Annotated in this window: 54 protein-coding genes and 1 pseudogene; 28 read left to right on the top strand and 27 right to left on the bottom strand. The window is 60.4% G+C overall.

Annotated elements, in window-relative coordinates:
* Positions 1–304: 304 nt before the first annotated feature.
* Positions 305–742 (bottom strand): CoA-binding protein, encoded by a 438-nt coding sequence (locus H3Z84_RS02575; protein ID WP_199456140.1) that lies wholly within the window; start codon positions 740–742, stop codon positions 305–307.
* Between the two features lie 152 nt (positions 743–894).
* Between H3Z84_RS02575 and H3Z84_RS02580 the strand changes: the two genes are divergently transcribed.
* The 3 genes and pseudogenes from H3Z84_RS02580 to H3Z84_RS17325 form a co-directional block, all read left to right on the top strand.
* Positions 895–1629, top strand: a complete 735-nt coding sequence (locus tag H3Z84_RS02580) for an MBL fold metallo-hydrolase (RefSeq protein WP_199456141.1) — start codon at positions 895–897, stop codon at positions 1627–1629.
* On the top strand, positions 1626–3314 hold the full coding sequence (locus H3Z84_RS02585; protein WP_199456142.1) for a hypothetical protein: 1689 nt from the start codon (positions 1626–1628) through the stop codon (positions 3312–3314). The genes H3Z84_RS02580 and H3Z84_RS02585 overlap by 4 nt, the downstream gene beginning before the upstream one ends.
* 4 nt (positions 3315–3318) lie before the next feature.
* A pseudogene (locus H3Z84_RS17325) lies at positions 3319–3603 on the top strand (2-amino-4-hydroxy-6-hydroxymethyldihydropteridine diphosphokinase); the annotation flags it as partial.
* 96 nt (positions 3604–3699) lie between these two features.
* Here the strand turns inward: H3Z84_RS17325 and H3Z84_RS02590 are convergent.
* Both H3Z84_RS02590 and folE read right to left on the bottom strand, forming a co-directional pair.
* Complete coding sequence (locus H3Z84_RS02590; protein WP_199456143.1) at positions 3700–4461, bottom strand: SDR family NAD(P)-dependent oxidoreductase; 762 nt, start codon at positions 4459–4461, stop codon at positions 3700–3702.
* 10 nt (positions 4462–4471) lie between these two features.
* The gene (gene folE / locus H3Z84_RS02595) at positions 4472–5041 is read right to left on the bottom strand and encodes a GTP cyclohydrolase I FolE (RefSeq protein WP_199456144.1); all 570 of its coding nucleotides are present in this window, start codon (positions 5039–5041) and stop codon (positions 4472–4474) included.
* 175 nt (positions 5042–5216) lie between these two features.
* On the opposite strand from folE, the gene H3Z84_RS02600 reads away from it, so the two are divergent.
* Positions 5217–6140: an alpha/beta fold hydrolase gene (locus H3Z84_RS02600; protein ID WP_199456145.1), complete on the top strand. Its 924-nt coding sequence runs from the start codon at positions 5217–5219 to the stop codon at positions 6138–6140.
* Here the strand turns inward: H3Z84_RS02600 and H3Z84_RS02605 are convergent.
* Positions 6097–7212, bottom strand: a complete 1116-nt coding sequence (locus tag H3Z84_RS02605; protein WP_199456146.1) for a GGDEF domain-containing protein — start codon at positions 7210–7212, stop codon at positions 6097–6099. The two genes, H3Z84_RS02600 and H3Z84_RS02605, sit on opposite strands and share 44 nt — an antisense overlap.
* Before the next feature lie 147 nt (positions 7213–7359).
* Between H3Z84_RS02605 and H3Z84_RS02610 the strand changes: the two genes are divergently transcribed.
* Complete coding sequence (locus tag H3Z84_RS02610; RefSeq protein ID WP_199456147.1) at positions 7360–8442, top strand: patatin-like phospholipase family protein; 1083 nt, start codon at positions 7360–7362, stop codon at positions 8440–8442.
* A 12-nt stretch (positions 8443–8454) separates the two neighbouring features.
* Here H3Z84_RS02610 and H3Z84_RS02615 read toward each other — a convergent pair whose 3' ends face one another.
* From H3Z84_RS02615 to pilG, 11 genes are all read right to left on the bottom strand, one after another.
* Positions 8455–9267 carry an iron chelate uptake ABC transporter family permease subunit gene (locus H3Z84_RS02615; protein ID WP_199456148.1) on the bottom strand — a complete coding sequence of 271 codons (813 nt, stop codon included), beginning with the start codon at positions 9265–9267 and terminating at the stop codon, positions 8455–8457.
* Positions 9254–10027: a zinc ABC transporter ATP-binding protein ZnuC gene (znuC, locus tag H3Z84_RS02620; RefSeq protein ID WP_199456149.1), complete on the bottom strand. Its 774-nt coding sequence runs from the start codon at positions 10025–10027 to the stop codon at positions 9254–9256. The genes H3Z84_RS02615 and znuC overlap by 14 nt, the downstream gene beginning before the upstream one ends.
* Complete coding sequence (locus tag H3Z84_RS02625) at positions 10020–10511, bottom strand: Fur family transcriptional regulator (RefSeq protein ID WP_199456150.1); 492 nt, start codon at positions 10509–10511, stop codon at positions 10020–10022. Before H3Z84_RS02625 ends, znuC begins: the two co-directional genes overlap by 8 nt.
* 69 nt (positions 10512–10580) lie before the next feature.
* On the bottom strand, positions 10581–11042 hold the full coding sequence (locus H3Z84_RS02630) for a chemotaxis protein CheW (RefSeq protein ID WP_199456151.1): 462 nt from the start codon (positions 11040–11042) through the stop codon (positions 10581–10583).
* Positions 11043–11051: 9 nt separating this feature from the next.
* The gene (locus H3Z84_RS02635) at positions 11052–12104 is read right to left on the bottom strand and encodes a chemotaxis protein CheB (RefSeq protein ID WP_199456152.1); all 1053 of its coding nucleotides are present in this window, start codon (positions 12102–12104) and stop codon (positions 11052–11054) included.
* Positions 12104–19723: an Hpt domain-containing protein gene (locus H3Z84_RS02640; protein ID WP_199456153.1), complete on the bottom strand. Its 7620-nt coding sequence runs from the start codon at positions 19721–19723 to the stop codon at positions 12104–12106. The genes H3Z84_RS02635 and H3Z84_RS02640 overlap by 1 nt, the downstream gene beginning before the upstream one ends.
* 11 nt (positions 19724–19734) lie before the next feature.
* Positions 19735–20634, bottom strand: coding sequence for a CheR family methyltransferase (locus H3Z84_RS02645; protein ID WP_094624837.1), 900 nt, complete (start codon positions 20632–20634; stop codon positions 19735–19737).
* A gap of 27 nt (positions 20635–20661) precedes the next feature.
* Positions 20662–22737, bottom strand: coding sequence for a methyl-accepting chemotaxis protein (locus H3Z84_RS02650; protein ID WP_199456154.1), 2076 nt, complete (start codon positions 22735–22737; stop codon positions 20662–20664).
* A gap of 94 nt (positions 22738–22831) precedes the next feature.
* On the bottom strand, positions 22832–23377 hold the full coding sequence (locus tag H3Z84_RS02655; RefSeq protein ID WP_022990361.1) for a chemotaxis protein CheW: 546 nt from the start codon (positions 23375–23377) through the stop codon (positions 22832–22834).
* 20 nt (positions 23378–23397) lie between these two features.
* A complete protein-coding gene (gene pilH, locus H3Z84_RS02660; RefSeq protein WP_011787171.1) occupies positions 23398–23760 on the bottom strand; it encodes a twitching motility response regulator PilH in 363 nt (120 codons plus the stop codon).
* Positions 23761–23794: 34 nt separating this feature from the next.
* Positions 23795–24187: a twitching motility response regulator PilG gene (pilG, locus tag H3Z84_RS02665; protein WP_011787170.1), complete on the bottom strand. Its 393-nt coding sequence runs from the start codon at positions 24185–24187 to the stop codon at positions 23795–23797.
* Between the two features lie 316 nt (positions 24188–24503).
* Between pilG and gshB the strand changes: the two genes are divergently transcribed.
* The 8 genes from gshB (at position 24504) to H3Z84_RS02705 (ending at position 31434) form a co-directional block, all read left to right on the top strand.
* Positions 24504–25457, top strand: coding sequence for a glutathione synthase (gene gshB, locus H3Z84_RS02670; protein ID WP_199456155.1), 954 nt, complete (start codon positions 24504–24506; stop codon positions 25455–25457).
* Between the two features lie 38 nt (positions 25458–25495).
* Positions 25496–26356 carry an energy transducer TonB gene (locus H3Z84_RS02675; RefSeq protein WP_199456156.1) on the top strand — a complete coding sequence of 287 codons (861 nt, stop codon included), beginning with the start codon at positions 25496–25498 and terminating at the stop codon, positions 26354–26356.
* Positions 26353–26919, top strand: coding sequence for a YqgE/AlgH family protein (locus H3Z84_RS02680; RefSeq protein ID WP_022990365.1), 567 nt, complete (start codon positions 26353–26355; stop codon positions 26917–26919). The genes H3Z84_RS02675 and H3Z84_RS02680 overlap by 4 nt, the downstream gene beginning before the upstream one ends.
* Positions 26912–27352: a Holliday junction resolvase RuvX gene (gene ruvX, locus H3Z84_RS02685; protein WP_199456157.1), complete on the top strand. Its 441-nt coding sequence runs from the start codon at positions 26912–26914 to the stop codon at positions 27350–27352. Before H3Z84_RS02680 ends, ruvX begins: the two co-directional genes overlap by 8 nt.
* Before the next feature lie 10 nt (positions 27353–27362).
* Positions 27363–27872, top strand: coding sequence for a bifunctional pyr operon transcriptional regulator/uracil phosphoribosyltransferase PyrR (pyrR, locus tag H3Z84_RS02690; RefSeq protein ID WP_199456158.1), 510 nt, complete (start codon positions 27363–27365; stop codon positions 27870–27872).
* A gap of 27 nt (positions 27873–27899) precedes the next feature.
* Positions 27900–28919 (top strand): aspartate carbamoyltransferase catalytic subunit, encoded by a 1020-nt coding sequence (locus H3Z84_RS02695; protein ID WP_199456159.1) that lies wholly within the window; start codon positions 27900–27902, stop codon positions 28917–28919.
* On the top strand, positions 28916–30211 hold the full coding sequence (locus tag H3Z84_RS02700; protein WP_199456160.1) for a dihydroorotase: 1296 nt from the start codon (positions 28916–28918) through the stop codon (positions 30209–30211). Before H3Z84_RS02695 ends, H3Z84_RS02700 begins: the two co-directional genes overlap by 4 nt.
* 203 nt (positions 30212–30414) lie before the next feature.
* The gene (locus H3Z84_RS02705) at positions 30415–31434 is read left to right on the top strand and encodes a putative solute-binding protein (protein WP_199456161.1); all 1020 of its coding nucleotides are present in this window, start codon (positions 30415–30417) and stop codon (positions 31432–31434) included.
* A gap of 51 nt (positions 31435–31485) precedes the next feature.
* On the opposite strand, the gene H3Z84_RS02710 is transcribed toward H3Z84_RS02705, so the two are convergent.
* Complete coding sequence (locus tag H3Z84_RS02710; protein ID WP_058342086.1) at positions 31486–31758, bottom strand: HU family DNA-binding protein; 273 nt, start codon at positions 31756–31758, stop codon at positions 31486–31488.
* A 153-nt stretch (positions 31759–31911) separates the two neighbouring features.
* On the opposite strand from H3Z84_RS02710, the gene H3Z84_RS02715 reads away from it, so the two are divergent.
* Both H3Z84_RS02715 and H3Z84_RS02720 read left to right on the top strand, forming a co-directional pair.
* Positions 31912–32964 (top strand): hypothetical protein, encoded by a 1053-nt coding sequence (locus tag H3Z84_RS02715; RefSeq protein ID WP_058342453.1) that lies wholly within the window; start codon positions 31912–31914, stop codon positions 32962–32964.
* A gap of 25 nt (positions 32965–32989) precedes the next feature.
* The gene (locus H3Z84_RS02720) at positions 32990–35056 is read left to right on the top strand and encodes a TRAP transporter large permease subunit (RefSeq protein WP_199456162.1); all 2067 of its coding nucleotides are present in this window, start codon (positions 32990–32992) and stop codon (positions 35054–35056) included.
* A gap of 96 nt (positions 35057–35152) precedes the next feature.
* Here the strand turns inward: H3Z84_RS02720 and H3Z84_RS02725 are convergent, their stop codons facing one another.
* The 6 genes from H3Z84_RS02725 to mutM all read right to left on the bottom strand — a co-directional run bounded on the left by H3Z84_RS02725 (position 35153) and on the right by mutM (position 40301).
* On the bottom strand, positions 35153–36688 hold the full coding sequence (locus H3Z84_RS02725) for a phosphoenolpyruvate carboxykinase (RefSeq protein ID WP_199456163.1): 1536 nt from the start codon (positions 36686–36688) through the stop codon (positions 35153–35155).
* 174 nt (positions 36689–36862) lie between these two features.
* Complete coding sequence (gene hslO, locus H3Z84_RS02730) at positions 36863–37717, bottom strand: Hsp33 family molecular chaperone HslO (protein WP_022990389.1); 855 nt, start codon at positions 37715–37717, stop codon at positions 36863–36865.
* A 94-nt stretch (positions 37718–37811) separates the two neighbouring features.
* Positions 37812–38219: a ribosome-associated heat shock protein Hsp15 gene (hslR, locus tag H3Z84_RS02735; protein ID WP_199456164.1), complete on the bottom strand. Its 408-nt coding sequence runs from the start codon at positions 38217–38219 to the stop codon at positions 37812–37814.
* Between the two features lie 66 nt (positions 38220–38285).
* The gene (yrfG, locus tag H3Z84_RS02740) at positions 38286–38972 is read right to left on the bottom strand and encodes a GMP/IMP nucleotidase (protein ID WP_199456165.1); all 687 of its coding nucleotides are present in this window, start codon (positions 38970–38972) and stop codon (positions 38286–38288) included.
* Positions 38973–39059: 87 nt separating this feature from the next.
* Positions 39060–39392, bottom strand: coding sequence for a hypothetical protein (locus H3Z84_RS02745; RefSeq protein WP_022990392.1), 333 nt, complete (start codon positions 39390–39392; stop codon positions 39060–39062).
* Positions 39393–39488: 96 nt separating this feature from the next.
* On the bottom strand, positions 39489–40301 hold the full coding sequence (gene mutM, locus H3Z84_RS02750; RefSeq protein WP_199456166.1) for a bifunctional DNA-formamidopyrimidine glycosylase/DNA-(apurinic or apyrimidinic site) lyase: 813 nt from the start codon (positions 40299–40301) through the stop codon (positions 39489–39491).
* Positions 40302–40485: 184 nt separating this feature from the next.
* On the opposite strand from mutM, the gene H3Z84_RS02755 reads away from it, so the two are divergent.
* Positions 40486–41664, top strand: coding sequence for a fatty acid desaturase (locus tag H3Z84_RS02755; RefSeq protein WP_022990394.1), 1179 nt, complete (start codon positions 40486–40488; stop codon positions 41662–41664).
* Between the two features lie 63 nt (positions 41665–41727).
* Here H3Z84_RS02755 and rsmD read toward each other — a convergent pair whose 3' ends face one another.
* Positions 41728–42357: a 16S rRNA (guanine(966)-N(2))-methyltransferase RsmD gene (rsmD, locus tag H3Z84_RS02760; protein WP_199456167.1), complete on the bottom strand. Its 630-nt coding sequence runs from the start codon at positions 42355–42357 to the stop codon at positions 41728–41730.
* 161 nt (positions 42358–42518) lie between these two features.
* Here rsmD and ftsY point away from each other — a divergent pair, with 161 nt between their 5' ends.
* From ftsY to H3Z84_RS02800, 8 genes are all read left to right on the top strand, one after another.
* Positions 42519–43799 carry a signal recognition particle-docking protein FtsY gene (ftsY, locus tag H3Z84_RS02765; RefSeq protein WP_199456168.1) on the top strand — a complete coding sequence of 427 codons (1281 nt, stop codon included), beginning with the start codon at positions 42519–42521 and terminating at the stop codon, positions 43797–43799.
* A 28-nt stretch (positions 43800–43827) separates the two neighbouring features.
* On the top strand, positions 43828–44520 hold the full coding sequence (ftsE, locus tag H3Z84_RS02770) for a cell division ATP-binding protein FtsE (RefSeq protein WP_094624851.1): 693 nt from the start codon (positions 43828–43830) through the stop codon (positions 44518–44520).
* Entirely contained in the window at positions 44510–45514 is a 1005-nt protein-coding gene (gene ftsX, locus H3Z84_RS02775; protein WP_199456169.1) for a permease-like cell division protein FtsX, read from the top strand. The genes ftsE and ftsX overlap by 11 nt, the downstream gene beginning before the upstream one ends.
* 205 nt (positions 45515–45719) lie before the next feature.
* Complete coding sequence (gene rpoH, locus H3Z84_RS02780; protein WP_058342077.1) at positions 45720–46580, top strand: RNA polymerase sigma factor RpoH; 861 nt, start codon at positions 45720–45722, stop codon at positions 46578–46580.
* 248 nt (positions 46581–46828) lie between these two features.
* On the top strand, positions 46829–47740 hold the full coding sequence (locus H3Z84_RS02785) for an NAD(P)-dependent oxidoreductase (RefSeq protein WP_199456170.1): 912 nt from the start codon (positions 46829–46831) through the stop codon (positions 47738–47740).
* A gap of 10 nt (positions 47741–47750) precedes the next feature.
* Positions 47751–48530 (top strand): hydroxypyruvate isomerase, encoded by a 780-nt coding sequence (gene hyi, locus H3Z84_RS02790; protein WP_199456171.1) that lies wholly within the window; start codon positions 47751–47753, stop codon positions 48528–48530.
* A 104-nt stretch (positions 48531–48634) separates the two neighbouring features.
* Positions 48635–49315: a response regulator transcription factor gene (locus tag H3Z84_RS02795; RefSeq protein WP_022988601.1), complete on the top strand. Its 681-nt coding sequence runs from the start codon at positions 48635–48637 to the stop codon at positions 49313–49315.
* On the top strand, positions 49302–50783 hold the full coding sequence (locus H3Z84_RS02800) for a HAMP domain-containing sensor histidine kinase (RefSeq protein WP_199456172.1): 1482 nt from the start codon (positions 49302–49304) through the stop codon (positions 50781–50783). Before H3Z84_RS02795 ends, H3Z84_RS02800 begins: the two co-directional genes overlap by 14 nt.
* 4 nt (positions 50784–50787) lie before the next feature.
* Here the strand turns inward: H3Z84_RS02800 and H3Z84_RS02805 are convergent, their stop codons facing one another.
* Entirely contained in the window at positions 50788–51069 is a 282-nt protein-coding gene (locus tag H3Z84_RS02805) for a hypothetical protein (protein ID WP_022988599.1), read from the bottom strand.
* A gap of 248 nt (positions 51070–51317) precedes the next feature.
* Positions 51318–51794 carry a transcription elongation factor GreB gene (greB, locus tag H3Z84_RS02810; protein ID WP_036219280.1) on the bottom strand — a complete coding sequence of 159 codons (477 nt, stop codon included), beginning with the start codon at positions 51792–51794 and terminating at the stop codon, positions 51318–51320.
* Positions 51795–52014: 220 nt separating this feature from the next.
* Between greB and H3Z84_RS02815 the strand changes: the two genes are divergently transcribed.
* Positions 52015–52473, top strand: a complete 459-nt coding sequence (locus H3Z84_RS02815) for a hypothetical protein (protein WP_228285830.1) — start codon at positions 52015–52017, stop codon at positions 52471–52473.
* Positions 52474–52476: 3 nt separating this feature from the next.
* Here H3Z84_RS02815 and H3Z84_RS02820 read toward each other — a convergent pair whose 3' ends face one another.
* The gene (locus H3Z84_RS02820; protein ID WP_022988596.1) at positions 52477–52785 is read right to left on the bottom strand and encodes a site-specific integrase; all 309 of its coding nucleotides are present in this window, start codon (positions 52783–52785) and stop codon (positions 52477–52479) included.
* 146 nt (positions 52786–52931) lie between these two features.
* A complete protein-coding gene (locus H3Z84_RS02825) occupies positions 52932–53192 on the bottom strand; it encodes an acyl-CoA-binding protein (protein WP_022988595.1) in 261 nt (86 codons plus the stop codon).
* A 271-nt stretch (positions 53193–53463) separates the two neighbouring features.
* On the opposite strand from H3Z84_RS02825, the gene tssB reads away from it, so the two are divergent.
* From tssB to tssE, 3 genes are all read left to right on the top strand, one after another.
* Positions 53464–53961, top strand: a complete 498-nt coding sequence (gene tssB, locus H3Z84_RS02830; RefSeq protein ID WP_199456173.1) for a type VI secretion system contractile sheath small subunit — start codon at positions 53464–53466, stop codon at positions 53959–53961.
* A gap of 61 nt (positions 53962–54022) precedes the next feature.
* Complete coding sequence (tssC, locus tag H3Z84_RS02835) at positions 54023–55504, top strand: type VI secretion system contractile sheath large subunit (protein WP_094624859.1); 1482 nt, start codon at positions 54023–54025, stop codon at positions 55502–55504.
* 3 nt (positions 55505–55507) lie between these two features.
* Positions 55508–55945, top strand: a complete 438-nt coding sequence (gene tssE / locus H3Z84_RS02840) for a type VI secretion system baseplate subunit TssE (protein ID WP_199456174.1) — start codon at positions 55508–55510, stop codon at positions 55943–55945.
* The last annotated feature ends 134 nt before the right edge of the window (positions 55946–56079 follow it).

Here is a 56079-nt window from a genome sequence, read left to right on the forward strand (position 1 = left end):
TGACGGCTGTCTTCCTCGATCAGCCCGCTGCGCAGCCAGAAGCCGACGGCCAGGAAGACCATCAGAATTAGCACAGGGAACGCCGGGCTCATCAGAGCACGCACGATCGGTTTCATGGCTGTGTCATTGCCCGGCATACTTCTCAACCACATGGCTCGGCCAATCTTATGATTATTATGGGACCACGGATCACCCCCCGAAGGGGGTGCGGATACAATCGCTGCAGGCTAGGTTATGACAGGCTGGGCAAACGGGTAACAGTCGTTCGCCCAAACTGTGACAGGCCTCTTGATTCGAGCGGGAATCAGCGGCCGGATGCGGGTGTGGCAATGCCCAGTTTCGGAATTTCCTGCTTCGGGCAGCGGTCCATGACCACTTTAAGCCCTGCGGCTTCCGCCCGGGCAGCACCGTCTTCGTTGATCACGCCAATCTGCAGCCAGAGCACCGGGATTTTCTGTTCGATGGCCTGGTCGATCACCGCATCGGTGCGCTCCGGAGCCAGGAACAGGTCTGCCATGTCGACCGGCTCGGGCAAGGAGGCCAGGTCGGCATACACGGTCTCGCCGAGAATTTCCTGGCCGGCCAGTCTCGGGTTCACCGGAATCACCCGGTAACCGTGGCCTTGCAGGTTTTCCATCACCTCATGGGAGGGGCGGTTGGTTTTCTCGCTGGCGCCCACCAGGGCAATGGTGCGGACGGTCTCGAGAATTTCGCGAATCTGTTCAGGGCTGTTGCTGGGCATGCTATCTCCTCGATAATTCAGCAGCTCTATACGGTGTTACACTGTAAAGTGAAAATAGAAACTAGCATAACCCTTTCAAATTTTCCGATGGATCGAATGCGGGCAGCCCATAGTGCAAGACTTTCGGTCCAGTTGTGAAGGAATCTACGTGGATGACTGAAGCTAAATTAACAATGCTAGGTGTGGGGCACTCCGAAGCTATCAATCATTGGAATAACAATGCGATGATCGAAGCCAATGGCCGCCGACTGTTGATTGATGCTGGATACACAATCAAGTTCGCTCTACGGGACCGTGGGTTTACCCCGCAGGATATTGACGCCATTTTTATCACTCATGTTCATGCCGACCATTGTTTTGGGCTTGAACGATTAGCCTATGAATGCCGCTTTAGCTACGGGTTTAAACCTACCCTCTATTTACCTCCGGGAGTCTATGAAGAGCTATGGATGCACACATTGAAGGGTGTGATGGGCCAAGTAGGGGAAGGCCCAGCTGAGTTACGTGATTTTTTTGACATAGTTCTAGTCGATGAAAGTGGCTTTGAATTTGAAGGTGTGGATCTGCAGTTATTCCAGAACCGGCATACCCCGAATAAACCCTCTTATGGCCTATTTATTAATCAAAGATTATTGTTCAGTGGCGATACTCGACCAATCCCAGATATTGTCAGCCGATACAATCCAAAAATCATTCTGCATGACAGTACACTCTCGAACTGGAATCCAGTGCATGCGTCGTTAACGGAACTTCGAGAATGTTATCCAAAAGCGGTCCGCAAACGTATGTACCTAATGAGTTACGAGGATTACTTTGAGAATTATCGACTGGAAGTGGAGGAAGATTTTGCGGGCTTTGCGGAACAGGGACAGGAGTTCGACGTTTGAGTATTGAAATAATGGAAGCGAGAGTTATTCACTCCGATTCCAGGGCCGGTAGATTCCTAGCGTTGTGTACTGAAGAGCAGCAGCTGGCATATAGCCATTGGCGCGCATTCCAAAAGGCGGGCTATCCTGCCGTTCAGGTGGGACAGGTTTTCAAAGTTCGTCTCGGGCGAGATGCCCGCGACGGTGAAACGCTTGTCGTTCGCGAAGTCATAGCGGAATGTGAGGCTGAGAATATTGCCATCTCTGGGGTCGGTCGTGATTCCGAACAGCAATTGGTTTCGGATCGCCATTGGTTGGACCAGCTTAACGCTTCGAATGGCATTACCGTGGTCGCTAACAAGGTGCTGAACGGATCCGAAATATTTGACCTGGACATTCCTGGATCGCTGGTATTGATTAACTGTAAAGTCGTCGGTGATTTTCGATGGATACGCGCCCGTTTCGAGGGCAGTTTTTGGTGTCTCAACTGTCAGTTTGAAAATCACTTCAGTTTGAAGTCGGCTAATCTTGACGGCAGTGTGGTCATTTTTGGCTGTGACTTTTCTGGCCCTGGCGGAATTTCATTTCGTGGCATCAAGGCTTTATCTGTTTTGATTGAGTTTGGCACCCGGGGCGGCGATGACATGCTCTGGTTGAATGAAATGACACTTAGGGGGTGCCTGACACTGAATGGCAGCTTTGACGCACCGGTACAACTGCTATCGAAACAGGACGATGCCCCCGTTAACACTCAACCTCGACTGAACAATGTTTACATTGGGCGTCAGAGCTACCATGCCGAGCATTTAAGTCGGAACGAGTTTAGCGGCGGTATTTGTGTCGATGGGTACGATCTCGACGGTGATCTGGAGGTTCACCGCAGCACACTGGGCCAACTGCAGCTTGCAGACATCAAGGCGAATAGCATTACGGTACGAGATTGTGAACTGACAAAAGATCTGAGTATGAATCGAGTGTCGATTCAAGATGAGGCCAAGGGAATAGCGGTAGAAGATTCCATGATTGGCCGTAATCTCCGTATGACGGGCAAAAGTCTCCGGGGACGCTGCCGGCTGTCTGGCACTTCGGTGGATCAGTCTTGGATTCTGGAGCTGGAAAAACCGGAGGATGGAACCCCGGCTATTGAAATGTCACGATTTCACGCGGCACAGGCGTGGTTTGACCCGGTTTCGTTGATCTACGGCAGTGTGCCGATTCGTCGTCTCATGAGCCCTCCTCCGTTTGCTTTGTTGGCAAATTTTGACGCCAGATCATCAGATGTTGAGAATCGCCGTTTGCTTTCAGAAGCTTATACATGTTTCAAGAACTGGCTGGCGGACACTGGCCATTTAAGGGAGGAAGATCATGCATTCTTTCATATGCGTGACTACAAAGAATCCGGCAGACTGCGCAGGCTAATACTCGGCGGTTTTTTCGGCTGGGGGATTCGGCTCAGAAACGTTTTGTGTACGGCGCTGCTGGTAATTGGAATTTTTGCGTTTGCTTTTGCGCTTACAGGTTTTCCATCAAGCGAGGCGCTGATGCTGAGTCTGCAAAGCTTTATCAGCATACTTTTTGGAGAATGGAGCCTACCGGTTCCCCCCGCCATATCGTGGCTGTCGCTTATGGTCACCATGGAGTCCATGATCGGAGTGTTGCTCGTTACCGTACTAATTGGTGCGTATATCCGAAAACTGTTGAGATGATCATATGTGGTATCTATGCGGACTGGGTAGCAATGTTGAACCAAGGTTGAATCTGGCCAATGCGGTTGCCACGCTGTTGGAAGAAAATAACATGCTGTGGTTGTCGCCCGTTATACATACCCAGCCTAAGGGCATAGTGACGAAGCGTTCCTTTCTCAATGCTCTAGTTGTTTTCTACAGCCCACTGTCACTATGTCAGCTCAAAAACAGGACGAATGCGCTTGAGGAAGCCTTGGGTCGTGATCGTGCTGATCCGCTGAGAAGCTTGAAAGACCGCTGCATCGATGTGGACATTTTGGAGCAAAGTGGTGACGGCTGCTTCACCGGGGCGACCATCGAGGAGTCGTATTATCGTGAACTTTTTACTGGGCTTGAGCATGCCCGTTCAGCTCGAGTAACGATCCGTATTGTGGGGCATTCCTTGGGCCAAGCGCCGGCCACCATCCACCGGGATGCTCGCTCCGGTGATGTAGTCGTTATCCAAGAGGGACAGCACTTGCATGACCACGCTGTGAAAGCCCCCTTCTCGGCCTAAGAGCGTTTCTCCCAGAACTTGCTGTTTCTGGTCATCGGTATGGCTGGGAAGAAACCCGATCGGACCAGGCATAATGGCGTTGACACGAACATGAGGCGCAAGCAGGGCAGCGTAGCTAAGGGTTAAGTTAGCCAGCGCTGCTTTTGAAGCGCAGTAAGCGGCAAAAGCCGGGTTGGGTTTATCCGCAAAGATATCAGTAATGTTGACCACAAGCGTTGGTCTGTGATTTCTTCGACCAGTATTTTTGAGTGTTTCTGAGAACCCATGCATCAACTGCATTGGTGCCGTGCTGTTTACCTGAAAAAAATGGCGAGACTGTTCCGCCAGCTTTATATCATCATTTGTGATGTCGGGAGTAAAACTTGATGCGTTATTGATCAGAACGTCCAACCGATCACTACGTTTGAGAATCTCCCCAATGCATGTCCCTACCGATGGTTGATCTTCGAGATCGGTTTGAATTGCGGTTGCGCCCCGTCGAATCAGTGACTTGAGATCGTCGGTTTCCGTTCGATAAACTGCAAATACCTGAAAATCACGATCGAGCAGGGCCGAGGCGAGTTCATAGCCTAGCCTGCGTCCTGCACCGGTTATCACTGCGACGGGGGTCATGGGAGCTCGATTAGCTGTGTTGTGTGAGAAGATTCAGGAACTCGGTCCGGGTTGCCTGGGATTTGCGGAACTGCCCGAGCATCATGGAGGTTTTCATACGCGAGTTCTGTTTCTCTACGCCGCGCATCATCATGCACATGTGCTGGGCTTCGATCACCACCGCCACGCCCTTGGCACCGGTCACGCTTTCCACGGCTTCGGCAATCTGGCGGGTCAGGTTTTCCTGGATCTGCAGCCGGCGGGCATACATGTCGACAATGCGGGCGAACTTGGACAGGCCCAGCACCTTGCCCTGGGGCAGGTAGGCAATATGGCACTTGCCGATGAAGGGCAGGATGTGGTGCTCACACATGCTGTACAGTTCGATGTCCTGTACCACCACCATTTCGTCCATGGCAGATTCGAACACGGCGTTGTTCACCAGGTCCTGAAGGTCCTGCTGGTAGCCCCGGGTCAGGAACTGCATGGCCTTGGCGGCACGCATGGGGGTGTCTTTCAGTCCTTCGCGTTCGGGGTTCTCGCCCAGGCCGTCAAGGATGGAGTAATAATGACCGGCCAGGTCATCGAGGGGTAGAGTCATAATGGTTTCCGGTAGTCTGTGCCTAACAAGGGCCAAAGCTTAAGGGAATTCGGGCCGTATCTCCATGCTTTACGATACCTCAGCCGGAACAGACCAGTGCGGTGCCGGCCGGGCTATGGCCGTTGCTGGCGCTTTCATCTAAAGTGACAGGCTTGGAATGTGTCAGGGATCTGCCATGGAACAGCTTACGACCGGGGCTGGCGTTTCCGCCGCCGGTAAACAGGACATATCGACCCTGGATGGCTGGCAGCAGGCCGGCAAATGGTTCAGCTACGGTGGCCACGCTATATTCAGCCGCATGGCCGGCCAGGGCGAGCCGCTGGTGTTGCTGCACGGTTTTCCGACCGCCAGCTGGGACTGGAGCCGGGTGTGGCCGATGCTGGCCCGGCACTACAACCTGCTGACCGTGGATATGCTGGGTTTCGGGTTTTCCGACAAGCCCCGCAACTACCGCTACAGCATTGAAGACCAGGCAGACCTGGTTCAGGGCTGGATAGAAGGCCTCGGTTTGCCCGGCATTCACCTGCTGGCCCATGATTACGGTTCCACCGTGGCCCAGGAACTGTTGGCCCGGGACCAGGAAGGCGGCCTTGGCTTTACCGTTGACAGCCTGTGCCTGCTGAACGGCGGCATCTTCCCGGAAGTGCACAACCCCCTGTTAATCCAGCGCGTATTGGGCAGCCCTTTAGGCGGACTGATCAGCCGGGGCCTGACCCGCAGCATGTTCGAGCGCAACTTCTGCCGGCTGTTCGGCTCCCGCAACCCTCCTGGCCCGCAGGAAATGGACGAATTCTGGCACCTGCTGACCTACAACAACGGCCGCGGCATCCTGCATGAGCTGATTCATTTTATGGAGGAGCGTCGGTGCCACCGTAACCGCTGGGTGGGCGCACTGCAGAATGCCCGCCAGCCGATGCGGCTGATCTCGGGCACGGCGGATCCGGTGTCCGGTGCCGGTATGGTTCGGCGTTACCGGGAACTGATCACCGATGCAGATGTGGTCACCCTGAGAAATGTGGGCCATTACCCCCACTTCGAGCAGCCCTGGGATGTGTTTACGGCGTATCGGGCGTTCCGGAAGCAGCCGGCCCTGAGCTGACCGATTGCAACGGTGCCGGTGACCGCTGCCATGGCTCCGGCTGCATCGGGGGCTGTCGGCTGGCTGGCGCCAGCACCACCTGGTTGCGGCCCCGGGCCTTGGCTTCATACAGCGCCTGGTCGGCGCGGTTGAGCCACACAGACCAGGTTTCACCCCGTTCGACTTCGGCAATGCTGGCGCTGGCGGTTACCCGGATGTCGTCCAGAAATGGCCGGGCGCTGATACTGGTCAGTAATTGCTGGGCCAGGGTATGGGCGTCTTTCTGTCGGGTTTCCGGCAGCACCACCATGAATTCTTCGCCGCCGATGCGGAACAGCTGGTCGTTCTGCCGCAACCGTTTGCGCACCCGGCCGGCCATCTCCTTCAGTACCCGGTCGCCGGCCAGGTGGCCCCACTGGTCGTTGATGTTCTTGAAATAGTCCAGGTCGATCAGCACCAGGCTGGATACCCGTTCATAGCGTTCCCGTATCTGGATCTGGCTGTTCAGCACATCGGCCAGTTGCGAGCGGTTCAGGCAGCCGGTGAGTGGATCGGTGGTGGCCAGCCGGGTCAGTTCCTGCTGCAGACGCCCCACCAGCCAGGCAAAGATCATGGCAAACAGGCAGCTGAGCCCGAGTGAAAAGGTAATGCGCCAGAAGTCCGCCTCGGGGAACTGCAGGAACGACACCACCGCCATAACTGCGACAAAAATGACGTTGCAGACGATAGCTTCCTTGATGGGGAGCAGGAAGAACAGGGCGATGGCCGCCGGATAGGCCCAGTACAGGCCGGCGTGGCCGTTGATGGCCGTGGAGTAGGCCGCGCAGACGACAGCCAGCAGGGGGAACAGCCGGCCTTTCAGAAAGTAGGTGTTGCGAAACCGCAAAAACAGCAGGACCAGTGCGGCATTGACGCAGAAGAAGACCAGTAGGGCCGACAGCAACAAATTGCCGTGCTGCCACTGCACCATCACCAGCGGGGCAACGGCAATAAAGGCCCAGAAATGCAGGTGGTACACCAGCTGCCGTCGAAAACCCAGTACCGCCAGGGTAGGGTTGGTGGTTGCCGTCCCCGGCGGGGCAGATTGATTCACCGCTTGCTCCTGCTGCAGTCCTGCTTCCTTGGAAGGTTTTCGATCGAGTCTAGCACGCAGATCCGGCGTGCCAAGGAAAAAGCCGGTTTTCTTGGCTGCTGCAGCCCGGGTTCGTTAAACTCCCCGCACTTCCAGAGGAACAACAGAATGACGGCAATACATATCAAACAGCCGGCGTTGACCATTCGCGTTGGACGGCGGGCACTGAACCGGTTGCAGCAAAAACCGCTGGGTCCGGAAGACGTACACGTTATCCCCGGTGCTGCCGGTGGCCCGAAAGCCCTGGGCCTCAGCGGCCTGGATAAAGCGATCTTTGGCGACTGGCTGCCCCGGGTGGAACAGGAACGGGCGCTGATCGGCTCGTCGATCGGTAGCTGGCGCTTTGCGGCGGTGGCCTCCTCCGATGCCCCCCGGGCCCAGCTGGCAAAGCTGGCGGAGCTTTACACCAGCCAGCGCTTTGCCAAGGGCGTCAGTGCGGCGGAAGTGACCCGCAAGAGCATCCTGTTCCTGGAGGAGTTGCTGGGTGGTCGTGAGGACTACCTGCTCAACCATCCCTGGTACCGCCTGAATGTGGTGGTGGTGCGCAGCCGGGGTTTTCTGGAGCACGACACCCGGGGCCGGCTAGGTCTGGGGCTGATGAGTGCCATCAGTGCCAATATGGTAAGCCGCCGGCACCTGGGCCGTTATATGGAACGGGGCATTCTGCACGATGGCCGGGTACGGGCACCGGTGTCTAAACTGGTGGATTTTCCCAGCCACGAAGTGCCCCTGACCCGGGAAAACCTGCTGCCGGCGTTGCTGGCCTCCGCGTCTATTCCGCTGGTGATGTCCGGTGTCCGCAATATTCCGGGTGCGCCGGAGGGGGTGTATCGGGATGGCGGGCTGCTGGATTACCACCTGGACCTGCCCTACGAGCAGCCCGGGGTGATTCTCTACCCGCACTTTACCGACAAGGTGGTGCCCGGCTGGTTCGACAAGACCCTGCCCTGGCGCCGGGGTGACGCCACCCGGCTGCAGGATGTGTTGCTGGTGTCACCGTCCCGGGAGTATCTGGACAGCCTGCCGAACCGCAAACTGCCGGACCGCAAGGATTTCGAGAAATACCTGGGCGATGACGAAGGTCGTGAACGGGACTGGCGCAAGGCCATCGCCGAGAGCGACCGGCTGGGTGACGAGTTCCTTGAACTGCTGGAAACCGGTCGCCTGATGGACCGGCTCCAGCCGCTTTGACCGGCGGGTGGCTCAGTGGCTGTTCTTGCGGGCCGCTCCGTAAACCAGCAGGAAGCTCAGGAAGGCGGTAACCACCACCGACGGGCCGGCGGGGGAGTCCAGGTACCAGGACATACTTAACCCGCCGGCAACTGCAATGAAGCCGAACACCACGGCCAGCGCCATCATATGCTCGGGGTTTTTCGCCAGCCGCCGGGCGGTTGCCGCCGGGATCACCAGCAGGGCGGTAATCAGCAGCACCCCGACAATCTTCATGGCGACCGCAATCACCAGCGAGAACATCAGCATCAGTGCCAGCCGCAGGCGCTCCACCGGAATACCTTCCACCCGCGCCAGTTCTTCGTGGATGGTACTCATCAGCAACCCGCGCCAGAGCACGGCCAGCAGGGTCAGTACCACCGCCGCGCCGCCGTAGATCCACAGCAGGTCCTGGCGGCTCATGGCCAGCAGGTCACCAAACAGCAGGCCGGTGAGGTCTACCCGTACTTCCGGCATAAAGCTGAGGGTAACCAGGCCGATGGCCAGGGCCGAGTGCGCCAGGATGCCCAGCAGGGTGTCGGTAGACAGGGCCCGGGTACGGGACAACAGCACCAGCGCCAGGGCGATCACTACGCAGGTGATGATCACCGCCAGGTTGAGCGGTACGCTGATCAGAAAGCTCAGGGCAATGCCCAGCAGGGCGGAGTGGGCCAGGGTGTCGCCAAAATAGGCCAGCCGGCGCCAGACCACAAAACAGCCCAGCGGCCCGGCCACCAGTGCCACCCCCAGGCCGCCGATCAGGGCTCGCCAGAAGAAATCGCCCAGCACCGCATCAATGATGCTCATGGTTACAGGCTCCCTGATGGCCGGTGCCGGCAACAACGTCGCCGTGCAGATTATGTTGGTGGTTATGGTGGTGGTGATACACCGCCAGCGATTCCGCTACCTGGTGGCCGAAGGTTTCGATAAAGGCCGGGTCGTGGGAAATATCCGCCGGATAGCCGCTGCAGCAGACGTGCTGGTTCAGGCAGATCACCTTGTCGGTGGCAGCCATCACCAGGTGCAAATCGTGGGAGATCATGATGACGCCGCAGTGCAGTTCGTCCCGCAGCTCCCGGATCAGTTCGTACAGTGCGGCCTGGCCGTTGATGTCCACGCCCTGGGCGGGTTCGTCCAGCACCAGCAGGTCCGGTTTGCGCACCAGCGCCCGGGCCAGCAGTAAGCGCTGTTTTTCGCCACCAGACAGGTGATGCACAGAGGCCTCCAGCAAATGGCTTACCCCGGTCCGGGCCAGCGCCGCCTCGCACTCTGCCAGCGGCTTGCCGCTGAGCAGCATGAAACGGCGCACGCTCAGGGGCAGGGTGGCTTCCAGGGTCAGGTGCTGGGGCACATAGCCGATGACCAGCCCCGGGGCCCGTGATACCTTGCCGCTGGTGGCCCGCTGCAGGCCGAGGACGGTTTTAATCAGGGTGGTTTTGCCGGCTCCGTTGGGGCCGATGATGGTGATGATGTCGCCCCGGTGCACGGTCAGGCTGACCCGGTTGACCACCAGCCGGTCATCAAACTGAACGGTAACGCCCTCCAGGTTCGCCAGCGCCTCAGTCATGGGCTTCTGCTCCCTGGCAACGGGGGCACAGGCCGGAAATTTCCAGGGTGATGTCGTCGGGCCGGAAACCTTCGGCCCGGGCTGCGGCTTCAATCGATTCGCTGAGCGTCGGCGCATCCAGTTCCAGCACATTGCCGCACTGGCGGCAGATCAGGAAGGTGCCACGATGGTGTTCGCCGGCATGGGGGCAGCCGATAAAGGCGTTCAGGGAGGCAATCCTGTGTACCAGCCCGTACTGCTGCAGGAAATCCAGGGCCCGGTACACGGTCGGTGGCGCGGCGTTGTGGCCCTCTTCGCCCAGTCGGGCCAGGATATCGTAGGCGCCCAGCGGTTTGTGGGACTGCCAGATCAGTTCCAGCACCCGCTCACGGATGGCCGTCAGGCGGGCATTCTGTTGCCGGCAAATGGTGCGGGCGTCGGCCAGGGCGTGGCTGACGCAGGCATCATGGTTGTGGGGGCGGTAGGGGAGCGCGCGTTCGGGCATGGTCCGTGTCCTGCAAAGTTTGCAACATTATAACATTTGCAGGATTGGCTGCCATGGCCCGGGATGGAATCAGTTCCGGGCCTGCACCGCCAGGGATTCCAGGTATTCCAGGTTGGGAATCCAGGCCGCTTCGCCTTCTACGTCTACCAGCATCAGGTCGGCAGGGCCGGTCTCTCCGTCCAGCTTGCGCAGCTGGCTTTCATCCAGGCGGGCCTGGCTCGGAATGCCCTGGGTCACCAGGGCCATGAACGGCGCTTTGTTGTGGTCCGGGCCAATGGTATTGAGCACAATGATACGGCCCCGGTTATCGCCCGGAACCGTGAGCGATCCGCCATTGGCGGCATCGTAGGAGATGACCGGCAAGGTCAGTCCGCGCCAGTCCAGAAAACCCACCAGCCAGTCCGGGGTGCTGGCGCCGGCGTCTGTGCTGTTGAAATCCACTACCTCGGCGATGGACACGTTGGGCAGAAGCAGGTGCCGGTCACAGACAGGGATCATGACGCAGGGAAGCGTTTGGCTGTTTTCGTTCATTGTGTGTCCTCAGGCAGAATCCCGTTTTTGCCGGCCCTTGAGCAGGCAATGGTTTTCAATGGTTTTGATCAGTTCGCCGGCGAGCTGGTCCGGTGTGCCGCAGAAGCTGGCGCAGCCGGTGGCAGCGACAGACTCGGGCATCGAACTGTTGCCACAGCTGGCACTGTCCTGGACCCAGATCCGGCTGCCCCGTTTCTTCAGCAGCGGTGCGGCGATGGCGCCGTCGTTGCCCATCCCGGAGAACAGAATCGCGTGGCAGTGCTCGCGGAAGTGGTCAGCCACGTTCAGCAGCACCTGGTCGATAGACGGGCCATAGGGGCCGGGCCAGGGCTTGCCGGTGGCGGTCAGGCTGCCGTCGTCTGCGAACGACCACTCCTGTTCTACCGGCATCAGTACCACATCGCCGTTGCGAACCTTGTAGCCTTCCTCTGCCCGCTTCAGCTGGTAGTGGGCGTGGCGGCCCAGTACCCGGGTCAGCACGCCGGTAAAGTTGTCATCTATATGCTGGGCGTAGACAAAGCCGACCGGCAGGCCGGCCGGCAGGTGGTCCAGAAAGGTTTTCACCGCAGCGGGACCGCCCAGCGAAGCGCCCAGAACCCAGATCTCCTCGGCTACCGAACCCGGAGCCGCCGGGGTTATCCACTGGGGCAGTTGTGGTGCCTCGGGTGATGGCCGGGCGTGGACTTCCAGCTCTTCGATGTCGTTGGCGGAGTCCAGTTTCTCCAGGTGCCCCAGCTGCTTTTCCAGCTTGTTGAGCAAACGCCTTTCCCAGCGCACATAGTCCTTGGTGCCGGGCTTTGGAGCCTGGTCCATCCCGAACAGAACCGGGGCATCGGTGTGCTCCAGCAGGTGTTCGAACAGCGCCGGGTGGTCGGCTTCGTCTTCCAGGGTTACCAGCCACAGGGCGGCATCGGGAAACCCCGGATAATCCATCAGGCGGTCGGGGCCGCCGGAAAAGCTGACCTCAAGTCCGAACTTGCCGGCAGCCACCTGCAACCGGTGCCGCTGCAACACCACATCGGACACAATGCCGATGCCGGGTCGGCCTTCATGGCCGGTCATTACCCGTTCCCGGTCAGTCGTTTGATGGTTTCAAGCAGCTCGGCTTCCTGGAACGGCTTGCCCAGATATTCGTTGACGCCGATGGCCAGTGCCCGTTCCCGGTGTTTCTCGCCGGTCCGGGAGGTGATCATACAGATGGGCGTCTCTTTCAGGTTTTCGTCGTGGCGCACAAAGCTGGCCACTTCGAAACCGTCCATCCGGGGCATTTCGATATCCAGCAGGATAATGTCCGGACGATGGTCCTGCAGCTGGGCCACCGCATCCAGGCCGTCCTTCGCGAGGATAACCTCCATGCCGTTGCGTTCCAGCAGTCGGGAAGTAACCTTCCGTACGGTAACCGAGTCGTCCACCACCATAACCGTGGTGGTCTGGTCTTCGTAGCGGCCGGCTTCGCGTGCCTTGTCCAGGTTAGCCAGGCGCTGGCGCTCAGACAGGATGTCGGAACGGAGCATGGCCGGCAGGTCTAGAATCACCACCACGTTACCGTCACCCAGAATGGTGGCACCGGACACGCCACGAACCGAGCTGAACTGCGGGCCGAGAGACTTAACCACGATTTCCCGGCTGCCCATCAGGTGGTCAACCTGCAGGGCCAGTGGCTGCTCGGCACCCCGAACCAGGATCACCGGCAGCGGCAGGGCCTGGCCTTGCAGCTTGGGTTGGTGGTCACTGTTCAGCAGGCTGCCCAGGTATTGCAGGCGGTATTGCTGGCCGGCGTATTCGTAAAGCGGTGCATCCGGCTTGTAGTACTCTTCCAGCTCGTAGGTGCTGACCCGCACGATACCTTCGATGGTATTGAGCGGGATGGCGTAGAAGTCTTCGCCGGTGGCAACCATCAGGGCCCGGTTAACGGATACCGTGAATGGCAGGCGCACCGTGAAGGTAGTGCCACGCCCCAGGGCCGAATCGATATCCAGGCTTCCGCCGAGCTGCTTGATCTCGCTGGACACCACGTCCATACCCACGCCCCGGCCGGAAATCTGGGTCACCTGCTGGGCAGTAGAGAAGCCGGGCTGCAGGATGAACTGCAGGACTTCCCGTTCGGTAAGGTCTTCGTCGGCCCGCAGCAGGCCCTGGCGAATGGCCTTGTCACGGATCACTTCGGCGGGAATGCCTTTGCCGTCGTCGATCATGCGCAGCACCACGTCGCCACCTTCACGGGTCAGCGAGAGCACGACTTCACCGGTTTCCGGCTTGCCGGCACGGGCCCGGTCTTCGGGGCTTTCAATGCCGTGGTCGAGGGCGTTCCGCAGCATGTGTTCCAGCGGCGCAATCATGCGCTCAAGGATGTTGCGGTCCATTTCACCCTCGGCGTTGCGCACGTCGAAGTTGACCTTCTTGCCCAGTTCGTTGCTGATCTGGCGCACAATCCGGCGCAGTCTCGGCACCATGGAGGCAAACGGAATCATCCGGGTCTTCATCAGACCTTCCTGGAGTTCCGTGTTGATCCGGGACTGCTGCACCAGCAGGGTTTCGGTATCCCGCACCCGGTCAGACAGGGTTTCACGCAGGTCTGCAAGGTCAGAAGACGATTCGCTCAGTGCCCGTGACAACTGCTGGATCGAGGAGTAGCGGTCCATTTCCAGCGGGTCGAAGTCGTCGCCGTAATCCGGGCCGTGTTCCTGTTCGGCACGGAACAGGATCTGGGCTTCGGTTTCGATATCCATCCGGCGCAGCTGTTCGCGCAGACGCTCGATGGTAGCGGCCATTTCCTCAAGGGTGTGGCCGAAGTCGCTGGTCTGCTGTTCCAGGCGGCCACGGGTAATACTGGTTTCACCGGCCAGGTTAACCAGCTCGTCCAGCAACGGTGCCGATACCCGGATGGTTTCCTGGGCAGCACGCTGGGCTTCCGCTGCTTTATTGCGGGCCTTGGCCGGAGCCTGGGCCGGCTTGGCGGGCGCTGGCGGTTTCGGGGCTTCGGGCACCGAGGTTTCCGGCTCGGCGGCCTGCGGTTCCGGCTGCTCGTGTTCGGGTGCGTCTTCCGCGGGCTGCTCCGGCTGGACCACCGGGCTACCGTCGGCAAAGCGCCGGCGAACGTCGGAGACCAGCTCGATGATCGCGTCGTGGTCCTGGGTGATCTCCTGCCACTGGCTGTCGCCCGGTGCATTGCCGCCCAGGTCGATCAACCGGGTCTCGAAGGCATGGGCCTTGTCGCCCAGCACGCTCAGCTGGGACAGGCGGGCACCACCTTTGAGGGTATGCAGGGCCCGCTGGGCTTCCTGGTTGTACTGGTGGTTGCTCGGGTCTTTGCGCCAGTCATCGAGCACCTGCTCGAGCTGGTCCATGATCTCGCCGGCTTCTTCCAGGAAGATTTCCAGCACTTCCGGGTCAACCGCATCGGCTTCGTCAGCGGCCGGTTCTGCCGTGGCTGTCGCTTGTTCGCCCTGTTCAGCCGGTTCGGCCTGAACACTGCGGAAGGCTTCGATCAGATCGCTGGCGGCGCCCGGTTTATGGCCGTCTTCCAGGCTGTCGAGCATGCCCTTGAGGCTGGCGGCACCCTGATCGCTGAGCGCCAGCAACGCCTGTTGGTTGTTGCCGCCGGAGAGCAGGGGTTCGAGGCTGTCAGACCAGGCTTCGGCAAGGTCGGCCACCGGGTCGATATCGGACAGCCGGGCACCACCCTTGAGGGTGTGCAGCTCCTGCTGCAGGCGGGTCAGAACGGTCAGTTCGTCCGGATCTTCGCGCCACTGGTCCAGGCACTCGGTAATGGCTTCGTGGATTTCCAGGCCTTCATCCAGGAAGATGCCGGCCAGGTCGTCACCGCCCATGGCTTCGAAGGCTTCGGTGAGGTCTTCGTCAGCCTCAAGCCCGGTGTCTGGCATCCAGCCGGTGTCATCCGCTGTGTCTTCGGTAAGGTCTTGTGCCGGTTCCTGCCCTTCGCTGGCCGGTACCGGTGTTTCACCGCGGAGAATCGCTTCTACCTGCTGAACCAGGTCGTTGGCCGGCGGGCAGGGCTTCTGGGTGGCAACCTGTTCCACCATTTGTGCCAGGCGGTCATGGCAGGCAAACAGCAGGTCGGTCATGTCGTTGCTGGCGGCCAGCTGGCCTTCGGCCACCTTCTCGAACAGGTCTTCCAGAACGTGGGTCAGGTCGCCAATGGCGTCGACGCCGGCCATCCGTGCGCCACCCTTCAGGGTGTGTACATCGCGCTGCAGTTCTGCGGCCACGGCCTGGTTCGACGGATCTTCGCTCCAGGTGTGCAGGGCACTGCCGGTGGAGTTGATCAGGTCGTAGGCTTCTTCCAGGAAGATGCCGGTCAGTTCCGGGTCAAGGTCCGACAGGCCAGCCAGGGCATCCTCATCGGCGCTGTCTGTGGCTTCCTCTTCGCTGTCCGCATCGAACTCGGCTTCGGCCTGGGCCAGAATGTCGTCATCAAAGTCGGTTGCCGGTTCGGTGCTGGCTCCGCCATCCCGGGCGCCGTCGATCCAGGCGTGGATATCGGCGATCAGGTCCGGGGCTGGTTCGGGCTGGTTTCCGGCTTCCAGGTTGTCGACCATGTTGGCCAACCGGTCATGGCACCGGAACAGCAGGTCAGACAACGAATCGCTGACGGCAAAACGCTGCTCGGTCAGGCCTTCGAACAGGGTTTCCAGTTCGTGGGACAGGTCACCGACGGGCGCAATGCCGGCTAGGCGGGCGCCGCCCTTGAGGGTGTGAAGGTCGCGCTGCAACAGGTGCAGGGTATCCAGGTTGCCGGTGTCTTCGCTCCAGGTCTGCAGCGAGGTTGCGGTGCTGTCGACCAGGTCCCGCGCTTCTTCCAGGAAGATGGCAGCCAGCTCGTCGTCCAGTTCGTTGTCTTCGTCGGTGGAAGCTGCAGTTTCGAGCGCAGGTTCTTCGCTCAGCCAGCCTTCGCCGGGAGACTCGGGTTCCGGCTGCTCGTCGGGCTGCCCGAGTTCGTCGAATTCCAGGCTCAGGTCGATTTCGTCGAGATCGCCGGAGAACTGTTGCTCGAATTCCTGCTCCAGCTCGCTCTCGTCTGCCCGGTTCGCGAGGGCGTAGAGTTCGTCGATCAGGTCGTCATTGCTCTCTGTGGCCAGGCCGGCAGCGACCTGGTCCATCAGGTTGATCAGTTGCTCATGGCCGGCGCGCAGGGTGCTGAAGAAGGTATCGTCCGGCTCCGGCTGCTTTTCGGATACCGTGCTGTAGGACTGGTTCAGTGCAGCGGCCAGCTCGGTAACATCCACCAGGCCGGCTTCCGCCGCGCCGGCAGCCAGTTGTTCCAGCTCTTTCTGCAGGGTCTCCACAGACTGGCGCTGGTCCGGATGGCGGGACCATTCATCCAGGATGCTCTCGGCATCCAGCACAATGTCCAGGCCCTCGTTCAGGAACAGCTGTACCAGCTGGGACGGTGCCCGGGTATCCGGTTGCAGTTCATCGGCCGGATCGGAGGACTGCAGGGTACGCTGGTACACCTGCTCCAGGCGGGCCAGGTAGTCTTCGGTGCCTTCGAGGTCTGCCTGCGGGTTATCCCGGAGCTGGGCCAGGCCGCGGGTCAGGAACTCCTTGGCATCGGCAATCAGTTCCAGTACATCACGGTCTGCCCGCTTGTTCTGGGAACGGGATTCCTTAACAAAGCGTTCCAGCGGGGTGATGACGGCGGCGATGGGGGCAATGCCAGCCGTGTTCGCGCTGCCTTTGAGGGTGTGCAGGGCCCGGGACAGATCGTCGGTGTAGCTGACGGTGGCCTTGTCGCCGGCGGTTGCCAGGTAGTCGTTGATGGTCTGCAGGTGGGTTTCGGTTTCGTTCTCGAAAATTTCCAGCAGGATCGGATCAACGGCGTCTTCATCGTCGTCGTAGTCAGCGGCTTCAGCGTCGCTGTCGGTTTCCTGGACGCCAACGGTTTCAGGTTCAGTCAGTGATTCGGAGTCGGCTGCCGGCATGGTGCTGGCGTCCGGGATCTCTCCGTTGGCCAGGGCATTGGCGCGGGCTTCAAGGGCCGAGGTATCCAACGCTGCCGGGCGGCGGTTCTCGAAGTCGGAAACCAGGCCGGGTACAGCATCGGTGACATCCTGCAGCAGGCTGGCCACGTCTTCGGTCATGAAGATGCTGCCATCAATGACCCGGTTCAGCATGTTTTCCACAGACCAGGCCAGTTCGCCGATCACACTGGCGCCAACCATGCGGCCGCTGCCTTTGAGGGTGTGGAAGGCCCGGCGTACTTCGGTCAGGGCACTGCGATCGTCGCGCTGGCGCAGCAGCATCGGCAGGTATTCGCGAATGGTGTCCAGAACTTCGCCGGCTTCTTCAACAAAGATCTCGAGGATTTCGTCGTCGATCAGGTCGTCGGCATCCGCCTCTGTTTCGCCGGTACTCTCCGGCTGGGCCAGTTCCGGTTCTGCTTCGGGTTCCAGAACTGCGACCGGGGCCGGGGCCTCAGTGACGGTCTCGGTTGCTTCGGCCACTTCCGTTTCTGCGGTGCCGGTTTCGGTGCGGCGGGTGGTGGCCAGGGCTTCGGCCCGGCTGATCAGGCCATCAACATCGCCGGTGTAATCACCCCGGCGGAATTCCTGGATCAGGGACGGAATGCGTGCGTTGACCTCGTCGATCAGGGCGAAGGTGTCGTCATTGAGCTTGAGGGTCTGGTCGATCACCCGGTTCAGCAGGTTTTCCACAGACCAGGCCAGCTCGCCAATGGAGGTGGCTCCCACCATGCGGCCACTGCCCTTGAGGGTGTGGAACGCCCGGCGCACTTCGGTCAGGGCATCGCGGTCGTCGTAATTCTGGCGCAGACGGGGGTAATGCTCGTGGATGGTCTGCAGCACTTCCTCGGCTTCTTCGACGAAGATGCCGAGGATTTCGTCGTCGACCAGGTCCTGGTCGGAGGTCTTGGCTTCCTGGACTGGCTCTTCGACGGCCGCCCCGGTATCCAGTACCGGCAGTTCGTCCGGCTGGAGTTCCTCTCCGGCTTGCTGCCAGGTGGGTTCCTGGCCGACCGGGAAGCCCAGGCTGGCCAGGCTGTCTTCGGCAACGCGCAGGATAGCGTCGTTCTCGGTGATGCCGTCGGCCAGGCGCTCCAGGTAGTATTCAATGCTGGTTACCGCATCGGCCAGGGTGTCGAGCTGTTTCCAGTCCGGCACCTGTTTGCCGTTGAGCAGAACGTCGGTTACGTAGCGTTCGGCGGAGGCCAGCATGTCGGCGACACGCTCCAGCGGCACCAGCGACAGGCCGCCGCGGATGCTGTGCAGCAACTCAGGAACGTGTTCCACTTCCCGGGTATCCCACTGGGAAGCGATAAAGTTCACAATCGAGGATTTGACCTGTTCCAGGGTGTTGCGGGATTCCCGGATCAGCGCTTCGTTAGCCTCGCCCAGTTCCTGGGAGCCAAGGTGGAATTCGTTGTCGCCGGTGGCTGCCGGTTCGTGGCGATCGCTGTCCAGTCCGGCCAGGCTGGCCTCGACGTAGAGCAGGGCGCCGGCGATATCCATCAGGGTGCCGTCGTCGACGGTGTCGCTCTGGGTGCTGAGCTTTTCCACCAGTTCGATCTGGTCAGTAACCACTTTGCGCGGAATGCCCAGGCCGATCACTGCCAGGGTGTTGGCTACCTGGCGCATACCCGGCAGCAGTTCTTCCAGTTCATCGTTCTGGCGCAGCTCGGCCCGGACAAACAGGTCCAGCTGGTCTTTCAGGCGAGCCAGTTCTTCGTTCAGCGCACTCACCACCGAATGGATGGCGTCCCGGCCCGGGCCGGAAACCCGGGTGCGGGCGGCGTCGACATCGCTGTCCGACGGCAGGGCATCATCCAGCTGGTAGGCCTGGCGCAGGGCGCTGACCTGAGGCATCTCCAGGTCCCGGGCGCGGGCGACGTAGTACAGCAGGTGCTTGAACAGGGCTTCGGGTACCGGCTGTTGCAGGATGCTGCTGTGTTCGTCGGTGAGCCTGCGGATTTCCGCGTCCAGCTCCCGCAACAGGGATTTGACCGCAGTGTTGACCGGGTTGGCGCCGCCCTGGAGTGTTTCGATAAAGCCGCTGGCAGCTTTGTAGAGCTCACCCCTCGGGGTTTTCTGGCACAGGCGGATCAGGCGCTGGAGCACCTTCTGCATGTAGTTGAAGTGGGCTGAGAGGCTTTCCTCGCGCACTACGCCGGCCAGGGCAAACTGGTACATCTGGCGCAGTTTGCGCAGGTGGCCGAGAACCTTGGGATCTTGCAGGCGTTCTGAAACAGCGGCGCTGACCTGCAGCTGTGAGGGGGTCAGGTCAGGCTTGAACAGTGAGGTATCAGACAGCAGGGAATCGCCCCGGGCAGCCCGGAGGTCGTTCAGCAGGGGCAGCAGCACCATCGGGAAATCGTCCTGGCTGCTGTCCAGGTGTTCCAGGTATTGCGGCAGCTGCAGGATGGCCTGCATCAGTACTTCAACGGCATCGTCAACGCTGGTGACGGATTCGTTCAGAATGGCCTGGGTCAGTTTCTCCATCTCTTCGGTGAGCAGGGCTGCACCGTAGAGTTCCACCATTTGCAGGGTACCGTGTACCTGGTGGAGGTAGTTCAGGCAGAAGCGCAGGCGTGCGGTGTCGTCGCGATTCTCGACGTACGCTTCCAGTGCATGCTGGCCTTGAGTCAGCGTGTCCTGTATTTCGCCCCGAACCCAGTCGAGGGCGATACTGTCATGGTGATTGCCCATAACCACTCCGGTTATTCTTCGTCGGGCTGGCGCTTGATCCACGCCAGTACATGTTCCGAGGGAACCCTCTGCAGGCCCGGTGGCTGCCAATCGGTCAGTTCACCCTGGCCAAGCACCAGTAAGCCCCCCGGTGCCAGACGCTCTGCTAGCCTTTTCACAATGTCCCGCCGACGCCAGCGGCGGAAATAAATCAGCAGGTTCTGGCAGAAGATAATGTTCATGCCGTGCATGGGTGCCTTGCCCAGATCCATTACGTTGAGCCTGGTAAAACACACCCGTTCACGGATGCTGTTCACGATTTCTACGGTGTTCCTTTCGGCAGGGCGGAAGTACCTGGCTTTCAGGTCTTCATCCATACCCAGCAACTTGCGGGCGCTGTACTGGCCCAGCCTGGCCTTCTCGATGGCCGGCTGGCTGATGTCCGAACCGGTTACCCCGAACAGGGGCTGCAGAGCCAGCTGGTTCATGCATTCGTTCAGAATCATCGCCAGGGTGTAGGGCTCCTCGCCGGTGGAGCAGCCCACACTCCAGGCTTCCAGTGCACGCTTTCTCAGTTGCTCCCGGGGCCGGGTCAGTACGTAATCGGCCACCAGCCGGAAGGCATCGGCATCCCGGAAAAACCGGGTTTCCTGCACGGTCAGGCGGTCCACCAGTGTGGCCCATTCCCTGATGGCATCCGGGCCGGATACGATTTTCTCGTAGTAGGCCTGGTAGCTGCTGCAGCCGATTTCCCGCATCCGGATTCCCAGGTTGGTTTCCAGGAAGGAGCGGCGGTCGGCCGTCAGGGTCATACCGGTACGGTGTTCCAGCAGGGTCTGCCACTGGTTGAACTGCGCCTCGTCCATATCCGGAAGCCGGCGCAGTGCCCAGATCCCTTCGGCGGCTGACAGCTGGTTATGCATCTGAGCCATAAACCGTTATCTGCCCCGGGCCGGTGATCAGCTGACCACCGGGATATCGTTGTCCTGCTCTTGTTCCTGGTCGGCCTGGTCTTCATCCGGCAGGGTGAAGCCGGCAACGGAGGACCGCAGCTCGGACGCCATTTCAGCCAGGTTACCGATAGACTTCGCCGTGGCGTTGGTACCGGAGGAGGTCTGCGAGGTGATTTCCTGGATAACGTTCATCGTGTTGGAAATGTGCGCCGCAGAGGACGATTGCTGGCGTGCCGCGTTGGAGATGTTCTGGATCAGCTCCGCCAGGGACATGGATACGTTCTCGATTTCCTCGAGGGCGATACCCGCGTCCTGGGCCAGACGGGCACCACGGACCACCTCGGCGGTGGTGTGTTCCATGGAGATAACCGCTTCGTTGGTGTCAGACTGGATCGTCTTAACCAGCGCTTCAATCTGCTTGGTTGCTGCAGAGGAACGTTCCGCAAGGCGCTGAACTTCGTCCGCAACCACCGCGAAGCCCCGGCCCGCGTCACCGGCCATGGAGGCCTGGATTGCCGCGTTCAGGGACAGGATGTTGGTCTGGTCGGCGATGTCGTTGATCAGGGATACGATGTCACCGATTTCCTGGGAGGATTCACCCAGACGCTTGATCCGCTTGGAGGTCTCCTGGATCTGCTCCCGGATGTTGTCCATGCCGCGGATGGTGTTCTGTACCACTTCCGCGCCTTTCTTGGCGATCGCAACCGACCGCTCCGCAACCGCTGAGGATTCCGCAGCGTTGGAAGATACCTGGTCGATGGACACCGCCATCTCGTTAACCGCGGCAGAGGCGCCGGCAATTTCCTGGGCCTGGTGCTCGGAAGCATCCGCCAGGTGCATGGCTGTGGCCTGGGTTTCCTGGGCCGCACCGGCTACCCGTACGGCAGTACCCCGGATGGCCTGCACCAGTCCGCGCATCTGGTCGATCGCGTAGTTGATGGAGTCGGCGATAGCACCAGTGAAGTCCTCGGTTACCGTGGCCTCGGTGGTCAGGTCACCATCGGCCAGGTCGGCCAGTTCGTCCAGCAGTCGCAGGATCGCGTTCTGGTTCTGCTCGTTCTGTTCCTGGGTGGTGGCCAGTCGGGACTGGGCATCGCGGTACAGGGCCAGGCCGATGAACACTACAATCGCTACCATGGCCGCCAGGATGAAGAAGGCCAGGGTGGGGCTGACCAGGCGGGAGCCGGACTGGGAGCCAAAGCCGTCAGCCAGTACCGACAGCTCGGCCAGCAGGATTTCGGAGTTCTGGAAGATGTCGCTGGCAGCGGTACGAACCTTGAAGAGGTCGGGAGAGGCTTCAAGAATCGCGTCAACGTTCTGGGAAACGAATTCGAACAGCTCGTCAACCGCTTCCAGGCCGTAGATGGCGTCTTCATCGGCTACCCGGCTGATACCCATGGCCGGGTTACCGTTGAGCTGGCCTTCGAGTACCCGGCCGAACAGGCTGGCGTCGCGGCCGAAACGGTCGGCGGCGATAACGGCGTCTTCGTCACCGGACAGTACGTTGTTAACGGAGCGGACAATACGCTCGGCCAGCAGGGACTGGCGCTGGGCCAGAGAGATCTGCTCGGCGGGTGCGCCGTTATCCAGCAGGATCTGAACGATATCGTCGTATTCCACCTGCAGCTGCGGGATGGTTTCGTTCAGGGTGCGGGCTACTTCGTGCAGGCCCAGTACCGCTTCCCGGGTAGACAGGATGCTGTCAGCGTTTTCGCGAACACTGTTCCAGTGCTGCTGTACACCGCTCTGTTGTGCCAGTTCACTGGCCGGAAGGCCGGTTTCCGGATTGCCTTCGGTAACACTGGTCCAGAGTTGCTGGAACTCGTCCCGGGAGCGACGCAACTGGTCGAACGCTTCGGCGGTACCACCGGCAGCCTCGGTCGCGTTCTTCGCAATCTCCTGGGAAAGCACCCGCATTTCTGCAGTGTTGGCAATGTATTGCTGATCGTTCTGGCTGTCCTTGTTGATGATGAACAGCACCACAACGAGCAGGACGGTAAGTGCAATCAGCGCTGCGATCAGGCCGGCAACGAGTTTGTTGCCGCCCTGTCCGGTACTGAGTCTTCCGGCTCTGTTTTTCATTTTCTGGCTCCCGGCCTCTTTCTTCTGGAAATGGCAATTTTGGTGTAGCGGGCTTCAGATGGACAGGGTGATGTGCCTGCCAGTGCCATCACCCTTACCACTGTGCAACATCAAGAAAGCGTTCGTCTTCCACCAGGGTGGCGGCAGAGAATACTTTCCAGATTTCGTCATTACGTTCGTAGCCGCCGCTCACAAACGGCTGAACGTTTTCGGGCACACCGTTGGTGCTGGCCCTGAAACTGTCTTTTGCGAAATACTGCATACCCAGCACGGTGTCGACCACCAGGCCACTGAACACATCGCCCTGCTCAACCACCAGCACCCGCCGTTCACGGGCATTCCGTGAAGAGCGGGGGATGTCGAAGAAGTTGGCAAGGTCAACCAGCGGCAGTAACCGGCCCCGGACGTTGGCGGCGCCCAGCAGGAACGGGCGTACGCCCGGAATGTGGGTAAACCGGGGCACGTGCAGGATTTCTGTGACTTCCCCCATCGGGGCAACGTAGTGCTCGCCGGCCAGGATGAAGCCGATACCGTTCCACAGTTCAACGGCTTCTTCCTGCTCCGGCAGGCCGGCCGCCATGGAACGGCTGCGCCGGGCGATATCCGTCAGAACAGCAAAAGGGGCGGCCTGGGCGGACATGCGAACTCCAAAGTCAGGGATCAGGCAATCAGGCTGTTGATTGTCTTGATCAGGTCGTCTTCGTTAACTGGCTTGACCAGGTAACCCTTGGCACCCTGGCGGGTTCCCCACACCCGGTCAGTTTCCTGATCCTTGGTGGTTACGATCACAACAGGAATAGATGCGGTTTCCGGTGCGCGGGTCAGCTGGCGTGTCGCCTGGAAGCCGTTCAGGCCGGGCATGACCACGTCCATCAGCACCAGGTCCGGAGTTTCCGCGCGGGCCTTGGCTACGCCGTCGGCGCCGTTGTCTGCGGTCAGCACTTCGTGCTTGTGCTTTTCCAGGATGGTGGAGATTTTCTTAACTTCGGTTGGCGAATCGTCAACAATCAGAATGCGGGCCATGGTTTCCTCGATGGTTCTGGGGGTTCAGCAGGTTTTACTGTTCCGCCTGCGGCATGTACTGGCGGATGGTGTTGAGCAGCTCATCCTTGCTGAAGGGTTTGGTCAGATACTGGTCGGAGCCTACGATGCGGCCTTTAGCCTTGTCGAACAGGCCGTCCTTGCTCGAAAGCATGATTACCGGCGTCTTCTTGAAAGAGGAATTGTTCTTGATCAGTGCGCAGGTCTGGTAGCCGTCCAGGCGGGGCATCATGATGTCAACAAAGATGATGTCCGGCTGGGAGTCGGCAATCTTGGCCAGAGCGTCAAAGCCGTCAGTGGCAGTGATGACCTCACAACCGACTTTCTTCAGAAGGGTTTCTGCGGTGCGACGAATGGTCTTGCTGTCGTCGATCACCATGATCTTCAAGTTCTCGAAGTTGTCATCCATTGTCCAACTGCCTTGCGCTCTAGCGACTGTCGTTATTTTCGAACGGGGTTTTAACACAAACATTAAGGTTGATCTATAAACCCCGCACATTTATAGAATATCGATGGCCGGATAAAAAGCATTAGTTTGTGACCAAATGTACTTCTGCCCGCTGCGTCACGGATTGATGTGGCGATTTATCCGGATGCATTTATGGCTCGGGTACAATACCATCTAGGGTTTCAGCATAGCACCTTGCACCGGTTTGCTCTGTATACCGGTTCGTGTTTTTGACGGAGCAACTTCCCGCTCCCCAACCGACTTTCCAGGAGACTCTATGACAATCCGGCTCGGGATCGTGATGGATCCGATCGAGGATATCCATTTCAAGAAAGACAGCTCACTGGCCATGTTGCTGGCGGCCCAGAAACGGGGCTGGGAAATCGAGTACATGGAATTGCCGGATATGTACCTGGCCGGTGGCCAGGCCCGTGCCCATACCCGCAAGCTGACGGTGCATAACGATCCGGAAAACTGGTTCAGCTATGGTGCCGCTGAAGACACGGCACTGGGCGACCTGGATGTGATCCTGATGCGCAAGGATCCCCCGGTCGATCGGGAGTTCCTGATGGCCACCTATATACTGGAAGCGGCGGAACAGCAGGGTGCCCTGGTGGTCAACCCGGCCGCCACTTTGCGGGATTGCAACGAGAAGCTGTTTGCCACCCAGTTCGAAGACCTGACACCGCCGCTGATCGTGACCCGTTCTTCCCAGCGTTTCCGGGATTTCTATGCCGAGCACGGCGACATCATCATGAAGCCGGTAGACGGCATGGGTGGTCGCTCGATTTTCCGCGTCAAAGAGAACGACGCCAACCTGGGTGTGATCATCGAAACCCTGACCAACTATGGCGCGCACCAGGCCATGGCCCAGAAATTCATTCCGGAAATCACCGACGGTGACAAGCGCATCCTGCTGATTGACGGCGAGCCGGTGCCCTACGCCCTTGCGCGCATTCCTTCGCAAGGCGAGAATCGCGGCAACCTGGCCGCCGGTGGCCGGGGTGAGGGCCGTGAGCTGACCGCCAGGGATCGTGAAATCTGTGCCCGGGTGGCACCGGTCATCAAGGCCAAGGGCCTGATGTTTGTGGGCCTGGATGTGATTGGCGACTACCTCACCGAAATCAACGTAACCAGCCCCACCTGCATCCGGGAACTGGATGCTGCCTTCGGCATCGATATTGCCGGTATGTTGCTGGACGCCGTGGAGCGCCGGTTGTCACAGGGCTGAACAGCACCGGTAATGCGGGCACAGAATCAGGATAGGTAATGGCAGTTCAGGTAAGCGATTTCGACCGGTTTTCCTTCACCCTGTTCATGGCGCTGGCGGTTCACGCCATCGTCGTGCTGGGCATTACCTTCGCCCCGGAACCGCCCCGCAGCTCTGCCCAGACCATGGAAATCACCCTGTCGCAGTTTGACGACGAGGAAGCGCCGGAGAAGGCCGATTTCCTGGCCCAGACCAGCCAGAAGGGCAGTGGTACCGAAGAAGAGGCTATGGAAATGACCTCGCCGCAGCCGGCGGAGGTCAGCCAGCCGGAGGTGGCCGAAATCCAGCCGGAGCCGGCAACCACGGCAGAACCCAATCCGCAGGAAGAGCGGGCCGTGGTGCAGACCGAAAGCAAGGCCCGTCAGCAGGTCCGGCAGCCGGAAACCCGGGAAGAACCGGAGCCGCTGCCCCGGGCCGAGCGCAAAAGCCTGATGGAGCGCAGCCTGGAAATTGCCAGCCTGGAAGCCCGCTTTGACGCTCAGCAGCAGGCCTATGCCCGGCGCCCCAGGGTCATGCGGGTAACCGCGGCGTCCACGCTCAAGTCGGATAATGCCTGGTACGTGCAGAACTGGGTCAGCAAGGTGACCCGGGTCGGCAACATGAATTATCCCAACGAAGCGCGCCGTTCCGGGCTGTATGGTGACCTGCGGATGCTGGTTTCTCTGCGCAAAGATGGCACAATTAAGCAAGTGGCGATTCTCCAGTCGTCCGGCAGCACGGTACTCGATGATGCCGCCATCCGGATTGTGCGCATGGCAGCGCCGTTTGCGCCCTTCCCGGAAGACATGCGCGAGCAGGTCGACGAACTGGAAATCATACGAACCTGGTCGTTCCAGAGGCGGGGGCTGACATCCGGATGACAACCGGCACGGAAACCAAGGCAAGTCTGCGGCACCATTTCCTGGTGGCATCGCCGTGGCTGGCCGATCCCAATTTTCACGGGGGCGTGATCTACCTGTGCGAGCATTCCTCCGAGGGTGCGCTCGGGTTGATGATCAACCAGCCCTTGGGCATTCACCTGGGTGAAATCCTTGAACAGCTCGATATGCACGGTGGCGAGCTGGACCTGCCGGTATTTACCGGTGGCCCGGTGCAGCCGGAGCGAGGCTTTGTACTGCACTCTCCCGGGCAGCACTGGCAGAACACCGCCACGGTGACGGACGACGTACTGCTGACCACCTCCCGGGACATCCTGGAAGGCATCGGCCGCAACGAAGGGCCGGAAGAGTTTCTGGTGGCGCTGGGTTATTCCGGCTGGGGTGAAGGCCAGCTGGAGGAAGAGCTGGGCAGCAATGCCTGGCTGACCTGCCCGGCCAGCACCGACATCCTGTTCCGCACCCCGGTGGAAAAACGTTACGAGGCGGTGTTGAAACTGATCGGCATAGACCTGAACCAGCTCAGCGATTCGGTGGGCCATGCCTGAGACCGGTAACCGCAGAATCCTGGCGTTTGACTTCGGCACCCGCCGCATTGGTGTGGCAAGCGGCCAGGAGCTGCTTGGCACCGGCCAGCCGCTGGCTATGATCCCGGCCCGTGACGGCATTCCGGACTGGCAGCAGGTCGAGAAACTGCTGGCAGACTGGCAGCCGGATGTCGTGGTGGTGGGCCTGCCTTTGAATATGGACGACACCGAGAACGACATGTGTGCCCGGGCCCGCAAGTTCGGCAAGCGCCTGCACGGCCGCTACCATGTGCCGGTAGAGATGGTCGATGAGCGGCTGACCAGCTTCGAAGCCAAGGGCGATGTGATGGCCGCCGGCGGCAGCCGGGATTTCGGCCGCCACGGGGTGGACGACCGGGCCGCCGTACTGATTCTGGAAACCTGGTGCCGGGAGCAGACCGGCAAACCTGACTGACGAGGCATCAATGACCGCATTGCTTGATATCAACCAGCTGCTGGATGAACTGGAAACCGGCCTGCGCCGGATTCTGGCAGATCGTGGCGTCGACAACCCGGCGCTGATCGGCATCCGTACCGGCGGCGTGTGGCTGGCGGATGTGATGAGCAAGCGCCTGGGCCTGGCCGAGCCCTATGGCGAGCTGGATATTTCCTTCTACCGGGACGATTTCAGCCGCATTGGCCTGAACCCCAAGGTAGCGCCTTCCAGCCTGCCTTTCGATACCGAAGGCCGCGACATCATCCTGATTGATGACGTGATCATGAGTGGTCGAACCATACGGGCAGCCATGAACGAGATCTTCGATTACGGCCGTCCGGCAAGTATCATACTGGCCACACTGATTGACCTGGGCGCCCGGGAATTGCCGGTACAGCCGGATGTCACCGGCAAGGCACTTGCGCTGGACGCCCATCAGCGAGTAAAACTGCGCGGCCCTGATCCGCTGCGCATTGAATTCCAGGAAACCGGGCAGTAATACTCCCCACCAGACAACAGGCGAGCCATGACCGCGAACGACCCCTCCCCGAACCACTTGCAGCTGACCCGGGACGGTCAGTTGCGGCATTTCCTCACCCTGGATGGCCTGGGCCGCGAACTGCTTACGGGCATCCTCGACACCGCCGACTCGTTCATCGAAGTAGGCGAGCGGCGGATCAAGAAAGTGCCCCTGCTGCGGGGCCGCACGGTGGTTAACCTGTTCTTCGAATCCAGTACCCGCACCCGCAGCACCTTCGAGCTGGCGGCCAAGCGGTTGTCCGCCGACGTGCTGAACCTGGATATCAATACCTCCGCCACCTCCAAGGGCGAGTCCTTGTCTGACACCCTGCTCAACCTGGAAGCCATGGCCAGCGACATGTTTGTGGTGCGCCATTCCCAGAGCGGCGCGCCGCACTTTATTGCCGAAAGCGTGACCCCGGGCGTGGCCATCATCAACGCCGGCGACGGCCGCCATGCCCATCCGACCCAGGCCATGCTCGACATGCTGACCATTCGCCAGCACAAGGGCAGCTTCGAAGGCCTGAAAGTGGCCATCGTTGGCGATGTGCTGCACTCCCGGGTGGCCCGTTCCCAGATCCGTGCCCTGAACGTACTGGGCGCCGGGGAAGTGCGGGTGATTGCACCGGGCACCCTGCTGCCCAGAGACGTGGAAGACCTGGGCTGCACCGTGGAATACGACATGGCCCGGGGCATGCAGGACCTGGACGTGGTGATCATGCTGCGGCTGCAAAAAGAACGTATGGAAGGGGCGCTGCTGCCCAGCGAGCGGGAGTTCTACCGGCTGTACGGACTGAACCAGGACAAGCTTGCACTGGCAAAGCCGGACTGCATTGTGATGCACCCGGGGCCCATCAACCGGGGCGTCGAGATTGAATCAGCGGTGGCCGACGGCCCGCAATCGGTCATCCTCAACCAGGTGACCAACGGTATCGCCATCCGCATGGCGGTGATGTCCATGGCCATGGGCGGCCAGGTGGCCGAACGACAGCAGAAACACAGTGATCACGAGGGAGCCCGGGCATGAGCCACCAGCACAATGACAGTCTGAAAATTACCGGTGGCACCCTGTTCGACGGTTCCGGCACCGAAACCGACAACCCCGGCCTGCTGGTTCGCAATGGCAGGATCGAGGCCCTCGGCAGCGCTGCGGTAAGCGCCAGCGCGGACCGGGAGTTTGATGCCAGTGGCTGCGTAATCGCGCCGGGCTTTATTGATCTGTGCTGCAACCTGAGGGAGCCGGGCAACGGCCAGAAGGGCAACATCGCCTCGGAAACCCGGGCCGCGGCCCATGGTGGCTTCACCACCGTGTGTGCCTCGCCGGAAACCTCGCCGGTTAACGACTCCAGTGCGGTAACCCACCTGATCCGCGAAGGCGCAGACTCGCGCGGCTCGGTCCGGGTACTGCCGGTGGGCGCCATCACCCGGGGCCTCGACGGTGAAATGCTGAGTGACATGGCGGGCCTGAAAAATGCCGGTTGTGTGGCGGTGGGCAATGGTTCCCGGGGTGTGCGTAATGCCCGGATCCTGCGCCGTTGTATGGCCTATGCCCAGACCTTCGGCCTGACCGTGATGTTCAGCCCGGAAAACCAGGCCCTGGCGGCTGACGGTTATTCCCACGATGGTCAGGTGGCTACCCGCCTGGGTCTGTTGGGTATTCCGGAAGTGGCGGAAACCGCGGCGGTGATGGAAATGCTGCTGCTGGCGGAAGAAACCGGTGTGAAACTGCACCTGAGCCAGCTGTCCTCGGGCCGGAGTGTGCAAATGCTGGCGGACGCCCGCAAGCGCGGGATTCAGGTCACGGCCGACGTGGCCATGCACCAGCTGTGTTTCACTGAAGAGGCCCTGGCCGGTTTTGACAGCCGTTTCCACGTGCGCCCGCCATTGCGCTCCGAAGCCGACCGGCAGGCGCTGGTAGCCGGTGTACGGGATGGCGTGATCGATGCCATTGTCAGCCAGCACCAGCCCCACGACAGCGCTGCCAAGCAGGCACCGCTGCCGGCTACCGAGCCGGGACTGTCCAGCATTGAAAGCGTGCTGTCGCTGGGCCTGGAACTGGTCGCCCGGGGCGAGCTGGAGCGCGCCCGGCTGCTGAACGCACTGACCGCCGGCCCGGCCTCGGTGCTGGGTCGAAACGCGCGGCTGGCGGAAGGTGAGGCGGCAGACCTGTGCGTGTTCGCGCCGGAGCAGTCCTGGCAGCCGTCAGTGCAGACCCTGGTCTCCGCCGGCCGGCACGCGCCGGTACTGGACCGCGAATTGCCTGGCCGGGTCCGGCTCACGCTGGTGGCCGGTAGAACAGCCTGGGCCGACCCGGCCTGACCCTCCTGTCCTGAAAGTGCGGCAGAGGTTCTCCGGCCTCTGTCGACACTGTCACAGAATCCTTCCTGTTGCTGAAAAACCCTTGATAACAGGCACCCGAGCCAACGTATCCTATGGGGTGACCCCTTATGGTTGTCCCAGGACACGAGCTGCGGCTGCCTGACTGCAGCGCGCGCCAGAGAATAATAATCAGGAGTGAACCCGTGAAGTTATCCAGTCTTTCCCGCCGGGTGGTGGCGGCTGCTGCCCTGAGCGCCAGCCTTGTTGTTCCCGCCCTTGCCCATGCCCAGTCCGAGATTATCGAACGCAGTTTCTGTGTGTTTGACCCGGTGGGTGCCAATGGCCCCCTGTTTGCCATTACCAAGGAGTTTCAGCCGGTTGCCCTGCAACAGGGCATCAAGCTTGACCTGCGCGCCTACACCGATGAAAAGGTAGCGGCCGAGGATTTCAAGGCCGGCCAGTGCGATGCCGTGCTGCTCACCGGCACCCGCGCCCGGGAGTTCAACAAGTTCACCGGCAGCCTTGAAGCTATGGGTGCCGTGCCGGGCGAAGAGGAAATGCGCCTGCTGTACAACACCCTGAGCCAGCCCAAGGCGCGCCCCTTCCTGGTGGATGGTCCCTACGAAGTGGCTGGCGTGTTCCCCGGTGGTGCCATTTACCTGCACACCCGTGACCGCAACGTCGATTCAGTAGAGAAGCTGCAGGGCAAGCGAATCGCCACCCTGGACTATGACTCCGCGTCTGTGCGCATGGTGCGCCACGTAGGTGCTTCCGTGGTGGGCTCGAACTCCGCCAACTTTGCCGGCAAATTCAATAACGGCAGCGTCGACCTGGCCTATGCCCCGGCCGTGGCTTACCAGCCCCTGGAACTGTACAAGGGCGTGGGTGAAAAGGGCGGCGTGTTCAAGTATGCGCTGGCGTATATGAACTTCCAGGTGATCATCCACCGGGACCGGTTCCCGGATGAAGCGGGCCAGATGGTGCGGGACCAGGCCATCAAGCGGCTGGATGAAGCCTACGCGATCATCGCCGAAGACGAGTCCGGCATTCCGGATAACGTGTGGATGCATCCGCCGGCAAAAGACGTAGCCGAGTACGACAAGATGCTGCGCCAGGTCCGCTTGTCGCTGCTGGAAGACGGAGTGTATGACGAGCGTGCGATCAAGTTGATGAAGGCGATCCGGTGCCGGGTAGACGGTGCCCGTTCGGAATGTGCGTCCTGATCAGCCAGGGCAGGGAAGGTAACAGGCCCGCATAGCTGCGGGCCCTGGCGGTCAGCGGATGGCGTCTTTCAGGGCCTTGCCGGCCTTGAAGCCAACGGTCTTGCTGGCCGGGATTTCAATGCTGGCCCCGGTCTGCGGGTTGCGGCCGGTGCGGGCTTCCCGCTTGCGGACATTGAAAGTGCCGAAGCCGATCAGGGTAACGTCATCACCCTTGGCTGTGGCGGCGGAAATCTGGCTGGTAAAGGCGCTGATAACGTCGCTGGCTTTTTCGCGGGTAAGGCCGGTCTGGTCGGCAATCGCGGCAGCTAGTTCAGGTTTACGCATCGAAAACTCCTGTTCTTGGTTCTGTTTGTTGTTTTTTGCTCCAGACCGCCGACCGTGCCGGCGGTTGAAGCAATCTATAGTGGCTTCGGGGCCAATGTGCAAACCCCGGCGTGTAACGATATGTTCGAAAAAATAAAAAAGGACACGAATGTTATGAAAGACTTCCGGACCTCCCTGGCCTGTGGCAAACGCCTGCGCGGCTTTGCTGCAGCGGTTGCGGCCAGCGTCGCCCTGAGTGGCTGTGGCGTGGTGAACCACATGATCTACAAGACTACCGGCGATGTAATGCAGGGGTTTTCCCGGAACCACACCGTGCCCTACCTGATGGAATCTGAAGACCTGGCCATGGGCTGTGCCATGAGTGAGGCCACGGCGCCGTTGCTGATGTCGTTCGGCCGGGTGACCAGCGAGCCGGACCAGCTGGCGGTGATGCTGTATCTGTCGTCCGGCAGCTGTGCCGAAGAGCAGGCCATGGAGCATGAGCTGGCAGGCCTTGCGGCCATGCACGGCATGGATGGAACGGCCGCTGAAGATGCCTTTATCCGCCAGAAGCGCGCCCATACCCTCGCGGCCAAGCGCTATCACCGTGCCTGGCAGCACCACAACGCCTACTATGGAAACCCGGAAGAAACCGAGTGCCCGGATTTTGACGATGACATGGATGAATTCATCTACATGGCCGGCTTGCTGTCCGGACTGCAGGCCCTGAATGCCCAGATCCAGGCTACCTCTTCCATCGGCGTGCCCTTCAACACCGGCTCTGTGGTGGGGCGGGCTACCCAGTGCCTGGATAACAAGAAGTGGTGGGGTGCCCCCATGGGCCTCAGGGCAACTGTCTGGGCCATGATTCCCGGGACCAGGCCAGAGGGTGAAGTTCCGCTGGAGCGCCTGGCCATTGCCAGCGAACAGGGCAAGCAGGCCGGCGTGCGCCTTGGCCATGTGTTCCAGGCCATTGCCGCGGGCAACAAGGGTGACGAAGCCCTGGTGAAGGCGGTTATCCGTGACCACGCCGAGTCCCTGAAAAACGACGACGCCAACGAGGAGTGGCGCTTTGTCGATGCCATGGCCACCAACATGCTGGTGGCTATGTCTGACCGGCTCTGGGTAGAAAATACCGGCCACCGCACCCCGATGGGGCAGTTCGGCAGCTTCTGGGATGACCAGCAGGCGCCGACCGAAACCATGGATCTGGATGATCTGTTGTAACCCCCAATTCCCGGAGTAGGTAGTTATGGCCCCGAGTGGTTTTCGTCGTACCGGGCTGGAATGGTTTTCCTCCTTGCCGGCTTGCCTGTTGCTGCTGGCAGTGGTGCTGTTCTCCACCAGCAGTGATATTCACAACCAGATGCTCCGGGGCGGGGAGCAGCTCTGGAGCGGCTACTACAAGCTCCGGCTGGATCCGGCCAAGCCGGAGTGTGATGCCAACCGGGATATCGAGGCCGCGGTGGCCGAGGAAATGGCCAGGGAAGCCCCGGCGGATGATCCCATGGCCGCCCTGCTGGGCACCGTAGAAAAAGACCCGGCCGATGTGCGCCTGGCGATTGAGCGTTCGGTAGCGGATTGCCGCTCGGCCCACGCCAGCTATGAGTCCTTGCAGGGCCAGCTGACTGCCGGGGTAAAGGCCTACCGCGCCGTTGAGCTGTTCGTGGCCGACCTGATTGCCTTCGGGCTCAGTGCCCAGCGCTACATACTGGTGATCCTGGTGATGCTCTGTGCCGTCACCGCAACCCTGACCCGCCACCATATTGCCATGCGGGCCATGGAAACCCGCCTTGACTACACCGTCTCCCTGACCCTGCAAACCATCGCCAATGCCATGTTGCTGGGTTCCAGCCTGATTTTCCGGCAATCCACCCTGGCCAGCAGTACCGCAGTGTCGGGCGAGGAGTTGTTGCTGCACAACTTCTGGATCATCGGCTTTGGCTGTCTCACCCTGGCCAGCCTGTACCGTCTGTTCCGGGTGCCGGATGGCCTGTCCGCCGGCGGCAGCCTGGGCCAGGCCTTCCTGTCGGTACCGCTCTACACAGTGATGTGCCTGATTTCCGGCACTTATTTCGCGATGATTGGCCACTCCTCGGGCATCGGTATTTACCTGGGCAAGATGATGGAGCTGGCCGACATGTTCCTGAACGTGGGGTTGTACGTTTGGGTGGGCATGATGCTCAAGCAGACCCGGCTGGCGACACTGGTGTTCAACGTGTTCCGGCCCTGGCGCATGCCGCCGGAGCTGCTGGCCGTCGTTGCCGTGCTGGTGGCAGCAGTGCCCACGGCCTATACCGGCGCCTCGGGTATTTTCGTGATCGCCGCCGGTGCGGTGATCTACAGCGAACTGCGGGCGGCTGGTGCCCGGCGCCACCTGGCGCTGGCGGCCACGGCGATGTCCGGCTCCCTGGGTGTGGTGCTGCGCCCCTGCCTGCTGGTGGTGGTGATTGCCTACCTGAACCGGGAAGTGACCACCGACGAACTCTTCGGCTGGGGCATCTGGGTGTTTGTGCTGACGGCGACCATGTTCAGCCTGGTGGCGGTTACGGTGAACCGCCAGAGCCAGTTCAACCTGGCCCCGGTGACCGATGCCATGCCGGCCTCGGTGCTGGCCTTGCGGCCGCTGGTGCCCTATGTGCTGGTGATCATTGCCGTGGTGCTGTTCTATCGCCTGGCGCTGGATGTGAAGATGGATGAATTCTCCGCACCACGCCTGCTGCCGGTGATCATGCTGGCCATCCTGGTATACGAGCACTTCAGTCGCAAACGCCGGCAGGACGACACGGCTGGCGACACGGAGTATCAGGGCCTGGAAACCAGCATTCGGGGAGCGACCAACGACACCACCGCCGAAATCGGTGCCTTGTTGCTGCTGCTGGGGCTGTCCGTGAGTATTGGCGGGGTGATCGAACGCTCCCATATCATGGAAGCCTTCCCGCAGGCGTTCGACAGTGCCTGGTCTGCGATGTTGCTGATGGTGGTGATCCTGGTGATTCTGGGCATGATCATGGATGCCTTCGGTGCCGTGATCCTGGTGACGGCTACGGTGGCAACCATTGCCTATTCCAGTGGTATTCATCCGGTGCACTTCTGGATGGTGACCCTGGTGGCGTTCGAGCTGGGCTACCTGAGCCCGCCGGTGGCCCTGAACCACCTGCTCACCCGGCAGGTGGTGGGCGAAGCGGAAGTGCTGGCGGCGCAGCAGGAAGGCGGTACTTTCTATCAGCGCCATGAACGCATCATCATGCCGCTGATTGCCATGGGGATCTCGCTGGTACTGGTGGCGTTTGTGCCGCTGCTGTTCTACGCGAACTGAGCATAGTGGCCGCTTCCGGCGGCCTGGCTCAAAAACCACCGATACAAAAAAAGCGCCGTGCTTTCGCAGGGCGCTTTTTTTTCAGGCCGGTGACACTCAGGCGAGTTTCGGGCCGGCTTCGACGATGGTGTCTGCCACGTCGAACTTCTTGAAGTTCTCTACGAACTGGCCAATCAGCTCCTGGGCCTTGCCGTCGTAGTACTCCGGGCTGGTCCAGGTGTTGCGCGGGTTCAGCAGTTCGGTCTCGACACCCGGGATGTGTTTGGGCACGTCCAGGTTCAGCGCGTCCAGGTGCTCGGTTTCCACGTCGTCCAGGTCGCCGTTCTGGATGGCAGCGATGATGGCACGGGTGGTCGGGATGCTGAAGCGCTTGCCTTCACCGTAAGGACCACCGGTCCAGCCGGTGTTGACCAGGAATACCTTGCTGCCGAACTCGTCAATACGCTTCATCAGCAGCTCGGCGTAAACGCCGGCCGGGCGCGGGAAGAACGGTGCGCCGAAGCAGGTAGAGAAGGTGGACTTGAGCTTGGAGGAAGAGCCCATTTCGGTGGAGCCCACCAGCGCGGTGTAACCACTCAGGAAGTGGTACGCAGCGGCTTCGCGGCTCAGTACCGATACCGGAGGCAGAACGCCGGTCATGTCGCAGGTCAGGAAGATGATGTGCGACGGTTCACCGGCACGGTTCTCGATCACGCGCTTCTCGACGTGCTCCAGCGGGTAGGCACAGCGGGAGTTTTCGGTCAGGGAAACGTCGGTGTAATCCGGCTCGCGGGTTTCCGGGTCGATCATCACGTTCTCGACGATGGCGCCGAAACGGATGGCGTCCCAGATGATCGGCTCGTTCTTCTGGCTCAGGTCGATGCACTTGGCGTAGCAACCGCCTTCGATGTTGAAGACAGTGCCGGGGCCCCAGCCGTGCTCGTCATCACCAATCAGGTAGCGGTGCGGATCGGCAGACAGGGTGGTCTTGCCGGTGCCGGACAGGCCGAAGAACAGGCAGGTTTCGCCGGTTTCGCTCACGTTGGCGGAGCAGTGCATCGGCAGTACGTCTTTCTCCGGCAGCAGGAAATTCTGCACAGAGAACATGGCTTTCTTCATCTCACCGGCGTAGTGCATACCGGCCAGCAGCACCTTGCGCTTGGCAAAGTTGAGGATAACGCAGCCGTTGGAGTTGGTGCCGTCACGCTCGGGTACGCACTCGAAGTTGGCGGCGTTGAGGATCTGCCATTCCTGCTTGTCGGCCGGGTTGTAGGCGTCCGGGCGGATGAACAGGTTGCGGCCGAACAGGTTCTGCCAGGCGGTTTCGGTGGTCATTTTCACCGGCAGGTAGTGCTCGGGGTCAGAGCCAACGTGTACGTGAGAGACAAACTGGTCTTTTTCAGCGATGTAGGCTTCAACACGGTCCCACAGGGCGTCGAACTTGTCGGCGTCGAACGGGCGGTTGATCGGGCCCCAGTGGATGTCGTCGGAGGTGCTGGGTTCCTCAACGATAAAACGGTCCATGGGAGACCGGCCGGTGCGCTCGCCGGTGGTAACCACCAGGGAACCGTTTGCCGCAAGCTGGCCTTCCTGCCGTGCCAGTGCTACTTCAACCAGTCTTGCTGTACTCAGATCACTATAAGTGTTGCTCACTTCGACCTCGCCCTCGGGATGTCTTCGTGATTGCCCAGTCCTTGCCCCCGAACACTGGCGGAATTCTGAACAATCGGGTCAATTCAGGCGCGCTATTATGCCAGAGACGCCGATAAAAAACGACTGCCCTGAAAGCCGCGCCACTGGCGGCTTCCGTGCAATGTTAAAGAGTTGTCAGTGTAGCGTATGACCGGTGAAAAGGTGATCAATGTCATTTCTATTGAAGCGATAGTTTGCGTGGCAGAACTGGCAGTCCATGTCGATGCTGCCCTGTTCGTCGAGAATGCTGTAGCACTCTTCCTTGCCGATCGATTCGAGCGCCGCCAGGGTGCGTTCGCGGGAACAGCTGCAGCGGAACTCCACCGGCTCCGGCTCGTACAGGCGCACGGTTTCTTCGTGGAACAGGCGGTGCAGCAGGGTTTCACTGTCCAGTTTCAGCAGCTCTTCCGCTTCTACGGTGCGCGCCAGGTGGTTTACCCGGTTCCACAGGTCATCGTCTTCCTCGGTGTGGCCGGGAAGGCGCTGCAGTAGCAGGCCGGCAGCGGTATCGCCATCGGCAAACAGGAACAGGCTGGTGGCAATCTGCTCGGAGCGCTCGAAGTATTCTTCCAGGCAGCCGGCCAGGTTGTCTGCTTCCCGTGGCACCACGCCCTGGTAGCGCTGGCCCTTTTCCGGGGTAATGGTAATCGCCATCCGGCTCTGGCCCAGCAGCTCGTGCAGGGTCTCGCCGCTCATGGCCTGTTCGTCAAAGCGGGCCAGGCCGCGGATCTTGCGGTCGTGGCTGCATTCGGCCATCAGGGTGCGCAGGGCGCCTTCACCGGCTGCCTGCAGTGACAGGGTGCCCTCGAACTTCAGGGTGCTGCTCATCAATACGCTGGCTACCAGGGATTCGCCCAGCAGCTGGCGTACGGAATCCGGGTAGGGGGCCTGGTTGATGATTTCACGGAAGCTGTCGCCCAGTTGTACCCAGGCTCCCCGCACCTGGCTGTGCTCGAAGATAAAACGCTGGAACTGATCCTGGGAAGCCATGATGTCTCCTGAAACTGTCTGTTGATTCACTGGTGATGCCTGTAAGGATGTAAGTTGCGGGGCAGTGCCTGAAACCAGGCTGGGCGAGCCGGTTCTAAAGGCCGTTCTGGTCCCGGAAGCGCTGGATATCCCGGCGGTCTTTCTTGCTCGGGCGCCGGGCCGGCGGCAGCTGGGCGGCCTGCATGGTCTTGCGCTGCCAGGCCAGGTCCTCGCGCTTTTTTACGCTGTCGTCGGTTTCGTGGTACAGCTTCTGCGCTTCCGGTGCGCCCCGGCGCCGGTCACTGATGTCGTCCACCACCACAATTTTTTCCTGCCAGCCCAGGCGCAGGGAGACCCTGGCGCCGGTTTCCACAATCTTGCCGGGCTTGGTGCGCTGGCTGTTGTAGTGCACCTTGCCGCCCTCAATGGCTTCCTTTGCCAGCGCGCGGGTTTTGTAGAAGCGCGCGGCCCAGAGCCACTTGTCGAGCCTTACTTTCGGGTCTTCGGTGTTTGTTGCTGCCATATCTCCCCACCTGGCAGGCCAGGTTGTCCTGACCTATGGATAACTGTGCGGATTATAACCGGCCTGTCATTGCGATGGCAGTGGCGGGCGGGCTTGCAGCGTTGGCAGGACCTCGTCGAAGTGACGGATGCCCGGTATTTCCGGGTGCCCGGTCGCCGGGGCCTGGGTGCTGTCCGGTGCCAGGATCGCGAGGCACTGGCCGATACCGGCATCCCGGGCGCTTTCCAGTACCGGGAAGCTGTCGTCCACCATCAGGGTGCGCTCCTGGCGGTAGGGAATCCGCCTGGCCAGGTCGCTCCAGAACGCCCGGTCTTCCTTGGGTTTGCCCAGTTCATGGCTGGATACGATGGCATCCACGTGGCGGTCCAGTCCGGTACGGCTGAGTTTCAGTGCCAGGGGATCCGGGTGGCAGTTGGTAACGATGACCGAGCGCAGGCCAGCCTTGCGCAGGGAGGCCAGAAAATCCGGTACGTGGGGTCGGTAACCGATGCGGTCACTGACCTCCGCTTTCAGCCGGTTGATATCCACCGACAGCCGCTCGCTCCAGTAATCGGTGCAATACCAGTTCAGGGAGCCGCGTTCGGCCATGATCATGGTCAGCAGCTGGTCTTTCGCTTGTTGCGGGTGCAGGTCGTACTGCTCGGCGTAACGGCGGGGCAGGTGTTCGAGCCAGAAGTGCGAGTCGAAGTGCAGATCCAGCAGTGTTCCGTCCATATCCAGGAACACGGTTTCGAGGGTTGACCAATCCACCATAAACAAAAACAGCCTGAAGAATTTGCTTCAGGCTGCCTCAGTTTCCGGCCTCTGGCAAGCCGGGATTCTACGGACGAATGCCCGGGATCAGTCTTCGGACTGCTCCACGGTTTCCGCCTTGCGGCCACTGCGGGAGCAGCCCAGGCAGCGTACAAAGGTGGCCTTGGCCGGGCCGACAACCAGTACTTCGCCAGCTTCACCGGCATTACCGCCCAGGGCAGAGAACGGCAGAGACACCAGATACACCGCGCTACCCACGATGGTGGTGGCCAGCAGAACCGGGCGCAGAAGCACGGCGTCGGTGGTCATGGCCAGCGCCGACGGGCTTTCGTCAATCGCCCTGGCATGGCCCAGAGAAGAAAAGGCGAGCAGACAGGCTGCAACCGTGGCCATCAGGGTGCGGGAAATCTTGCGGGTCATCGTTATTCTCTCCTGTTAATACTCTGTTAACTATGAATCATATTGCCCCAATTTCAAACGATTTTTCGATATCCGGTTGGCAACTCTGGCGGTTGGCTAGCGCTGGCAGCGGGGGCAATAGACGGTACTGCGGTTGTTCATGCGGATCTCTTTCAGGGTGGTGGCACATTCGGGGCAGGGGTTGCCGCCGCGACCGTACACCAGCAGGGACTGGGCAAAGTAGCCCGGTTTGCCGTCGCTGTTCACGAAGTCGCGCAGGGTGGTGCCGCCCATCAGAATGGCTGCGCTCAGGGTTTCACGAATGGCTTCAGCCAGTTTGTGGTAGCGGTCCAGGGAGATACGGCCGGCTTTCCGTTTCGGGTGGATGCCGGCTTTGAACAGGGCTTCATTGGCGTAGATATTGCCCACGCCGACCACAATGTGGTTATCCATAATGAAAGACTTGATGGGCGTTTGCTTGCCGCGGGACAGCCGGAACAACCAGGGCCCGTTGAATGCATCTGACAGCGGCTCCGGCCCCAGGTCCCGGATCAGCGGGTGTTCGGAGCAGTCATCGGCCCAGAGCCAGCAGCCGAAGCGGCGGGGGTCGTTGAAGCGCAGGGTGCGGCCGTTGCCCAGGGCAATCTCCACGTGGTCGTGGGTGGCGGCGGGGCTGTCGTCGGTAATCACCCGCAGGCTGCCGGACATGCCCAGGTGGACAATCACGGTGCCGGCATCCAGGTGCAGGAACAGATACTTGGCCCGGCGGTCCACTGCCCGGATAACCTGGTTTAACAGTTTCTCGGGCAGGTCATCCGGTACGGGCCAGCGCAGGCTGGGGTTGCGGATTAATACCCTGGTCACAGTCTGGCCTTCACAATGGGGTGCAATGCCCTGGCGGGTGGTTTCAACTTCCGGTAACTCAGGCACGGGGCCTCCGCGGATAACAGGTTTCTCGGCCGCCAAGTGTAATCAGTAACAAAAATGGCGCCAAACCCGGTTGTTGTTGCGTACAAGTGTACGCTAAAGTGACGAGGTAACTTCCCCTTCGAGTACCAGCGAAAACCTCCGCAGTATCGCCTTGTCGAAGTTGATTGATTTTTGAGGATATTTTATGTGGTTTAACGGTCTCCTGGACCTCTCCGCGTGGCAGCTGATCGCTGTTACCCTGGTGATGACGCACATCACCATCGTCAGTGTAACCCTGTATCTGCACCGCCACTCGGCCCACAACGCGCTGGACCTGCATCCGGTGCTTAAGCATTTTTTCCGTTTCTGGCTGTGGCTGACCACTGCCCAGAACACCAAGGAATGGACTGCCATCCATCGCAAGCACCACGCCAAGTGCGAGACCGAGGAAGACCCTCACAGCCCGGTGGTTCTGGGTATTCGCAAGGTTCTGTTTGAAGGTGCGGAGCTCTACGCCCAGTCGGCAACCCCGGAAAACCTTGAGCGTTACGGCCAGCGTACCCCGGAAGACTGGATCGAACGCAAGGTCTACACCCCCTATAAAATGGGTGGCATTGCCCTGCTGGCCGTCATCAACCTGCTGCTGTTCGGGGTTAACGGTATCTGGATCTGGGCCGTGCAGATGATGTGGATTCCGCTCTGGGCCGCCGGAGTGGTTAACGGTATCGGCCACTACATGGGTTACCGCAACTTCGAGTGTGCCGACAACGCCCGCAATATCTCCCCTTGGGGTATCCTGATTGGCGGTGAAGAACTGCACAACAACCACCACACCTATCCGAATTCCGCCAAGCTGTCCCGTCGCTGGTATGAGATCGACATTGGCTGGGGTTACATCCGCCTGTTCCAGCTGTTCGGCCTGGCCAAGCCCAAGGGCTACCGGCCCATTGCCCACTATGTGCCGGGCAAGCAGGAAATGGATGTGGAAACCGTGCAGGCCATTACCAACAGCCGGTTCGATATCATGCGCCAGTATCGCAAGCGGGTGATGGAGCCGGTGTTGCGCCAGCAGAAGTCCCTGATGGACGACGAAATCCGCCCCCGCTATCGCAAGCTCAAGCGCTTGCTGTCCCGGGAGGTGTCGCTGATCCATCCCCGCGAGAAAGAAACGCTGGATTCAGTGCTCGAACGCCATGAAATGCTCAAGCTGATCTACGACAAGAGCCACGAGCTCCAGGCCCTGTGGCGCCAGCGGGGCCTCAAGCCCCAGGACAAGCTGCAGGCGCTGATGGACTGGTGCAAGGAAGCGGAAACCAGCGGTATCCGTTACCTGGAAGAGTTTGCGGCGCACCTGCGGGCCTATTCACTGCGCCCAATGGCCTGATTGGCCGCAGATGCAAAAAGCCGGACGGGATTCCCCCCGCCCGGCTTTTTTGTGGGTGACCGGTTAGTCCTGGTCGGCTTCCGGCGCCACCCGGTAAAGGTTATAGGTTACCTGGCCTGCGGTTTTCTGGCGGTGCAACTGCCAGCCTTCGGGTACCGATAGCCCGGTCAGTTCACTTTCGTGCTCTACATACACCCAGCTACCTGGTTTCACCCAGGGGCCATCGGCGATCAGTGGCAGCAGTCGCGCCAGCCAGCCCTGCCGGAAGGGGGGGTCCATGAAGATAATGTCGAACGGCGGTCGGTTCGGGCTGTGCAGGTAACCTTCCACGTCCTGGCAGACCACTTCGCCGTTTTCGGATTTCAACAGCCGCAGGTTATCCCGCAGGGCTGTAGCCAGTGCCGGGGTATGGTCCACCAGGGTTGCCTTTGCGGCACCCCGGGACAAGGCTTCCAGGCCCAGCGCGCCAGAGCCGGCGAACAGGTCCAGGCAATCGCTGCCGGCCAGGTGGAAATTCAGCCAGTTGAACAGGGTTTCGCGGGTTCGGGCCGGGCTGGGGCGCACGCCGCCGGCATCCGGAAAGCGGAGCTTACGGCTGCGCCAGTCGCCACCGATAATGCGCAACTCGCCCTGTCCGCCGGCCTTGGCGGCGCCCGGGGCGGGTTTGCGTTGGGGTGGTCTGCGCTTGGCCATGGAGCTGCTCCGGTGGGTGAAACGGTGATCAGGTTCGGGCCGATATGTTACCGGAAAGCCCGCAGCAGGGGATAATCGGAGCCCCCATCACTTAGTGCCGGCAGTCTGCTAGAATACCGGCTTTCTTTTCGCCCGCCCATTTTCAGACAGATGGTAAGACTATGACGGCAGAGTGGATTTCAATCGGCCTCCTGGCCCTTCTTGTCCTGTTCTTTGTGCTGGATATCGCCGGCAACCGCAAGCGCGCCCCGCGCCCGGAGAAGGTGCCCCAGCGCAAGCCGGAGGTGGCCAAGGGCCCGGCACCGGTTGCCCCGGAGCAAGCACCTGAACCGGAAGTACAGCTTGAGCAAGCGCCGGAAGCTCCCGTGGCTGAGGCCATACCGGAGGCACCGCCCGAAGTGCCTGCCGAGCCGGCACCGGTAGAAGAAGCTGCCCCGGCCGTCGAGCCTGCTCCAGAGCCAGAGCCAGAGCCAGAGCCAGAGCCAGAGCCAGAGCCAGAGCCAGAGCCAGAGCCAGAGCCTCAGCTGAGTGTCTTCGAGCGCATCAAGAAGGGCTTGGGCAAGACCCGCGCCAGCCTGACCGGCGGCCTGGCGGACCTGTTCACCGTTGGCAAGAAGATCGATGAAGACCTGCTGGAGGAAATCGAAACCACCCTGCTGATGGCGGACGTGGGGGTAACGGCCACGTCGGAAATCATCGAATCCCTGACCGACAAGCTGGAACGCAACCAGCTGAAAGACGGCGAAGCCCTGCGCAAGGCCCTGAGGGAAGAGCTCCACGGCCTGCTCAAGGATGTGACCAGGCCGCTGGAAATCGATACCGGCAAACAGCCCTACGTGATCCTGATGGTGGGCGTGAACGGTGTTGGCAAGACCACCACCATCGGCAAACTCACCAAGAAATTCCAGGCGGAAGGTAAGTCGGTGATGCTGGCGGCTGGCGACACCTTCCGGGCCGCGGCTGTGGAACAGCTGCAGGTATGGGGCGAGCGCAACAATGTGCCGGTTATTGCCCAGCACACGGGTGCCGACAGTGCCTCGGTGATTTTCGATGCCATCCAGTCTGCCCAGTCCCGGGGTACCGATATCGTGATTGCCGATACTGCCGGCCGGTTGCAGAACAAGGACAACCTGATGCACGAGCTGGAAAAGGTGGTCCGGGTAATGAAAAAACTGGACGATTCCGCGCCCCACGAAGTGATGCTGGTGCTGGATGCCGGCACCGGCCAGAATGCCCTGAGCCAGGCCCAGGTGTTCCAGCAGGCGGTGGGCGTGTCTGGCATTACCCTGACCAAGCTCGACGGCACGGCGAAGGGTGGTATCGTTTTCGCCATTGCCCGCCAGTTGCAGCTGCCTATCCGGTTTATCGGTGTCGGCGAGCAGGCGGAAGACCTGCGCAGCTTTGATGCAGAAACCTTTGTAGACGCCCTGTTCGACGACTGAAGTACCGGCCACGGAGCCCAAGCCCCCGATGATCGAGTTTCGTCAGGTAACCAAGCGCTATGACAGCGACCACACCGCCCTGCGCCAGGTGAATTTCCACCTGGACCGGGGCGAGCTGGCCTTTCTGACCGGCCACTCCGGTGCCGGCAAGAGTACCTTGCTGAAGCTGATCATGGTGATGGAGCGTCCCACCGCCGGTGAGGTGATCGTGGGCGGCCAGAAGCTCAACAGCCTGCCCCGCCGGCAGATTCCCTACATCCGCCGGCACATTGGCGTGGTGTTCCAGAACCACCAGCTGCTGTTTGATCGCACGGTATTCGACAACGTAGCCATGCCGCTGGAAGTGATGGGTGCGTCGCCGGATGACATCGGCCGGCGGGTGCGGGCGGCCCTGGACAAGGTGGGCCTGCTGAACAAGGAAAAGATGAACCCTATGCAGCTGTCGGGCGGTGAGCAGCAACGGGTGGGCATTGCCCGCGCCGTGGTGAACAAGCCGCCGGTGCTGCTGGCGGATGAGCCCACCGGTAACCTGGACCCGGAGCTGTCGGCAGACATCATGCACCTGTTCACCGAGTTCAGCCAGGTGGGTGTTACTGTGCTGATTGCCACCCACGATATTGCCCTGATCGACCAGATGAACAAGCGCCGGCTGACCCTGGACCATGGCCGGATGATTGTCGGCGCAGATGCACCCCTGACCGGAGGTGTAAGTGGTTACTGACTCACGCCAGAAGCCTGAGAAGCGCAGGGGCGCCAACCGGGGCCGCTCACCGGCCTCGAACCAGGCCCGGAGTTATCTGGACCATCACCGCAAGGTGGCGAAAGATTCCGCCCAGCGGCTGTGGCGCAGCCCGGTGGCCAGCATGATGACCTGGATGGTGATGGGTGTGGCCCTGGCTTTGCCGGTGGCGCTGTTGCTGTTGCTGGGTAGTTTGCAGGGCGTGAGTGCCGGCTGGGAAAACAGTGCCCGGATTACTGCCTACCTGTCACTGGATGTGCCGGTGGAGCAGGCCCGGGAGCTGGCTTCCGCGATTGACGGTGATGGACGGGTGTTGTCGGTAGAGCTGGTAGACCGGGACCAGGCCCTGGCTGAATTCCGGGTGTCGTCGGGGCTGGATGATGCCCTGGATTTCCTGGACGACAACCCGTTGCCCCACACCCTGCTGGTAACGCCGGAAGACAATGCCCGATCTGCCGATGGCGTGCAGGCCCTGGTGACCTTTATGGAAGGCATGGATGCCGTCGAGCGGGTCCAGGTAGATCTGGGCTGGCTGCAACGGCTCAATGCCATTACCGATATCCTGGCGAGGGCGGTCTGGGCGTTGGCGCTGTTGCTGGGTGCGGCGGTGATCCTGGTGATCGGTAACACGGTGCGGCTTTCTATCGAGAACCGCCGGGATGAAATCCTCGTGGCCAAGCTGGTGGGAGGCACCGATGCCTTCGTACGCAGGCCCTTTCTTTATACCGGCGCCTGGTTCGGTTTGGGCGGCGGCGTGGTCGCCTGGGTGTTGATCCAGGTTTCGCTATGGTGGCTGAACGGCCCCATCGAGCGGCTGGCGAGCCTTTACCAGAGCGAGTTTGTGATTCACGGCCCGGGCTTTGATGGCGCCCTGGCATTGATTATCACAGCCATGGTGTTAGGCTGGCTTGGCGCCTGGGTGGCAGTGAAGCGTCATCTGGATGACATAGAGCCGGGCGATATTGCCGGAGGGTGATCCGGATAACGGGAAAACCGTATTGAAAATACAGCTTGTTCCAGCGTAGCTTGGTTACCGGTTATCGACGCTGGAATGGCATTCAGGAATTTCCCAGATGTATGATTTTTAACGTGTTACTGGGAAATTCGGGAACTAATCAGGTGCTTGGCGGTCAAAGTTTCAGTTGTTATATTTAACGGCTGTCAGGTTCGGAGGTTATTGCATGGGTACGAGTTTACAGCTGGTTGACAGACTGGTTCCGGGCGCGAATCTCGAGTCTTACATTCAGGCTGCGAGTCGCATTCCGGTTCTCTCAGTGGACGAGGAGCGAGAGCTGGCAGAACGGCTTCACTACCATGGCGATGTGGAAGCCGCCCGTCATCTGGTGCTCTCCCACCTGCGCTTTGTGATTCATATCGCCCGCAGTTATTCAGGCTATGGCCTGGCTCAGGCTGACCTGATCCAGGAAGGTAACGTGGGCCTGATGAAGGCGGTCAAGCGCTTCAACCCGGAGTATGGCGTGCGGCTGGTGTCGTTCGCGGTGCACTGGATCAAGGCAGAGATCCATGAGTTCATTCTGCGCAACTGGCGCATTGTGAAGGTGGCCACCACCAAGGCCCAGCGCAAGCTGTTCTTCAATCTGCGCAGCCAGAAGAAGAAGCTGGCGTGGCTGAACCACGATGAGCTTCAGGCGGTCGCGAAGGACCTGGGGGTAGAGCCCAGGGTGGTGCGCGAGATGGAAGGTCGTCTGGCATCCCAGGATACCGCGTTCGACGGTCCGATGGATGACGATGAAGACAGTGCCTACCAGGCGCCGGCGTATTATCTGGAAGATCGCCGCAGTGATCCGGCGGTGCAGCTGGAGAATGCCGACTGGTCAGAGGACTCCAACGGCCGGTTGATGCAGGCGATGGAAAACCTGGATGAGCGCAGTCAGGATATTCTTCGCGAGCGCTGGCTGACCGAGAGCAAGTCGACGTTGCATGAGCTGGCGGACAAGTATGGTGTGTCTGCGGAGCGGATTCGGCAGCTTGAGAAGAATGCGATGAAGAAGATCAAGTTGCAGATGGCCGAGGTTGCCTGAAGCTGATCATTGGCCCTTGGGGTTTGAAAACGCCACCACCGTTCGCGGTTGGTGGCGTTTTTGTTTGTATAATCCGTGCTGGCTTTGACAATTCATACCTCCGGGAGGAAGGGATTGGGGTGGGCTTTCCAAAAACCGCTCCTGCGGCACATCCGTGTGGCGCTTCTGCTCCGCCATCCATGGCTCCGCACATTTTTGGAAAGCCCACCCCAATCCCTTCTTCGGACTTTTGAGTGGGATTCCCGAAAATGAATGCAAATTCTCCCCATATCGCTTTCCTCGGTATTGGCCTGATGGGCGCGCCGATGACCCGTAACCTGCTGGATGCCGGTTACCCCATGACGTTGTGGAATCGTACCGCAAGTAAGTGTGAGCCCTTTGCCAACGAGGCCTCGATCGCGGCGGCGCCGGCTGAGGCGGTGGCGGACGCGGATTTGGTGATCACTATGCTGGAGAACGGGCAGGTGGTTGAGGATGTGCTGGTGCATCAGGGCGCGATCGGGGCGTTGAAGGCGGGGGCGCTGGTGATTGATATGAGTTCGGTGCAGCCGTCGCTGGCCCGTGAGTTGGCTGGGTTGGTTGGCGAGCGTGGGGCCGGGTTTGTGGATGCGCCGGTTTCCGGGGGTACGGTGGGGGCTGCGGAGGCTCGGTTGAGTATTATGGCCGGGGGGTCGGAGGCGGATGTTGAGCGGGCGCTGCCGGTGTTCGGGGCGTTGGGCAAGTGTACCCGGATCGGGCCGGTGGGGGCCGGGCAGTTGGCGAAGCTGGCGAATCAGGCGATTGTGGGGATTACCATTGGTGCGGTGTCTGAAGCCTTGTTGCTGGCAGCTAAGGGTGGCGCGGATCCTGCGGCGGTGCGGGAGGCGTTGCTGGGCGGCTTTGCCGGTAGCCGGATTCTGGAGTTGCACGGGCAACGGATGATTGACCGGAACTTTGCCCCCGGGGCGCCGGCGCGGATTCAGTTGAAGGATATGCGGATGATTCTGGATGAGGCGCGGGCCGAGGGGTTGACGTTGCCGTTGGCGCAGCAGACTCATAACGAATATTTGTCGCTGGTGGCCAATGGCCATAGCGATGTGGACCACAGCGGTTTGTTGCTGGAGCTGGAGCATATGAACGGGGCCTTGCTGGGCTCGCTGGGCCGTGGGCCAAAGGACTGAGGAGGCACTGATGCCACGTTTTGCCGCGAATTTGTCCATGTTGTTTACCGAGGTGCCGTTTCTCGAGCGTTTCGAGCGTGCTGCAGCTTCGGGTTTCAGGGCGGTGGAGTACCTGTTTCCCTACGAGTGGCCGGCAGAGGAGCTGGCGCAGAGGTTGCAGGCGAACGGGCTGACCCAGGTACTGTTCAACCTGCCGCCGGGGGACTGGCAGGCGGGGGAGCGGGGAATTGCCTGTTTGCCGGATCGCGTTGAGGAATTCCGGGCCGGGGTCGAGCAGGGCATTGCCTATGCCAGGGTGCTGGGTAATACCCGGCTCAATTGCCTGGCCGGGCTCAAGCCGGCGGAGCTTTCAGAGCAGGAGGCCTGGAGCACGCTGGTTGCAAATGTTCAGTATGCGGCGGACCGCTTTGCCGAGGCGGGGCTGACACTGTGCCTGGAGGCGATCAATTCCCGGGTGGATATGCCCGGCTTCCTGCTGGATACCACCGGCAAGGTGATGGAGCTGATTGAAGCGGTGGATGCCGATAACGTGCGCCTGCAATACGACATCTACCACATGCAGGTCATGGAGGGAGATCTGGTTCGCTCCATGGAGTGCCTGCTGCCCTGGATTGCCCATATTCAGTTTGCCGATAATCCGGGACGGAACGAGCCCGGTACCGGCGAGATTAACTTTTCGAATGTTTTCGCTGCCCTCGACAGGATGGGCTACGCTGGCTGGGTCAGTGCCGAGTATCGGCCTTCTGCTGTAACCGAGGCGTCTCTGGGCTGGTTCCGGCCCGGTTGTTGACCGTCGTCATAGGCGACACCCTCTTACAAGATCGTAACTGGCCGGGTTCCGGTGTTATTCGTAACCTTGTAAGCAACCAAATCCGCTATCAGGAGGAGTCACCGGTGAAAGCGCTGGTAATCGAAGACGATCAGGATGTAGCAAGTTACCTGGTGAAGGGGCTGAAGGAGTCTGACTTCGTGGTGGATCATGCGGCCGACGGCAAGGAAGGCATGATGATGGCGGCCAGTGAAGAATACGACATCATGATTGTCGACCGCATGCTGCCGGGCATGGATGGGCTATCCATCATCAAAACCGTGCGGGCCACCGGCAACCAGACCCCTGTGCTGATTCTCAGTGCCCTGGGTGATGTGGATGACCGGGTGGAAGGCCTGCGTGGCGGGGGCGATGATTACCTTACCAAGCCGTTCTCGTTCACCGAGTTGCTGGCCCGGATCGAGTCGCTGATCCGCCGTAACCGGCAGGCGGCTGAAACCGAAACTGTACTGAAGGTAGCAGACCTGGAAATGGACCTGCTGGCCCGAACCGTGAAGCGCGCCGGCCATAATATCGATGTCCAGCCCCGGGAATTCCGCTTGCTGGAATATCTGATGCGCAACGCGGGCCAGGTGGTTACCCGGACCATGTTGCTGGAAAAAGTCTGGGACTATCACTTTGACCCCCAGACCAACGTAATCGACGTGCACATCAGCCGTCTGCGCGCCAAGATCGACAAGGAATTCGACACACCCTTGCTGCAGACAGTTCGGGGTGCAGGATACATGCTGCGTGAAACTGCTTAGTCAGCTCAGAACGTCATCGTTCCAACTGGCACTGCTTTATATGGTGGTGTTTGCCACCTCTGTATTCCTGCTACTGGCATTCATCTACTGGCGCACCGCCGGCTTTATGACTGCCCAGACCGACGAGACCATCGAGGCGGAAATCGCCGGTCTGGCGGAACAGTATCGCGGGCGTGGCGTGAACGGGCTGATTACCATCATCCGTGAGCGTGTCGCCCGGGATCCGAACGCCAAGTCCATCTACCTGCTGACCACCGATGACTTCCTGAAACTGGCCGGAAATATTGAAACCTGGCCGGAAGGCAGTCGTTCTTCCGATAGTGGCTGGATCAACTTTACCCTGAACCCGACCGTGGGCTGGCAGGGGCCGGAACGCCTGGCCCGCGCCCGTATCTTTGATGTCCAGGGTGGCCTGCGCCTGCTGGTCGGCCGGGATGTGGATGAGCTGACCAGCCTGAAACGGGTGATCGAGACCGCCATCAACTGGGGCATGGGTATCACCCTGGCCCTGGCCCTGCTGGGTGGTTTTCTGATGAGCCGAAGTACCACGCGGCGCATTGAAGTAATCAACAACACCTCGCGAAGGATCATGAACGGGCACCTGTCGTTGCGGATACCCACCCGGGGTACCGAAGACGACTTTGACCAGCTGGCCGAAAACCTGAACCAGATGCTCGACCGGATTGTTTACCTGATGGAAGGTATCCGGCATGTATCGGACAGCATCGCCCACGACCTTCGCACCCCGCTGACCCGCCTGCGTAACCAGCTGGAAAACACCCTGATTGCTGTGGATAACGACGAGGCCCGTGAACAGGTAGGCCGGGCGGTTGCGGAAGCCGATCAACTGCTGGCGACTTTCAACGCCCTGCTGCGGATTGCCCGGCTGGAAACCCGGGGTAATTCCGCCGATATGAAGGTGGTGTCGCTGGATGAGCTGGTCAGTGATGCCTGCGAGCTTTATGAAGCCCTGGCGGAAGACAAGGAGCAGACCTTTACCCAGGAGATGGCCTCCGGGGTGATGATTGAAGGTGATCGCGACCTGGTGTTCCAGATGGTCAGCAACCTGATTGATAACGCCATCAAGTACACTCCCGAGCATGGCGGCATCGTGGTGGCGGTCCGCCGGGAAGGTGCTGCAGCGGTGTTTGAAGTGCGGGATTCCGGTATCGGCATTCCGGACGACGAGAAAGACCAGGTGTTCCAGCGTTTTTACCGGGTCGGCAAGAGCCGGTCATTGCCGGGTAATGGTTTGGGGCTGAGCCTGGTCAGTGCGGTGGCCGAGATTCACCAGGGCCAGATCCTGCTCAGCGACACCCATCCGGGCGAGGAGCCGCCGGGGCTTACGGTCAGTGTGCGCATGCCGGCCTTCACCGGCGTCCGAAAGCGGATCAAGGCCACCACGGTGGAGCCTGCAGCGGATTCCGCTGATGAACGAACGTCAACGGCGGAACCCGGCAAGGCCTGACTGCTTACTGGCTGGCGCGGAACCGGTTTACCCGGTTGAGTACCGGTCCGATGACGATGTCGGCCCGGCTTTCGACGGCCTGTGCCAGCTGGTCAAACTGGGCGCGACGACGGTCAACCCTGGCCTGCAGGCTGTCCCATTCCCCTTCCAGGTGTTTCTGTTCTGCCATCACAAAGGCGGCAATATTGTGCCGGTTGAGTTTGCTGGTAATGCCCATGTCGTCCAGGCGGAAGCCCAGGGTATCAATGCCTTCCAGTGCCAGGTTCAGCAGCTTCTTGGTGTTCATCGGTGTGTCTCCGTTAACAGGGAAATCGGGTCAATTACCTGCAAACTAATGGCGGGCGCTAGAGTGTTCAACCTAATTTCCGGCCGGAGCCAAGGGCGTGATGTCTTGCCAAAAGGTAATTCCGTGGCCACAGGCAGGTAATGAGAGGTGAGGATAATGGGTACTGTAGATGCGGAGGCGGGTGACCCGTTGCCTGCCTCCCCCTCCAGCACAGCGCTAGCCTTAACCCCGTTACCCGCGGGGTTTTTTTATGGCTGCTGGTAACAGATTCGATCGATTTCCCACAGCTTGGTCGACTCCGGCGTTCTCACCCTGATTTCGTCGCCTTCGCTTTTGCCGAGGCAGGCTTTGACCACCGGCGCATGCACCGAGACGTAGTTGTTTTTGCCGTAGATCTCGTCCGGCCCGACAATCCGGAAGGTGAGTTCGTTGTCGTCCTCGTCCACCAGGGTTACCCAAGCGCCGAAGAAGGCCTTGCCTTCCTGCACCGGGCTGTACTCCACCACCCGCAGTTTCGACAGCCGGTTTCTCAGGAATCGCACCCGCCGGTCGATTTCGCGCAATCGCTTCTTGTTGTACTGGTAATCCGCGTTCTCTGAACGATCGCCCAGGCTGGCCGCCCACTGTACCTTCCTGGTCACTTCCGGGCGTTCCTTGCGCCACAGTTCGTCCAGTTCCTGCTGCAATTCGGCATAGCCTTCCGGGGTAATAACGTTGGTGTCCATAAGGCCTTCAAAGGTCAGGTGAAAGAGTTTGCCCATTCATATCGCCGGGGCGGATCCGGGTCAACTGCTGAATGGCCTGCAGGGACACGTGAAGGTGGTCACACTTTGACCAGTCTTGCCGGAAAACTCCCGGGGTTGGCGATAAACTGAACAGACTAAGTGTGCGCAGGGCGTCATCAGTGATGTGCCGCACCGGATAGCCAGGATTCAGGAAGATACCATGAGCAGCAACAGACAGAGCACAGAGCAACCGTGGCTAAGGCCGCCCCTTATGGCGGGTATGGTGCTGGCTATTACGGTGCTGGTGCCGGCTGTGGTGCAGGCGCAGAGCGCGGAGTCTGCTTTCGAACCTGAGCAGCGTTCAACCATTGACACCATCCCGTTCCGGGCCATCGAAGAGGAAGCCCTGGCGAACACGGTGATCGAGGGTGGCCTGGAGGCGCCGGCAGCCGGTGTGCCGGTGCAGGCAGGAAAAGATGATGACTTCTACCTGGACCCGCTGGCGTTTCAGCCCAGGGACGACCGGACTGACCTGGGCCGCTCGGAAATTCCCGTGGATATCCGTTTCAGCAACCCGAAGGTGATTCCCGGCCAGACCCACAGCAACAACTATGTGATCCGGCCACCGGAGAACCGCACCTACGACACCTTCAATCTCAACATGACCGAGCGCCGGTAGCCGTCAGGCCGCCGATTCCAGCGCCACCGGTTTGCCCAGCACATCCCGGTAGAAAAATGTCAGTGCCTGGGTAGCCTGGTTCAGCCGGGCCCGGGACAACTGCATCTTGTCACTCAGATACGCCAGAAACTGCCTTTGCTCTTCTTCGGCAAGGTTGTCGGGGTCGGTCAGATCGTGAAACAGCACAAAGCGGCTGATCCAGTGCAGGTAGGTTTGTTCGGCACGTTGATTGAGCTGGTGTTTGCGAATGGCCGCCTGAACTTCGTCGACCATGCCGGGCCGTGACTGCTCCAGCGCCTGGGTAATATTCATGTTACGCACTCTTCCGGAAAGCTTGTTGTTGTTATGGTGCGCGCATCATATGACAAACGTTTGAATGGTGCAAAAAAGACCTGCAGCCACCGGGCGAGGGGCTGTCTGCCCGGAGCAGGGGGCTCCGGGCCCAGGGCTCGCCTCGGTTACTTCAGGGCTTCCAGCTTGTCGATATACTTCTGCATGGCTTCGTCGCTGGAGGTGCCTTTGACCTTTTCCCAGGCGTCGTACTTGGCACGGCCAACAAAGTCCATCATGCCCGGGCGCTTGCCGGAAACATCGCCTTCGGTTGCTTGCTTGTACAGTGCGTAGAACTCCAGCTTCAGTTCGTTGGAGGGTTTGAAGTCGCCTTCGGCGGACTGGATGTAGTTTACCGCGTCATCGAATTTCGCTTTCAGGTCACTCATGGTCTGGCTCCTTGGTTTTAATGGTTTTTTCCTCTGAGGGTGGGCCGAGTATAGCCCTGGTGTGAATCGCCGTCATTGACTGAAAGCGCGTTATGGCGGGCGGCAGGGCAATCTGGCAAAAGTTTGCCCGACTGCACATTTCAGGTCATTTCTCGCCAGCGCCTGCTTGAGAACAGCGGATCATCTGTGTACAGTTTGCGCCGTTGCCTGCCAGGATGGCCGGCTTCAGGGATTGAACGACACTGCAAATGAATTGCACAGGGAGCACGCCATGTCTGCCAAAGACGGTTCTGTCGCGCCTAAAGAGCGCATCAATATCAAGTATGTCCCCGCCACCGGCGACCAGCAGGCTGAAACCGAGCTGCCGCTGAAAATGTTCGTGGTTGGCGATTTCAAGGGCCATGCTGAAGAAACCCCCATCGAAGACCGCAAGGCCATTTCCGTTGACAAGAACAACTTCCGTTCGGTCATGAAGGAAGCGGGCCTGACCCTCTCCACCACCGTTTCCAACAAGCTCGAAGACAATGCCGACGACCTGCCGGTGAACCTGGACTTCCAGGGCCTGGACGACTTTTCTCCGGACAGCATCGCCCGCCAGGTGCCCGAGCTGAAAAAGCTGATCGAACTGCGCGAAGCCCTGGTTGCCCTCAAGGGCCCACTGGGTAACGTACCGGCCTTCCGCTCCAAGCTGCAGGAACTGCTGGACAACGACAGCGCCCGGGAAAAACTGCTGGCGGAGCTTGAACTGGCCACCGACGGCGGCGAGTAAGCGCACCACCGGAACCCGGTAACCAACACCGATTATCAATCACGTACTGAAGGGATGTGGTATGTCTGATACTGCTGTGCAGCAATCTGCTGCCTCCGAATCCGTAGCACAAGGGTCCTTGCTGGACCAGGTTATGGCCAACAGCCGCATGGCACCGGCCGACGAAGGTTACGATGTTGCCCGCAAAGGGGTGGCCACGTTTATCGCCAACCTGCTGAAGAGCGACGAAAAAGGCCAGCCGGTCAACAAGGCCCTGGTGGACCAGATGGTGGTGGAGCTGGATCGCAAGATCAGCGCCCAGATGGATGAAATCCTGCACGCACCCAAGCTGCAGGAACTGGAATCGTCCTGGCGTGGCCTGAAACTGATGGTGGATCGCACCGATTTCCGCGAGAACATCAAGGTGGATATCCTCCATGCCACCAAGACCGAACTGCTGGAAGACTTCGAATTTGCTCCGGACGTGACCCAGACCGGCTTCTACAAGCACATCTATGCGGCCGAGTATGGCCAGTTCGGTGGTGAGCCGGTGGGCGCTATTGTCGGTAACTACGCCTTCAGCCCGTCAACACCGGATATGAAACTGCTGCAGTACGTGTCGTCGGTTGGCGCCATGTCCCACGCGCCGTTCCTGTCCTCGGTTGCACCGTCGTTCTTCGGTGTCGACAGCTACCAGGAACTGCCGGCCATCAAAGAGCTGAGTGCCGTTTTCGAAGGCCCGAAATACGCCAAGTGGCGCTCCCTGCGGGAATCCGAAGACGCCCGTTACCTGGGCCTGACCGCACCGCGCTTCCTGCTGCGGGTGCCCTATGACCCCACCGAGAACCCGGTGCGCAGCTTCAACTACAAGGAAGAAGTGTCCGGCGACCACGAGCACTACCTGTGGGGCAACACTGCGTACCTGCTGGCGACCCGACTGACCGAAAGCTTCGCCAAGTACCGCTGGTGCCCGAACATCATCGGCCCGCAAAGCGGTGGTGCGGTGGAAGACCTGCCGGTGCACACCTTTGAATCCTTCGGCCAGCTGGAAGCCAAGATCCCGACCGAAGTGCTGATCACCGACCGCCGCGAATACGAACTGGCGGAAGAAGGCTTCATCGCCCTGACCATGCGCAAGGGCAGTGACAACGCGGCGTTCTTCTCCGCCAACTCGGTGCAGAAGCCCAAGCAGTTCCCGAACACCAAGGAAGGCAAGGAAGCGGAAACCAACTACAAGCTGGGCACCCAGCTGCCTTACATGATGATCGTGAACCGCCTGGCCCACTACATCAAGGTACTGCAGCGCGAGCAGATCGGCTCCTGGAAAGAACGCCAGGATCTGGAGCGGGAACTGAACACCTGGATTCGCCAGTACGTGGCCGACCAGGAAAACCCGCCGGCAGATGTTCGCAGCCGCCGTCCGCTGCGCGCCGCCCACGTGGAAGTCTCCGATGTGGAAGGCGATCCGGGCTGGTACCAGGTCTCCCTGGCCGTGCGCCCGCACTTCAAGTACATGGGTGCCAACTTCGAACTGTCGCTGGTTGGCCGCCTGGACAAGGATTAATCCGTGTTCGGCGACACCGGCACGGACGGCGTTCGCAATACCGGCAGCCTGTTTGAACGGCTCGAACAGGCTGCTGCCCCCCCGGGGCAGGGAATGGGTGAAGTGACCCATGTGGTGGAATCCATCAAGCGCCACCTGGTGCGCCTGCTGAACGCCCATCCGGGCAACAGCGCCAGCGTACCGGATCTCGGGTTGCTGGATTTCAACGATGCCACCCTGGGTACGCTGGATCTGAGTATCCAGATTCGGGGGGCGATTCGTCAGTGCATCGAGAAGTTTGAGCCGCGGGTGAAGCGGGTGGATGTGGTGGCCTTGCCGCCGGGGCCGGACCCGTTGCAGTTGAAGTTTCAGGTGACGGTTTACCTGCAGGTTGCCGGGAGTGACGACCGGACCACCATTGACCTGGTCCTCGATGATAAGCGCTATTACCGGGTTATCTGAGTCGGGGCCTGCTTGGTACTGGGGCAGACATTGGAGTTCGGAGGGGACGGGGATGCTTTTCTTCTGGGAAAAAACAACTCGCTTCGCTCAGACATCTTTTTTCCCGGCAGAAAAGCATCCCCGCCCCCTCCGGC

It is taken from the genome of Marinobacter sp. bablab_jr003 (assembly GCF_016464245.1).
In the GTDB taxonomy this organism is placed as follows: domain Bacteria; phylum Pseudomonadota; class Gammaproteobacteria; order Pseudomonadales; family Oleiphilaceae; genus Marinobacter; species Marinobacter vinifirmus.

Excerpts from the sequence above, each read along its gene's own strand:
- H3Z84_RS02575 (WP_199456140.1), bottom strand. The coding sequence starts at position 742 with ATGCCCAGCAACAGCCCTGAACAGATTCGCGAAATTCTCGAGACCGTC.
- H3Z84_RS02580 (WP_199456141.1), top strand. The coding sequence starts at position 895 with ATGACTGAAGCTAAATTAACAATGCTAGGTGTGGGGCACTCCGAAGCT.
- H3Z84_RS02590 (WP_199456143.1), bottom strand. The coding sequence starts at position 4,461 with ATGACCCCCGTCGCAGTGATAACCGGTGCAGGACGCAGGCTAGGCTAT.
- folE (WP_199456144.1), bottom strand. The coding sequence starts at position 5,041 with ATGACTCTACCCCTCGATGACCTGGCCGGTCATTATTACTCCATCCTT.
- H3Z84_RS02600 (WP_199456145.1), top strand. The coding sequence starts at position 5,217 with ATGGAACAGCTTACGACCGGGGCTGGCGTTTCCGCCGCCGGTAAACAG.
- H3Z84_RS02610 (WP_199456147.1), top strand. The coding sequence starts at position 7,360 with ATGACGGCAATACATATCAAACAGCCGGCGTTGACCATTCGCGTTGGA.
- H3Z84_RS02615 (WP_199456148.1), bottom strand. The coding sequence starts at position 9,267 with ATGAGCATCATTGATGCGGTGCTGGGCGATTTCTTCTGGCGAGCCCTG.
- znuC (WP_199456149.1), bottom strand. The coding sequence starts at position 10,027 with ATGACTGAGGCGCTGGCGAACCTGGAGGGCGTTACCGTTCAGTTTGAT.
- H3Z84_RS02625 (WP_199456150.1), bottom strand. The coding sequence starts at position 10,511 with ATGCCCGAACGCGCGCTCCCCTACCGCCCCCACAACCATGATGCCTGC.
- H3Z84_RS02630 (WP_199456151.1), bottom strand. The coding sequence starts at position 11,042 with ATGAACGAAAACAGCCAAACGCTTCCCTGCGTCATGATCCCTGTCTGT.
- H3Z84_RS02635 (WP_199456152.1), bottom strand. The coding sequence starts at position 12,104 with ATGACCGGCCATGAAGGCCGACCCGGCATCGGCATTGTGTCCGATGTG.
- H3Z84_RS02640 (WP_199456153.1), bottom strand. The coding sequence starts at position 19,723 with ATGGGCAATCACCATGACAGTATCGCCCTCGACTGGGTTCGGGGCGAA.
- H3Z84_RS02645 (WP_094624837.1), bottom strand. The coding sequence starts at position 20,634 with ATGGCTCAGATGCATAACCAGCTGTCAGCCGCCGAAGGGATCTGGGCA.
- H3Z84_RS02650 (WP_199456154.1), bottom strand. The coding sequence starts at position 22,737 with ATGAAAAACAGAGCCGGAAGACTCAGTACCGGACAGGGCGGCAACAAA.
- H3Z84_RS02655 (WP_022990361.1), bottom strand. The coding sequence starts at position 23,377 with ATGTCCGCCCAGGCCGCCCCTTTTGCTGTTCTGACGGATATCGCCCGG.
- pilH (WP_011787171.1), bottom strand. The coding sequence starts at position 23,760 with ATGGCCCGCATTCTGATTGTTGACGATTCGCCAACCGAAGTTAAGAAA.
- pilG (WP_011787170.1), bottom strand. The coding sequence starts at position 24,187 with ATGGATGACAACTTCGAGAACTTGAAGATCATGGTGATCGACGACAGC.
- gshB (WP_199456155.1), top strand. The coding sequence starts at position 24,504 with ATGACAATCCGGCTCGGGATCGTGATGGATCCGATCGAGGATATCCAT.
- H3Z84_RS02675 (WP_199456156.1), top strand. The coding sequence starts at position 25,496 with ATGGCAGTTCAGGTAAGCGATTTCGACCGGTTTTCCTTCACCCTGTTC.
- H3Z84_RS02680 (WP_022990365.1), top strand. The coding sequence starts at position 26,353 with ATGACAACCGGCACGGAAACCAAGGCAAGTCTGCGGCACCATTTCCTG.
- ruvX (WP_199456157.1), top strand. The coding sequence starts at position 26,912 with ATGCCTGAGACCGGTAACCGCAGAATCCTGGCGTTTGACTTCGGCACC.
- pyrR (WP_199456158.1), top strand. The coding sequence starts at position 27,363 with ATGACCGCATTGCTTGATATCAACCAGCTGCTGGATGAACTGGAAACC.
- H3Z84_RS02695 (WP_199456159.1), top strand. The coding sequence starts at position 27,900 with ATGACCGCGAACGACCCCTCCCCGAACCACTTGCAGCTGACCCGGGAC.
- H3Z84_RS02700 (WP_199456160.1), top strand. The coding sequence starts at position 28,916 with ATGAGCCACCAGCACAATGACAGTCTGAAAATTACCGGTGGCACCCTG.
- H3Z84_RS02710 (WP_058342086.1), bottom strand. The coding sequence starts at position 31,758 with ATGCGTAAACCTGAACTAGCTGCCGCGATTGCCGACCAGACCGGCCTT.
- H3Z84_RS02715 (WP_058342453.1), top strand. The coding sequence starts at position 31,912 with ATGAAAGACTTCCGGACCTCCCTGGCCTGTGGCAAACGCCTGCGCGGC.
- H3Z84_RS02720 (WP_199456162.1), top strand. The coding sequence starts at position 32,990 with ATGGCCCCGAGTGGTTTTCGTCGTACCGGGCTGGAATGGTTTTCCTCC.
- hslO (WP_022990389.1), bottom strand. The coding sequence starts at position 37,717 with ATGGCTTCCCAGGATCAGTTCCAGCGTTTTATCTTCGAGCACAGCCAG.
- hslR (WP_199456164.1), bottom strand. The coding sequence starts at position 38,219 with ATGGCAGCAACAAACACCGAAGACCCGAAAGTAAGGCTCGACAAGTGG.
- yrfG (WP_199456165.1), bottom strand. The coding sequence starts at position 38,972 with ATGGTGGATTGGTCAACCCTCGAAACCGTGTTCCTGGATATGGACGGA.
- H3Z84_RS02745 (WP_022990392.1), bottom strand. The coding sequence starts at position 39,392 with ATGACCCGCAAGATTTCCCGCACCCTGATGGCCACGGTTGCAGCCTGT.
- H3Z84_RS02755 (WP_022990394.1), top strand. The coding sequence starts at position 40,486 with ATGTGGTTTAACGGTCTCCTGGACCTCTCCGCGTGGCAGCTGATCGCT.
- rsmD (WP_199456167.1), bottom strand. The coding sequence starts at position 42,357 with ATGGCCAAGCGCAGACCACCCCAACGCAAACCCGCCCCGGGCGCCGCC.
- ftsY (WP_199456168.1), top strand. The coding sequence starts at position 42,519 with ATGACGGCAGAGTGGATTTCAATCGGCCTCCTGGCCCTTCTTGTCCTG.
- ftsE (WP_094624851.1), top strand. The coding sequence starts at position 43,828 with ATGATCGAGTTTCGTCAGGTAACCAAGCGCTATGACAGCGACCACACC.
- rpoH (WP_058342077.1), top strand. The coding sequence starts at position 45,720 with ATGGGTACGAGTTTACAGCTGGTTGACAGACTGGTTCCGGGCGCGAAT.
- H3Z84_RS02785 (WP_199456170.1), top strand. The coding sequence starts at position 46,829 with ATGAATGCAAATTCTCCCCATATCGCTTTCCTCGGTATTGGCCTGATG.
- hyi (WP_199456171.1), top strand. The coding sequence starts at position 47,751 with ATGCCACGTTTTGCCGCGAATTTGTCCATGTTGTTTACCGAGGTGCCG.
- H3Z84_RS02805 (WP_022988599.1), bottom strand. The coding sequence starts at position 51,069 with ATGAACACCAAGAAGCTGCTGAACCTGGCACTGGAAGGCATTGATACC.
- greB (WP_036219280.1), bottom strand. The coding sequence starts at position 51,794 with ATGGACACCAACGTTATTACCCCGGAAGGCTATGCCGAATTGCAGCAG.
- H3Z84_RS02815 (WP_228285830.1), top strand. The coding sequence starts at position 52,015 with ATGAGCAGCAACAGACAGAGCACAGAGCAACCGTGGCTAAGGCCGCCC.
- H3Z84_RS02820 (WP_022988596.1), bottom strand. The coding sequence starts at position 52,785 with ATGAATATTACCCAGGCGCTGGAGCAGTCACGGCCCGGCATGGTCGAC.
- H3Z84_RS02825 (WP_022988595.1), bottom strand. The coding sequence starts at position 53,192 with ATGAGTGACCTGAAAGCGAAATTCGATGACGCGGTAAACTACATCCAG.
- tssB (WP_199456173.1), top strand. The coding sequence starts at position 53,464 with ATGTCTGCCAAAGACGGTTCTGTCGCGCCTAAAGAGCGCATCAATATC.
- tssC (WP_094624859.1), top strand. The coding sequence starts at position 54,023 with ATGTCTGATACTGCTGTGCAGCAATCTGCTGCCTCCGAATCCGTAGCA.